The organism is Nocardioides endophyticus, from assembly GCF_039543845.1.
Lineage (GTDB): Bacteria > Actinomycetota > Actinomycetes > Propionibacteriales > Nocardioidaceae > Nocardioides > Nocardioides endophyticus.
Window position 1 is genome coordinate 12,013 of the sequence record NZ_BAABKN010000012.1, and the last position, 56,138, is coordinate 68,150.

The 56,138-nt window shown below is 70.3% G+C and carries 56 protein-coding genes and 1 riboswitch (1 of these 57 running past the window's edge); of the genes, 37 read left to right on the forward strand and 19 right to left on the reverse strand.

The window, feature by feature from the left end; all coding sequences use genetic code 11:
• Positions 1-35: 35 nt before the first annotated feature.
• The 3 genes from ABEA33_RS08860 to ABEA33_RS08870 all read right to left on the reverse strand — a co-directional run bounded on the left by ABEA33_RS08860 (position 36) and on the right by ABEA33_RS08870 (position 3,259).
• Positions 36-779, reverse strand: a complete 744-nt coding sequence (locus tag ABEA33_RS08860; RefSeq protein ID WP_345526396.1) for a hypothetical protein — start codon at positions 777-779, stop codon at positions 36-38.
• The gene (locus tag ABEA33_RS08865; protein WP_345526397.1) at positions 772-1,266 is read right to left on the reverse strand and encodes an RNA polymerase sigma factor; all 495 of its coding nucleotides are present in this window, start codon (positions 1,264-1,266) and stop codon (positions 772-774) included. Before ABEA33_RS08865 ends, ABEA33_RS08860 begins: the two co-directional genes overlap by 8 nt.
• 109 nt (positions 1,267-1,375) lie before the next feature.
• A complete protein-coding gene (locus ABEA33_RS08870) occupies positions 1,376-3,259 on the reverse strand; it encodes a SigE family RNA polymerase sigma factor (protein WP_345526398.1) in 1,884 nt (627 codons plus the stop codon).
• 93 nt (positions 3,260-3,352) lie between these two features.
• On the opposite strand from ABEA33_RS08870, the gene ABEA33_RS08875 reads away from it, so the two are divergent.
• The 5 genes from ABEA33_RS08875 (at position 3,353) to ABEA33_RS08895 (ending at position 8,310) form a co-directional block, all read left to right on the forward strand.
• The gene (locus ABEA33_RS08875) at positions 3,353-4,615 is read left to right on the forward strand and encodes a cell division protein PerM (RefSeq protein WP_345526399.1); all 1,263 of its coding nucleotides are present in this window, start codon (positions 3,353-3,355) and stop codon (positions 4,613-4,615) included.
• Between the two features lie 19 nt (positions 4,616-4,634).
• Entirely contained in the window at positions 4,635-5,258 is a 624-nt protein-coding gene (purN, locus tag ABEA33_RS08880) for a phosphoribosylglycinamide formyltransferase (RefSeq protein WP_345526400.1), read from the forward strand.
• Position 5,259: 1 nt separating this feature from the next.
• Positions 5,260-5,336: riboswitch (ZMP/ZTP riboswitch) on the forward strand.
• A 25-nt stretch (positions 5,337-5,361) separates the two neighbouring features.
• Positions 5,362-6,939 (forward strand): bifunctional phosphoribosylaminoimidazolecarboxamide formyltransferase/IMP cyclohydrolase, encoded by a 1,578-nt coding sequence (purH, locus tag ABEA33_RS08885; protein WP_345526401.1) that lies wholly within the window; start codon positions 5,362-5,364, stop codon positions 6,937-6,939.
• Between the two features lie 178 nt (positions 6,940-7,117).
• Positions 7,118-7,963, forward strand: a complete 846-nt coding sequence (locus ABEA33_RS08890) for a bifunctional methylenetetrahydrofolate dehydrogenase/methenyltetrahydrofolate cyclohydrolase (RefSeq protein WP_345526402.1) — start codon at positions 7,118-7,120, stop codon at positions 7,961-7,963.
• Positions 7,960-8,310 (forward strand): DUF3017 domain-containing protein, encoded by a 351-nt coding sequence (locus ABEA33_RS08895; RefSeq protein ID WP_345526403.1) that lies wholly within the window; start codon positions 7,960-7,962, stop codon positions 8,308-8,310. The genes ABEA33_RS08890 and ABEA33_RS08895 overlap by 4 nt, the downstream gene beginning before the upstream one ends.
• Positions 8,311-8,386: 76 nt before the next feature.
• Here ABEA33_RS08895 and ABEA33_RS08900 read toward each other — a convergent pair whose 3' ends face one another.
• Positions 8,387-9,373, reverse strand: coding sequence for a malate dehydrogenase (locus tag ABEA33_RS08900; RefSeq protein WP_345526404.1), 987 nt, complete (start codon positions 9,371-9,373; stop codon positions 8,387-8,389).
• A 113-nt stretch (positions 9,374-9,486) separates the two neighbouring features.
• On the opposite strand from ABEA33_RS08900, the gene ABEA33_RS08905 reads away from it, so the two are divergent.
• Positions 9,487-10,188 carry a hypothetical protein gene (locus tag ABEA33_RS08905; RefSeq protein WP_345526405.1) on the forward strand — a complete coding sequence of 234 codons (702 nt, stop codon included), beginning with the start codon at positions 9,487-9,489 and terminating at the stop codon, positions 10,186-10,188.
• Between the two features lie 9 nt (positions 10,189-10,197).
• Here the strand turns inward: ABEA33_RS08905 and ABEA33_RS08910 are convergent, their stop codons facing one another.
• A complete protein-coding gene (locus ABEA33_RS08910; RefSeq protein WP_345526406.1) occupies positions 10,198-11,268 on the reverse strand; it encodes an MIP/aquaporin family protein in 1,071 nt (356 codons plus the stop codon).
• Positions 11,269-11,455: 187 nt separating this feature from the next.
• Here ABEA33_RS08910 and ABEA33_RS08915 point away from each other — a divergent pair, with 187 nt between their 5' ends.
• The 9 genes from ABEA33_RS08915 (at position 11,456) to ABEA33_RS08955 (ending at position 19,575) form a co-directional block, all read left to right on the forward strand.
• Positions 11,456-13,648, forward strand: a complete 2,193-nt coding sequence (locus tag ABEA33_RS08915; protein ID WP_345526407.1) for an NADP-dependent isocitrate dehydrogenase — start codon at positions 11,456-11,458, stop codon at positions 13,646-13,648.
• Positions 13,641-14,147, forward strand: a complete 507-nt coding sequence (locus ABEA33_RS08920) for a hypothetical protein (protein WP_345526408.1) — start codon at positions 13,641-13,643, stop codon at positions 14,145-14,147. The genes ABEA33_RS08915 and ABEA33_RS08920 overlap by 8 nt, the downstream gene beginning before the upstream one ends.
• A gap of 191 nt (positions 14,148-14,338) precedes the next feature.
• Positions 14,339-14,584, forward strand: coding sequence for a hypothetical protein (locus tag ABEA33_RS08925; protein ID WP_345526409.1), 246 nt, complete (start codon positions 14,339-14,341; stop codon positions 14,582-14,584).
• Positions 14,581-15,789 (forward strand): MFS transporter, encoded by a 1,209-nt coding sequence (locus tag ABEA33_RS08930; RefSeq protein ID WP_345526410.1) that lies wholly within the window; start codon positions 14,581-14,583, stop codon positions 15,787-15,789. Before ABEA33_RS08925 ends, ABEA33_RS08930 begins: the two co-directional genes overlap by 4 nt.
• A gap of 46 nt (positions 15,790-15,835) precedes the next feature.
• Complete coding sequence (locus tag ABEA33_RS08935) at positions 15,836-16,078, forward strand: hypothetical protein (protein ID WP_345526411.1); 243 nt, start codon at positions 15,836-15,838, stop codon at positions 16,076-16,078.
• A 291-nt stretch (positions 16,079-16,369) separates the two neighbouring features.
• Positions 16,370-17,428: a tryptophan--tRNA ligase gene (trpS, locus tag ABEA33_RS08940; protein WP_345526412.1), complete on the forward strand. Its 1,059-nt coding sequence runs from the start codon at positions 16,370-16,372 to the stop codon at positions 17,426-17,428.
• 9 nt (positions 17,429-17,437) lie between these two features.
• A complete protein-coding gene (locus ABEA33_RS08945) occupies positions 17,438-17,959 on the forward strand; it encodes a 2'-5' RNA ligase family protein (RefSeq protein WP_345526413.1) in 522 nt (173 codons plus the stop codon).
• A gap of 2 nt (positions 17,960-17,961) precedes the next feature.
• A complete protein-coding gene (locus ABEA33_RS08950; RefSeq protein WP_345526414.1) occupies positions 17,962-19,011 on the forward strand; it encodes a YihY/virulence factor BrkB family protein in 1,050 nt (349 codons plus the stop codon).
• A 93-nt stretch (positions 19,012-19,104) separates the two neighbouring features.
• A complete protein-coding gene (locus tag ABEA33_RS08955) occupies positions 19,105-19,575 on the forward strand; it encodes a tRNA (cytidine(34)-2'-O)-methyltransferase (RefSeq protein ID WP_345526415.1) in 471 nt (156 codons plus the stop codon).
• Positions 19,576-19,788: 213 nt separating this feature from the next.
• Here the strand turns inward: ABEA33_RS08955 and ABEA33_RS08960 are convergent, their stop codons facing one another.
• Positions 19,789-20,424, reverse strand: a complete 636-nt coding sequence (locus ABEA33_RS08960; protein WP_345526593.1) for a dihydrofolate reductase family protein — start codon at positions 20,422-20,424, stop codon at positions 19,789-19,791.
• 53 nt (positions 20,425-20,477) lie between these two features.
• Positions 20,478-21,323, reverse strand: a complete 846-nt coding sequence (locus ABEA33_RS08965) for a LysR family transcriptional regulator (protein ID WP_345526416.1) — start codon at positions 21,321-21,323, stop codon at positions 20,478-20,480.
• 102 nt (positions 21,324-21,425) lie between these two features.
• On the opposite strand from ABEA33_RS08965, the gene ABEA33_RS08970 reads away from it, so the two are divergent.
• The gene (locus ABEA33_RS08970; protein WP_345526417.1) at positions 21,426-22,175 is read left to right on the forward strand and encodes an SDR family NAD(P)-dependent oxidoreductase; all 750 of its coding nucleotides are present in this window, start codon (positions 21,426-21,428) and stop codon (positions 22,173-22,175) included.
• Between the two features lie 100 nt (positions 22,176-22,275).
• Here the strand turns inward: ABEA33_RS08970 and ABEA33_RS08975 are convergent, their stop codons facing one another.
• Positions 22,276-23,091: an ABC transporter permease gene (locus ABEA33_RS08975; protein ID WP_345526418.1), complete on the reverse strand. Its 816-nt coding sequence runs from the start codon at positions 23,089-23,091 to the stop codon at positions 22,276-22,278.
• Positions 23,088-23,987, reverse strand: a complete 900-nt coding sequence (locus ABEA33_RS08980; protein WP_345526419.1) for an ABC transporter ATP-binding protein — start codon at positions 23,985-23,987, stop codon at positions 23,088-23,090. Before ABEA33_RS08980 ends, ABEA33_RS08975 begins: the two co-directional genes overlap by 4 nt.
• Before the next feature lie 148 nt (positions 23,988-24,135).
• On the opposite strand from ABEA33_RS08980, the gene ABEA33_RS08985 reads away from it, so the two are divergent.
• Positions 24,136-25,281, forward strand: a complete 1,146-nt coding sequence (locus ABEA33_RS08985; RefSeq protein WP_345526420.1) for a sensor histidine kinase — start codon at positions 24,136-24,138, stop codon at positions 25,279-25,281.
• A complete protein-coding gene (locus ABEA33_RS08990) occupies positions 25,278-25,934 on the forward strand; it encodes a response regulator (protein WP_345526421.1) in 657 nt (218 codons plus the stop codon). Before ABEA33_RS08985 ends, ABEA33_RS08990 begins: the two co-directional genes overlap by 4 nt.
• Before the next feature lie 234 nt (positions 25,935-26,168).
• Here the strand turns inward: ABEA33_RS08990 and ABEA33_RS08995 are convergent, their stop codons facing one another.
• The 4 genes from ABEA33_RS08995 to ABEA33_RS09010 form a co-directional block, all read right to left on the reverse strand.
• The gene (locus tag ABEA33_RS08995) at positions 26,169-26,912 is read right to left on the reverse strand and encodes a succinate dehydrogenase/fumarate reductase iron-sulfur subunit (protein ID WP_345526422.1); all 744 of its coding nucleotides are present in this window, start codon (positions 26,910-26,912) and stop codon (positions 26,169-26,171) included.
• Entirely contained in the window at positions 26,909-28,927 is a 2,019-nt protein-coding gene (locus ABEA33_RS09000; RefSeq protein ID WP_345526594.1) for a fumarate reductase/succinate dehydrogenase flavoprotein subunit, read from the reverse strand. The genes ABEA33_RS08995 and ABEA33_RS09000 overlap by 4 nt, the downstream gene beginning before the upstream one ends.
• Before the next feature lie 26 nt (positions 28,928-28,953).
• Positions 28,954-29,655, reverse strand: coding sequence for a succinate dehydrogenase cytochrome b subunit (locus ABEA33_RS09005; RefSeq protein WP_345526423.1), 702 nt, complete (start codon positions 29,653-29,655; stop codon positions 28,954-28,956).
• A 63-nt stretch (positions 29,656-29,718) separates the two neighbouring features.
• Complete coding sequence (locus ABEA33_RS09010) at positions 29,719-30,729, reverse strand: glycosyltransferase (RefSeq protein ID WP_345526424.1); 1,011 nt, start codon at positions 30,727-30,729, stop codon at positions 29,719-29,721.
• Between the two features lie 217 nt (positions 30,730-30,946).
• Here ABEA33_RS09010 and ABEA33_RS09015 point away from each other — a divergent pair, with 217 nt between their 5' ends.
• Genes ABEA33_RS09015 through ABEA33_RS09025 form a run of 3 tightly spaced genes read left to right on the forward strand, consistent with a single transcriptional unit; the run spans position 30,947 to position 34,394 of the window.
• Positions 30,947-31,729: a hypothetical protein gene (locus ABEA33_RS09015; protein WP_345526425.1), complete on the forward strand. Its 783-nt coding sequence runs from the start codon at positions 30,947-30,949 to the stop codon at positions 31,727-31,729.
• Positions 31,729-33,606, forward strand: coding sequence for a fumarate reductase/succinate dehydrogenase flavoprotein subunit (locus ABEA33_RS09020; RefSeq protein ID WP_345526426.1), 1,878 nt, complete (start codon positions 31,729-31,731; stop codon positions 33,604-33,606). Before ABEA33_RS09015 ends, ABEA33_RS09020 begins: the two co-directional genes overlap by 1 nt.
• Before the next feature lie 11 nt (positions 33,607-33,617).
• Entirely contained in the window at positions 33,618-34,394 is a 777-nt protein-coding gene (locus ABEA33_RS09025) for a succinate dehydrogenase/fumarate reductase iron-sulfur subunit (RefSeq protein ID WP_345526427.1), read from the forward strand.
• Between the two features lies 1 nt (position 34,395).
• Here ABEA33_RS09025 and ABEA33_RS09030 read toward each other — a convergent pair whose 3' ends face one another.
• Positions 34,396-34,806, reverse strand: a complete 411-nt coding sequence (locus tag ABEA33_RS09030; RefSeq protein ID WP_345526428.1) for a hypothetical protein — start codon at positions 34,804-34,806, stop codon at positions 34,396-34,398.
• Positions 34,807-34,827: 21 nt separating this feature from the next.
• On the reverse strand, positions 34,828-34,977 hold the full coding sequence (locus tag ABEA33_RS09035; protein ID WP_345526429.1) for a hypothetical protein: 150 nt from the start codon (positions 34,975-34,977) through the stop codon (positions 34,828-34,830).
• A 340-nt stretch (positions 34,978-35,317) separates the two neighbouring features.
• Between ABEA33_RS09035 and ABEA33_RS09040 the strand changes: the two genes are divergently transcribed.
• The 12 genes from ABEA33_RS09040 to ABEA33_RS09095 all read left to right on the forward strand — a co-directional run bounded on the left by ABEA33_RS09040 (position 35,318) and on the right by ABEA33_RS09095 (position 50,631).
• Positions 35,318-36,982 carry a methylmalonyl-CoA mutase family protein gene (locus ABEA33_RS09040; RefSeq protein ID WP_345526430.1) on the forward strand — a complete coding sequence of 555 codons (1,665 nt, stop codon included), beginning with the start codon at positions 35,318-35,320 and terminating at the stop codon, positions 36,980-36,982.
• The gene (gene scpA / locus ABEA33_RS09045; protein ID WP_345526431.1) at positions 36,979-39,096 is read left to right on the forward strand and encodes a methylmalonyl-CoA mutase; all 2,118 of its coding nucleotides are present in this window, start codon (positions 36,979-36,981) and stop codon (positions 39,094-39,096) included. Before ABEA33_RS09040 ends, scpA begins: the two co-directional genes overlap by 4 nt.
• Before the next feature lie 2 nt (positions 39,097-39,098).
• Positions 39,099-40,073 carry a methylmalonyl Co-A mutase-associated GTPase MeaB gene (gene meaB, locus ABEA33_RS09050; RefSeq protein ID WP_345526432.1) on the forward strand — a complete coding sequence of 325 codons (975 nt, stop codon included), beginning with the start codon at positions 39,099-39,101 and terminating at the stop codon, positions 40,071-40,073.
• Between the two features lie 107 nt (positions 40,074-40,180).
• Positions 40,181-41,290 carry a ScyD/ScyE family protein gene (locus ABEA33_RS09055; RefSeq protein WP_345526433.1) on the forward strand — a complete coding sequence of 370 codons (1,110 nt, stop codon included), beginning with the start codon at positions 40,181-40,183 and terminating at the stop codon, positions 41,288-41,290.
• A gap of 80 nt (positions 41,291-41,370) precedes the next feature.
• Positions 41,371-42,579 carry an amidohydrolase gene (locus tag ABEA33_RS09060; protein ID WP_345526434.1) on the forward strand — a complete coding sequence of 403 codons (1,209 nt, stop codon included), beginning with the start codon at positions 41,371-41,373 and terminating at the stop codon, positions 42,577-42,579.
• Between the two features lie 152 nt (positions 42,580-42,731).
• Positions 42,732-43,790, forward strand: coding sequence for a BMP family lipoprotein (locus ABEA33_RS09065; protein WP_345526435.1), 1,059 nt, complete (start codon positions 42,732-42,734; stop codon positions 43,788-43,790).
• Between the two features lie 122 nt (positions 43,791-43,912).
• Positions 43,913-45,463 carry an ABC transporter ATP-binding protein gene (locus ABEA33_RS09070; protein WP_345526436.1) on the forward strand — a complete coding sequence of 517 codons (1,551 nt, stop codon included), beginning with the start codon at positions 43,913-43,915 and terminating at the stop codon, positions 45,461-45,463.
• On the forward strand, positions 45,460-46,563 hold the full coding sequence (locus tag ABEA33_RS09075; protein ID WP_345526437.1) for an ABC transporter permease: 1,104 nt from the start codon (positions 45,460-45,462) through the stop codon (positions 46,561-46,563). The genes ABEA33_RS09070 and ABEA33_RS09075 overlap by 4 nt, the downstream gene beginning before the upstream one ends.
• Positions 46,560-47,819: an ABC transporter permease gene (locus ABEA33_RS09080; RefSeq protein WP_345526438.1), complete on the forward strand. Its 1,260-nt coding sequence runs from the start codon at positions 46,560-46,562 to the stop codon at positions 47,817-47,819. The genes ABEA33_RS09075 and ABEA33_RS09080 overlap by 4 nt, the downstream gene beginning before the upstream one ends.
• Positions 47,819-48,217 (forward strand): cytidine deaminase, encoded by a 399-nt coding sequence (locus ABEA33_RS09085; protein ID WP_345526439.1) that lies wholly within the window; start codon positions 47,819-47,821, stop codon positions 48,215-48,217. Before ABEA33_RS09080 ends, ABEA33_RS09085 begins: the two co-directional genes overlap by 1 nt.
• The gene (locus ABEA33_RS09090) at positions 48,189-49,352 is read left to right on the forward strand and encodes a cytochrome P450 (RefSeq protein WP_345526440.1); all 1,164 of its coding nucleotides are present in this window, start codon (positions 48,189-48,191) and stop codon (positions 49,350-49,352) included. Before ABEA33_RS09085 ends, ABEA33_RS09090 begins: the two co-directional genes overlap by 29 nt.
• A complete protein-coding gene (locus ABEA33_RS09095) occupies positions 49,345-50,631 on the forward strand; it encodes a thymidine phosphorylase (protein ID WP_345526441.1) in 1,287 nt (428 codons plus the stop codon). The genes ABEA33_RS09090 and ABEA33_RS09095 overlap by 8 nt, the downstream gene beginning before the upstream one ends.
• Before the next feature lie 220 nt (positions 50,632-50,851).
• Here the strand turns inward: ABEA33_RS09095 and ABEA33_RS09100 are convergent, their stop codons facing one another.
• Positions 50,852-51,304, reverse strand: coding sequence for a MaoC family dehydratase (locus tag ABEA33_RS09100; protein WP_345526442.1), 453 nt, complete (start codon positions 51,302-51,304; stop codon positions 50,852-50,854).
• A 49-nt stretch (positions 51,305-51,353) separates the two neighbouring features.
• On the opposite strand from ABEA33_RS09100, the gene ABEA33_RS09105 reads away from it, so the two are divergent.
• The 4 genes from ABEA33_RS09105 to ABEA33_RS09120 are packed head-to-tail and all read left to right on the forward strand — an operon-like array spanning position 51,354 to position 54,573.
• A complete protein-coding gene (locus ABEA33_RS09105; RefSeq protein WP_345526443.1) occupies positions 51,354-52,448 on the forward strand; it encodes an adenosine deaminase in 1,095 nt (364 codons plus the stop codon).
• Positions 52,445-52,921, forward strand: coding sequence for a DUF3592 domain-containing protein (locus ABEA33_RS09110; protein ID WP_345526444.1), 477 nt, complete (start codon positions 52,445-52,447; stop codon positions 52,919-52,921). Before ABEA33_RS09105 ends, ABEA33_RS09110 begins: the two co-directional genes overlap by 4 nt.
• Complete coding sequence (locus ABEA33_RS09115; protein ID WP_345526445.1) at positions 52,921-54,135, forward strand: cation:proton antiporter; 1,215 nt, start codon at positions 52,921-52,923, stop codon at positions 54,133-54,135. The genes ABEA33_RS09110 and ABEA33_RS09115 overlap by 1 nt, the downstream gene beginning before the upstream one ends.
• Positions 54,136-54,189: 54 nt before the next feature.
• Entirely contained in the window at positions 54,190-54,573 is a 384-nt protein-coding gene (locus tag ABEA33_RS09120) for an SHOCT domain-containing protein (RefSeq protein ID WP_345526446.1), read from the forward strand.
• A gap of 4 nt (positions 54,574-54,577) precedes the next feature.
• Here ABEA33_RS09120 and ABEA33_RS09125 read toward each other — a convergent pair whose 3' ends face one another.
• The 3 genes in view from ABEA33_RS09125 to ABEA33_RS09135 are tightly spaced (at most 10 nt apart) and all read right to left on the reverse strand, a layout consistent with a single transcriptional unit that may run on beyond the window.
• Positions 54,578-55,024 (reverse strand): hypothetical protein, encoded by a 447-nt coding sequence (locus ABEA33_RS09125; RefSeq protein WP_345526447.1) that lies wholly within the window; start codon positions 55,022-55,024, stop codon positions 54,578-54,580.
• Positions 55,025-55,034: 10 nt separating this feature from the next.
• Positions 55,035-55,646, reverse strand: coding sequence for an ATP-binding protein (locus ABEA33_RS09130; RefSeq protein WP_345526448.1), 612 nt, complete (start codon positions 55,644-55,646; stop codon positions 55,035-55,037).
• A gap of 4 nt (positions 55,647-55,650) precedes the next feature.
• On the reverse strand, positions 55,651-56,138 hold the 3' end of the coding sequence (locus ABEA33_RS09135; RefSeq protein ID WP_345526449.1) for a hypothetical protein. Its footprint extends 598 nt past the window's final position; only the last 488 of its 1,086 coding nucleotides appear in the window; its start codon lies beyond the right edge, outside the window; the stop codon is at positions 55,651-55,653.

Genomic DNA, 56,138 nt, shown 5'->3' on the forward strand with positions numbered 1-56,138 from the left:
CCCCGTACGGGGGTCACTTTGCGCCGACTCGGCATTTAGCAGGGGTCGGCGGCGAAGGCGCACATGGCGTCGATGACCGGCGCCGACCTCTCCTGGACCAGCGCGGCGGTGTCCTCGGCCGGGGCGCCGAGCGAGGACGTCGTCGCCTGCAGGATCGCGTTGCCCACCCTGACGAGCTGGACCGCGTCGACGTCGCCGCCATCGGAGTAGTGGTTGGCGTAGACCAGCGACTGGTCACCGTCGTCGGACGGCAGGACGCCCACCCAGCGTTGCTTGCCCTCGGTCTGTAGAACGCAGGCCTGCATCTCGGCGCTGAGGGCAGTCAGGGCCAGCTCGGCCTCGCCGGCGGTCGGGTAGAGCGCGAGGGTGTGTGTGGAGCCGCCTTCCGACTCGGTATAGGTCGCCTGCTGGACCTCGTACGACCCGGTGGGGCCCCAGCCCGCCCCGGCGCAGACGTCCGTGACCGGTGAGTCGTACGACGCACTCGTCTGGACCGGCGTCGGCAGCCCTTCCGCCAGCGGGAAGCCTGCCGGGATCTTCGTCACCCACGAGGGGGAGGGGTTGGTCACCGGCGGCGTGGTGTCGGTGCGATTGCCGGTGGCCGCCATCGCCAGCGGCGTGGCGATGATCGCCACGACGGCGACGCCGCCGATCGCCGCGAGGGCGTTGTTGCGGCGGCGCATCCGGGTGCCGCGACGGCGTACCTCGGAGGCGGGAAGCGGGCTCATGGTCAGTCCTGGGTCGGTGAAGTTCTCGAGCTCGTCCAGAGGGTCACGCATGGCTGAGTCCTTCCTCGTCGGCGAGCAGTGCGGCCAGCGCCGCGCGTCCCCGGCTGAGCCGGGCCTTGATCGTTCCTTCAGGGACGCCGACCTCGCGGGCGACGTCGTGCACGGGCAGGTCGGCGATGTGGTGGAGCACCAGCGCCTGCCGTTGGGCCTCGGGCAGCTGCTTGAGCGCCGCCACCAGGGCGACGTGAGCCTCAGTGGGGGCCGCGCTCTCGTACGCCGGGCCTACGGCCCGGTCGACCGGTCGTCGGCCGCGCACGGTGCGCCGCCAGCGGCTCACCGCCAGGCGGTACGCCGTGGTGCGCACCCAGGCTTCCGGATGCTCGGCCTTCTCCAGTTTTCGGCGGTGCGCCCAGGCGCGGACGAACGCCTCCTGCACGCACTCCTGTGCCTCGTCGCGGTTGCCGATCATGGCGTAGACCTGGCCGGTGATCCGCTGGAACGACGCGGCGTAGAAGTCGTCGAACTCGCGTTCGTCCATCGACTCTGGTCCCGTCTCGTCAGGTCAGCAGGGTTGCTGATCGTGGGGGATACGCCCGAGCGGGACCCACGGTTGCACGTGGGAGCGAGAATTCTCTGGAGGCGGAGCGCTACCTCGGCGCGGGCATCTCCGCGAGCCGGTCCAGCGCACGCTGGGTGAGCGCCTGGAACGCGTCCGGGGTGATCGTGACGCCCTTGACCGGCACGAAGCCGACCTGGGCGACGGCGGTGCCATCGCGGACGACGCCCATCAGGAAGCTCAGCGTCTTGTCGTCGGTGACCTCGGTGTTGACCCGCCACACCGTCAGGTCGGCATTGCCCCGGCGTACGTCGCGCAGGCGGGTCACCTGGGTGCCCAACTGCTTCTTCGGGCAGCGCTCCAGGGCCTCGCGCACGCCGGCGACGAACGCCTTCGCCCGCTTCGGCGGCAGCGTGCCGACCGACTCCGTCAGTCCGAACTCGGCGGCCAGCTTGGCCTCCGGCACCAGGAAGGTCCGGGTGAGGTTGTTGCTCATCGGTGCCGCGCTGAAGTCGGTGTTGTCGCAGTGCGTCGCTGCCGCGTTGACGAGAGCCTTGCGAGGCTCGGTACCGACCCACGGCTTGTTCACGCCGGCGGCCGGCGGCAGGTCGATCTCGGCGAGCATGCCCGGGGCCTGGGCGACCGGGACCGGGCTCGCCTTCTGCGGCTTCGCGCTCGTCGAGCAGGTGCCGCCCTCGGGCAGCTCGCAGAGCTGGTCGACGCCGCGCGCGAGCACCTTGGCGATCGCAGCGGGACGGGGGCCGTCCGCTGCGCGCGTGGTGCTGACGGTCGTGGTCGTGAAGCTGCCGGTGCGGGCGACGGCGGCGATGACGGTCTTCTCGGGTGCCGACCAGGTGTGCAGCTCGAACAGCTGCGCCTCGTCACCCACCCCAGGCAAGTCGTACGTCGCGAGCAGCTGGGCCCGGTCCTCGTGACAGCCGGCGAACCAGGCGACAGCGGTGGCGTAGCCACGGCCGGCGGCCCGCTCGGTCCGCGACGACTCGGCGGTCTGCACGACCGTCGTCGCGATCTTCGGCTTCGGCTTCATGGACGAGGTCAGCGCCGAGTTCTGGTCCGACGTCTGGGGGTCGAAGATCCGGACCAGTGCCGCGTCGGGGCGGTTGCGTGGCGAGACGTAGCGGCTCTGCTGGCAGGTCATCACCTTGCCGTTGCCCTCGGAGTTGTCGTCCGTGCTCGCGACCGTCCACCCGGTGGCGTCGGGGACCGACACGAGCCGGTTGAGGCTGTCCGCGGCAAGCAGGGAGTCCTCCGGTACCTCGACCACCTCCGGGGCGGGGGCGCCGGACGGGTCGCCGGCCTCGATGCGCTCGCCTGCGAGCGTCGGGCGTACGCCGTCGGCGTCGGTGAGCAGGGTGCCGGCGATCACGAGCGCGGCCGCCGTGGCGGCGACGCCGATGACCGTGTGGGTGCGACGACGGGTGGCTCCCGCGCGCCGGAGGATGGTGGGGCGCGGCCAGCGGTTGGTCTCGACGTGGGCGCGGACGGCCTCGAGAGCGCCGCGGACCGCGGTCGTGCCGATCTCACGGTGCAGCGCGAACGTGGCCGTCGCGGTCTGCAGCTCGCGCTCGGCCTCGGGGCGGGGCAGGCCGACCTCGCGGGCCATCGCGGCCAGCGAGCTGGTCGTCAGCTCGGTCACGAGCAGCACCCGGCGCTGGGTCATCGACAGGCGGCCCAGGGCGTCGAGGGTGGCCTTGATCTCGGGGTCGAGGCCCTTCTCGCGGTGCCACAGCTTCGCCGTGTGCCGGCGTACGGCGTGGCGGCAGGCGTGCCCGCGGACCCAGGCCTCCGGGTCCTCCACGCGGGAGACCTTGCGCCAGTGGTGCCAGGCGACGACGAACGCGTCGCGCACCGCGGCGCGGGAGGCAGGAAGGTCGCCAGTGAGGCAGTACGTCAGCAGCAGGAGGCGGGTGCGTACGTCCTTGTAGAACTGGTCGAACTCGTCGGGCTCGGTCATGGCGCCGTCCACGGTAGCCCGCCCCCCTGATCCGTGCCGATTCGGCGTGTGCGCCCCGATCCGGCGCCCGCGGCGGGCGATGATGGCCGCACCATGACGTCCCTGCTCCCCGGATCGCTCTCCTCCGGCTCGGCCGCGTCCGGTCGGAGCGGCGCAGACCTGAGGCACCGCTCTCCGCTGGTGCCGGTCGCCCTGCTCGGGGGGATGGCTGCCGCGGCCGCGACGCTGGTCGTCTGTCTGGCGCTCGGCGTCGTCGGCTGGTTCCTCGCCGACGCGGGCGCGCACGGCACTCCCAGCGACGGACTGCGCGTGGGAGCACTGGGTTGGCTGCTCGCGCACGGGTCCGGGGTCACCGTGAACGGCGTCGCCATCACCCTCGTCCCGCTCGGCGTCTCGGCGCTCTGTGCCTGGTCGGCCTGGCGCATCGGGCACCGGGTCGGCGACGCGATCTCCGGACATGGTCCCGACTCCGACCGGATCGCCGACGGCGAGCGCGACTGGACCGTCCCGATCGCCGCCTCGATGTTCACCGCGGGCTACCTCCTCGTGGCGATCATCACAGGCGCGGTGGCCTCCACGCCCGACACCGCACCGTCGCTCGCGCGGGTCGTCGGCTGGTCGCTCGTGCTCTCCGCGACCTTCGGCTGGGCCGCCATCGCGACCGGTGCCGGTCGCCTCGCGATCTGGGCGACGCTCGTGCAGCCGTGGCTGCGGGCCGCGTTCGTCGGCGGGCTGCGCATCCTCGGCGGCTTCCTGCTCGTGTCGACCGCGGTCTCCCTGGTGTCCCTCGTCGTCGACTTCGGTACGGCGGTCAACGTGATGTCCCGCCTGCACACCGGGGCCGGCGACGCCACCGTCTACACGGTCCTCACCGCGACGCTGGTCCCCAATGCCGCGCTCTTCGCCGGCAGCTACCTGCTCGGCCCGGGCTTCCTCGTCGGCACCGGCACGATGGTGTCCCCGACGCTGGTCTCGCTCGGCCCGGTGCCGATGTTCCCGCTGCTCGCCGCACTCCCCGACAACGGCGCCACACCAGCCTGGGCGACGTACCTGATCGCCGTACCGCCCCTGATCGCAGCCATCGCGGCCGCCCGGGCGCAGCGCCGTACGCCCACCCTCCGCTGGGAGGAGGGCGCCCTGCGCGGCTGCGTCGGTGGCGTGACGGCCGGGCTGCTGCTCGGCGTCCTCGCCGCGATCTCCGGCGGTGCCGCCGGGCCGGGCCGGATGCGCGAGATCGGGCCCGACGCGACGGACGTGATGGTGCACGCCGTGACCGCGTTCGGGCTGGGCGGCGTCGTGGGTGGTCTGGCGATGACCTGGTGGCAGCGCCGCGCCGCCCGCCACGCCGAGGCCTGAGCGTCCTAGACTCCGACGCGTGTCCGAGCCTGCTGCCGTCGTCGTCCTCGTGTCGGGCTCCGGCACCAACCTCCAGGCGCTGATCGACGCTTGCGCCGACCCGTCGTACGGCGCTCACGTAGTCGCCGTCGGCGCCGACCGCGGCGGCATCGAGGGCCTGGCCCGCGCCGAGCGCGCCGGCATCCCGACGTTCACCCTGTCGGTCAAGGAGTTCGAGACCCGCGAGGAGTGGGACGCCGCACTCGCGGGTGCCGTCGCGGCGTACGACCCCGACATCGTCGTGCTGGCCGGGTTCATGAAGCTGGTCGGCAGCACCTTCCTCGCGGTCTTCGGCGGCAAGGTGGTCAACACCCATCCCGCGCTGTCGCCGTCGTTCCCGGGGATGCACGGCCCGGCCGAGGCGCTGGCGTACGGCGTGAAGGTCACCGGCGCGACGCTCTTCGTGGTCGATCCCGGCGTCGACACCGGACCGATCGTCGCCCAGCGGGCGGTCGAGGTGGTCGACGGCGACACCGTCGAGACGCTGCACGAGCGGATCAAGGTGGCCGAGCGGGGCATGCTCGTGGACTCGATCGGGGCGATGGCCCGGGAGGGCTTCACGGTCGAGGGCCGCCGGGTCCGGATGGGTCGCCTGGTCGACTAGGCTGAGGCCACACGACTGGCGCAGGTGGGCGACCACCAGGGAGTGACGCCGGGAGCATCGACCGCCTGGGTGCTTCCCAACCGCCGACCCAGCAGGAGTCCCCGTGTCCCAGGTTGCCCAACCGTCTGGCCGCATCCCGATCAAGCGCGCCCTCGTCTCCGTCTACGACAAGACCGGCCTCGAGGACCTGGTCCAGGCCCTGCACGACGCCGGCGTCGAGCTCGTCTCCACCGGCGGCTCCGCGGCCCTGATCGCCGGGCTCGGCCTGCCGGTCACCAAGGTCGAGGAGCTCACGGGCTTCCCCGAGTGCCTCGACGGCCGGGTCAAGACGCTGCACCCGCGGGTGCACGCCGGCATCCTCGCCGACCGCCGGCTGGACTCCCACGTGGAGCAGCTCGCGGAGCTCGGCGTCGAGCCGTTCGACCTGGTGATCTCGAACCTCTACCCGTTCGTGCAGACCGTGCAGTCCGGCGCGACGCCCGACGAGTGCGTCGAGCAGATCGACATCGGGGGCCCGTCGATGGTCCGCGCCGCCGCCAAGAACCACCCCTCGGTCGCGATCGTCACCTCGCCCTCCAGCTACGCCGACGTGGTCGCGGCCCTCGCCGACGGTGGCTTCACGCTCGACCAGCGCAAGCGGCTGGCGGCCGAGGCGTTCGTGCACACCGCGTCGTACGACGTGGCCGTGGCGTCCTGGATGGGCAGCGTGCTCACCGACACCTCCGACGGGACGAACTTCCCGGCCTGGGCCGGCGCGACCTGGGAGAAGTCGGCCGTGCTGCGGTACGGCGAGAACCCGCACCAGCCGGCCGCGCTCTACACGAGCGCCCTCGGCGGTGGCCTGGCCGCGGCCGAGCAGCTGCACGGCAAGGAGATGTCCTACAACAACTACGTCGACACCGACGCCGCCCGCCGGGCCGCGAACGACTTCGACGAGCCGGCCGTTGCGATCATCAAGCACGCCAACCCCTGCGGCATCGCGGTGGGCGCAGACGTCGCCGAGGCGCACCGCAAGGCCCACGAGTGCGACCCGGTCTCCGCGTTCGGTGGCGTGATCGCGGTCAACCGCCCGGTCTCGGTCGAGATGGCGCAGCAGGTGGCGGAGGTGTTCACCGAGGTGATCGTCGCGCCGGCGTACGACGAGGGCGCGGTCGAGATCCTCCAGGGCAAGAAGAACATCCGCATCCTGGTGTGCGCGGTCGACGAGCACCCCGCACCCGTGGAGATCCGGCCGGTCAGCGGTGGCCTGCTGATGCAGCGCGTCGACCACGTCGACGCTGATGGTGACGACCCGGCCACCTGGACCCTCGCCACCGGTGAGGCGGCCTCGCCCGAGGTGCTGGCCGACCTGGCGTTCGCCTGGCAGGCGTGCCGCTCGGTGAAGTCCAACGCGATCCTGCTCGCCAAGGGTGGCGCCTCGGTCGGCGTCGGCATGGGTCAGGTCAACCGGGTCGACTCGTGCAAGCTCGCCGTCGAGCGCGCGGGGGAGCGGTCGGTCGGCTCGGTCGCCGCGTCCGACGCGTTCTTCCCGTTCGAGGACGGCCCGCAGATCCTGATCGACGCCGGTGTCGCCGCGATCGTCCAGCCCGGAGGCTCGGTGCGTGACGAGCTCACCATCGAGGCCGCCAAGGCGGCCGGCGTGACGATGTACTTCACCGGCACCCGGCACTTCTTCCATTGAGCGAAGCGAAGGGAAGAAGTGCCGCTGAGCCGAGTCGGCGGAAACGGACCGGGGAGCGAAGCGGAGGAGGACGGCTTGCGCCGACTCGGCGATCGTCAAGCAACCGTGTGCCGACCGCCGGCCCCGACCACAGCGGGGTGGCATGAACACCAGCCCGCCCGATGACAGGATGCAACACGTGACTGCACAGAAGCTGGACGGCTCCGCCACCCTCAAGTCGATCAAGGTCGAGCTGACCGAGCGCGTGGCCAAGCTGCGCGAGCAGGGCATCGTGCCCGGTCTCGGCACCGTCCTGGTCGGCGACGACCCGGGCTCGCACTGGTACGTCGGCGCCAAGCACAAGGACTGCGCCGAGATCGGCATCGAGTCGATCCGCGTCGACCTGCCGGCGACCGCGAGCCAGGCCGAGGTCGAGGCGGAGATCGACCGCCTCAATGCCGACCCGGGCTGCACCGGGTTCCTGGTGCAGCAGCCGACCGGGCTCGATGAGTTCCGGCTGCTCTCGCGCGTCGACCCGGACAAGGACGTCGACGGGCTGCACCCGACCAACCTCGGCAAGCTCGTGCTCGGCGAGACTGGCCCGCTGCCGTGCACCCCGATCGGCTGCATCGAGCTGCTCCGTCGCCACGGGGTCGAGCTGAACGGCGCCGAGGTCGTCGTCGTCGGCCGTGGCCTCACCGTGGGCCGCCCGCTCGGCCTGCTGCTCACCCGGCGGTCCGAGAACTCCACCGTCACGCTCTGCCACACCGGCACCCGCGACCTGGCCGCCCACACGCGGACGGCCGACGTCATCGTGGCCGCGGCCGGCGTACCCGGGATCATCGGCGCCGACATGGTCAAGCCGGGCGCAGCGGTGCTCGACGTGGGCGTCTCGCGGGTCGACGGCAAGATCGCCGGGGACGTCGCGGACGACGTCTGGGACGTCGCGGGCTGGATCTCGCCCAACCCGGGCGGCGTGGGTCCGATGACCCGCGCGATGCTCCTGTCCAACATCGTCTCGGCCGCCGAGCGTCAGGTGTCGTGAGCGACGTCGAGCCCCCGTCCGACGACGTGGAGCCGCTCTCCGCCGAGGACGTCGGCGAAGGGGAGCCGCGCCGCTACCCGTCGACGATCGGCGGCGGGTTCTACCTCGTCGTGCTCGCCGTGGTCGCGATCGCGATCGGCATCATCACGTCGGGCAACTGGCGACTCGGGATCCGGTGGTACGGCGCGGCGCTGCTCTTCGGGGCGCTCGTGCGGGCCGTGCTGCCCGCCAAGGACGCCGGCATGCTCGCCGTACGCAAGCGCTGGTGGGACTGCTTCCTGCTGATCGCCACCGGTATCGCGCTGATCTTCCTGGCCGGCTCGATCCCCGACCAACCCGGCCTCTAACGCCGAGTCGGCGCAAAGTGACCCCAACCAGGGTCACTCTGCGCCGACTCGAGGGTCAATTTGCGCCGACTCGGCCTCAGATCAGCCCGAGCTCCGTCACGGCGGCGCGCTCGTCGGCGAGCTCCGCGGTGGAGGCGTCGATCTTGCCGCGCGAGAAGTCGTCGATCTCAAGACCTTGGACGATCTCCCAGTTGCCGTCCTTGGTGGTGACCGGGAAGGACGAGATCAGGCCCTCGGGGACGCCGTACGAGCCGTCGGAGACGACCGCCATCGAGACCCAGTCGTCCTTGGCGGAGCCGAGCAGCCAGTCGCGGGCGGCGTCGACGGTGGCCGACGCTGCGGACGCGGCCGAGGACGAGCCCCGGGCGTCGATGATCGCGGCGCCGCGCTTGGCGACGGTCGGGATGAAGGTGTCCGCGATCCAGGCCTGGTCGCCCACGACCTCGGCGGCGTTCTTGCCGCCGACCTCGGCGTGGAAGATGTCAGGGTACTGCGTCGCGGAGTGGTTGCCCCAGATCGTCATCTTCTTGATGTCGGTCACGGCGGCGCCGGTCTTGGCGGCGAGCTGCGAGATCGCGCGGTTGTGGTCGAGGCGGGTCAGCGCCGAGAACCGCTCCTGCGGGATGTCGGGCGCGTTGGTCATCGCGATCAGCGCGTTGGTGTTGGCCGGGTTGCCGGTCACGCCGATGCGGACGTCGTCGGCGGCGACCTTGTTGAGCGCCTTGCCCTGCGCGGTGAAGATCGCGCCGTTGGCCGAGAGCAGGTCACCGCGCTCCATGCCGGGGCCGCGCGGACGGGCGCCGACGAGCAGCGCCAGGTTGACGCCGTCGAAGATCGTCTCGGCGTCGTCGCCGATCTCGACGCCGGCCAGGTTGGGGAACGCACAGTCGTCCAGCTCCATGACGACGCCCTCGAGCGCCTTCAGGGCCGGCGTGATCTCCAGCAGCCGCAGCTCGATCGGGCGGTCGCCCAGCAGCGACCCGCTCGCGAGGCGGAACAGCAGGCTGTATCCGATCTGACCGGCGGCGCCGGTGACGGCAACCTTCAACGGGGTTGAACTCACGACTACTCCTTGAACACGCGATGGTGAGGAATGGTGGGATTTCCGGCTCCCGACGCTAGCAGCGGGGGAGGGTTCCACTCGCAGGAGGTCTGGGGTACGGGATCATGGCCGCCATGAAGTCGAGGGGGAAGTCGAGGGAGAGGTCGAGGCGGGGACGCCGCGCGCTCGTCGCCGTCGTCGTCCTCCCGCTCGTCCTCGGCGGGTGCGGCAGCGCCTCCGTCTCGAGCCCCCCGTCGGGCGTGGACGACCTGGTCGTGCCCACCCCGACGCCCGACCCCGACGACTTCGCCGGCAGCATCGACAACCCCTGGCTGCCACTGTCGGCCGGGCGCACCTGGACCTACGACGTGGTCGACGTCGACGGCGCGCACTCGCTGGAGGTCACGGTCGAGGACGGCCCGGAGATCGCCGGCGTCGCGACGACCGCCCAGGTGAGCACCGAAGACGGCGAGACCACGACCGACTGGTTCGCGCAGGACGCCGACGGCAACGTCTGGTGGTTCGGCCGCGAAGGAGAGTGGCAGGCGGGCTCCGACAGCGCCGAGGCCGGGCTGGCGGTGCCGGCGACGCCCCGCGTCGGTGACGGTTTCCGTACGGCGTACCAGCCCGGCGTCGTCGAGGACGTCGCCACGGTGGTGGCGCTCGACGGGTCGGCCACGGTCCCGGCAGCGTCGTACGACGACCTCCTGGTCACCCGGCAGGTCTCGTCGCTCGAGCCCGGTGCCTCGGTCGAGCGGTCCTGGGCGCGCGACGTGGGCCTGGTCGAGCAGATCGAGCAGGGCCGCGCGGTGCGGCTGAGTGACGTCGCGAGCTAGCGGAGCCGATCAGCTGGGCGGACGGATCTGGGTGCCGTCGTCGCCCTCGTCGCCACGCGACTGCCAGATGGGCGGGTCCTCCGCGGCGACCTCCTCGACCACGATCGTCTCCTCGACGACGTAGTCGGCCGCGGGCTGGGCAGCCTGCTGTGCCTCGGCCGCCTGCTGCGCCTGCCACTGCTCGGGCGTCGAGCCGACGGGGTGCCACTGCTGGCCGGCCGGGTCCCACTGCCAGCCGTCCTGGATGATCGGCGCCGGCGCCGGTGCCGGGACCGGCTCCTGGTTCCACTGCTGCTGGTACTGGTCGGGGGAGGCATAGCCGGGCACCTGGGCCGCCGTACGGGGCCGCGAGAAGGTGATGCCGGAGCCGGGGACCGCGTCGCCGACGCGGCCGAACAGCATCGGGTAGAGCAGTCCGGCGATCGCTGCGCCGAGCAGCGGGGCCAGGATGAACAGCCACAGCTGGGCGATCGCGTCGGTGCCGGCGAAGAGCGCCGGCCCGATGGACCGGACGGGGTTGACCGAGGTGCCGGTGGCGGGGATCGCGACGAAGTGGATCGCGGCGAGGGTGAAGCCGATCGTCAGCGGTGCGAGCGCAGGGTGCTCGTTGCGCTCGTCGGTGACGGCGAGGATGACCGTGACGAAGACGGCGGTCATCACCAGCTCGAGGAGGAAGGCGGCCCACCAGGCGTAGCCGCTGCCGGCGTCGCCGAACGCGTTCTGGCCCATGTTGCCCTCGGCCTCGAAGCTCTCGAAGCCCTGCATCAGCGCGTAGAGCAGGAAGGCGCCGACGATCGCGCCGAAGAGCTGGGCGACGACGTACAGCCCGACGTGGCGCCAGGCCATCCGGCCGCCGATCGCGGCACCGACGGAGACCGCCGGGTTGAAGTGGGCGCCGGAGACGCGGCCGAATGCGTAGGCCATCACCATCACGGCCACGCCGAACGTGAGCCCGATCGTCTGGATGCTGAACTGATCCGCCTGCCCGGCGTAGATGACCGAGCCGCAGCCGAAGAACACCAGGACGAACGTCCCGAAGACCTCGGCCGTGAGCTTCTGCTGGATGGTGGAGTCCGGCATACGTCTGCTCCCCTCGTCGGACGTCCCCCGCGGACGCCCCGGGGCAGCACTCTAGTAGGCAAAGGGTCCCGTTGCCCCGGCTAGGAGCGGGTGCGAAGGTGGATGCGTCGCCTGCGTCAGGTATCTTGACGTCAAGGAATCCAGTCCGCTGCCCATCGCAACAGACCAGCCTCAGGAGTCACCGAGCATGGCCAAGATCATCTACACGCACACGGACGAGGCGCCTCTGCTGGCGACGTACTCCTTCCTTCCGATCGTGCAGGCGTACGCCGGCAAGGCGGGCGTCGACATCGAGACGCGTGACATCTCGCTCGCGGGGCGCATCCTGGCCCAGTTCGGGATCGTCGACGACGCGCTCGCCGAGCTCGGTGACCTCGCGAAGACGCCCGAGGCCAACATCATCAAGCTGCCCAACGTGTCCGCCTCCATCCCGCAGCTGAAGGCCGCGATCAAGGAGCTGCAGGAGCAGGGCTACGACCTCCCGGACTACCCGGAGAACGCCCAGACCGCGGACGAGAAGGCCGTCGTCGCGAAGTACGACAAGGTCAAGGGCTCCGCGGTCAACCCGGTGCTGCGCGAGGGCAACTCCGACCGCCGCGCGCCGCTGTCGGTCAAGAACTACGCCAAGAGCCACCCGCACCGCATGGGCAAGTGGTCCACCGAGTCGAAGACCAACGTCGCGACGATGGGCAAGGACGACTTCTTCTCCAACGAGAAGTCGGTCGTGATCCCGAGCGACGACACCCTGACCATCAAGCACGTCGCCGCCGACGGCACCGAGACCGTGCTCAAGGACGGCATCAAGGTTCTGGCCGGCGAGGTCGTGGACGGCACGTTCATGAACGTCGCCGCGCTGCGCCGCTTCCTCACCGAGCAGATCGCGCGGGCCAAGGCCGACGACGTGCTCTTCTCGGTGCACCTCAAGGCCACGATGATGAAGGTCTCGGACCCGATCATCTTCGGCCACGTCGTGCAGGCGTTCTTCCCGACCCTCTTCGAGCAGTACGGCGAGCAGCTCGCCGCCGCCGGCATCTCCCCGAACGACGGCCTCGGCGCCCTCCTCGGCGCGGTCGGCTCCCTCCCCGAGGGCGACGCGATCAAGGCGGCCGTCACGGCCGGCCTGGCCGACGGCCCGACGATGGCGATGGTCGACTCCGACAAGGGCATCACCAACCTGCACGTCCCGTCCGACGTCATCATCGACGCCTCGATGCCGGCGATGATCCGCGGCGGTGGCCACATGTGGGGCCCCGACGGCAACGAGGCCGACACCCTCGCGGTGATCCCGGACTCCAGCTATGCCGGCGTCTACCAGGCCGCCATCGACGACTGCCGCACCCACGGCGCCCTCGACCCGTCGACCATGGGCTCGGTGCCCAACGTCGGCCTGATGGCCCAGGCGGCGGAGGAGTACGGCTCCCACGACAAGACCTTCGAGGCCCCGGCCGCTGGTCAGATCCAGGTCGTCAACGCTGCCGGCGACGTGCTCATCGAGCACGACGTCGAGCCCGGTGACATCTGGCGTGCCTGCCAGACCAAGGACGCCCCGATCCGCGACTGGGTCAAGCTGGCCGTCACCCGCGCCCGCGCCTCCGGCTCGCCTGCCATCTTCTGGCTCGACGAGACTCGCGCGCACGACGCCAACCTGATCGCCAAGGTCAACGAGTACCTCCCCGAGCACGACACCGAAGGCCTGCAGATCGAGATCATGGCGCCGGCCGCCGCGACGACGTACTCCCTGGAGCGCATCCGCAAGGGCGAGGACACCATCTCGGTGACCGGCAACGTGCTGCGCGACTACAACACCGATCTCTTCCCGATCCTCGAGCTCGGTACGTCGGCCAAGATGCTCTCCGTCGTCCCGCTGATGAACGGCGGTGGCCTCTTCGAGACCGGCGCCGGCGGCTCGGCTCCCAAGCACGTGCAGCAGCTGGTGAAGGAGAACTACCTGCGCTGGGACAGCCTGGGCGAGTTCTTCGCGCTGGTGCCGTCGCTGGAGCTGTACGCCGAGCAGGCCGGGACGCCGGGCGCCAAGGTGCTCGCCGACGCCCTCGACCGCGCGACGGGCACCTTCCTCAACGAGGACAAGTCGCCGACCCGCAAGCTCGGGGGAATCGACAACCGTGGCTCGCACTTCTACCTGGCGCTCTACTGGGCCCAGGAGCTGGCGGGGCAGACCGAGGACGCCGACCTGGCGGCCGCGTTCAAGCCGCTGGCGGAGCGGCTCGCCGCCGACGAGACGGCGATCGTGGACGAGCTGATCGCCGTACAGGGCTCGCCTGCCGACATCGGTGGCTACTACCGGCCCGACGACGCGAAGGCGGACGCGGTGATGCGCCCGTCCGTGACCCTCAACGCGGCACTGGCGTCCCTTGCCTGAGCAGGACACGCCCGAGGCCGAGGCCGGCTACGCCCACTGGGACCAGAAGCCGGCCCTCGGCCGTCGGGGCATGATCCTGGCGGTCGTGATTCCGGTGCTGATCGCGGCAGCCGGGTTCGGCGTGGTCGCGATCGTCTCGCACGGCTCCGAGACGGCCGCGACGGCGATCAAGGTGCCGACCGGGGAGTGGATCCCCGGTCAGGCCGGCGGCTCCACCACGATCCAGGGCAACCTCGCGGTCGACGGGCGGCACTGTGTCTACCTGCAGAACCCCGCCGGTGAGATCTGGCCGGTCTGGCCGGCCGGATTCCGGGCCCGCCTGGACGCCAACGGCAAGGTCAGCCTGTACGACGGCAAGGACCACCTGGTCGCCCGCGACGGTGAGGGCATCCAGGCCACCGGCACGCTGACCTCGCCCGCGGCGTTCGCCGGCGAGACCTGCCTGCCGTCCAACGACGACGTCGCCGTCGTGCAGTCCGAGGTCACTCGGATCGGCTGAGGGAGGGGGGGTTTCCCCGGTCGGCCGGGGAAACCCGCTCATTCGTGGCGGAACGTCGACACCAGATCCTGCAGCCGCACCGACATCTGCGAGAGGACGGCGACGGCGCCGTGGAGCCGCTGGACGCTGTCCGTGGTCACCTGCGACGCGTCCGCCACCCGGCCGACGGTCTGGGCGATCTCCTGGGCGGCGTGGACGCCGGTCCCGGCGACGACGGCGAGGAGGAGGCAGAGGATGCCGAAGGCCAGGAAGAGCCGTCGGCCGATCGACAGGTGGTGCAGCAGCTTGCGCAGGTGGGGGTTGTCTCGCGTGGTGTTGACTTGTTGCTGGTCGACCGCCCTATCGGCGATGTGGGAGGAGACCTGAGGCGCACCTACGCTGGATCACGTATGAACCCGGAATACGACCGCCCCGACTCCGGGTTGCAGCCCGCGTGACGACTGCACCCACCACCGCCCCTGCCGCGACGGCGCCAGCCGCCGCTCGGCACTACCGGTTCGCGGTGGTGGCGCTCGCCCTCGGCGGGTTCGCGATCGGCACGACCGAGTTCGTGACCATGGGCCTGCTGCCGCAGATCGCCGACGGCGTCGGCATCTCGATCCCGCAGGCCGGGCACATGATCTCGGCGTACGCGCTGGGCGTGGTCGTCGGTGCGCCGGTGATCGCGATCTTCGGCGCCAAGCTCCCGCGCCGGGCCCTGCTGGTCTGGCTGATGGCGGCGTACGCCGTGTTCAACGCGCTCAGCGCGCTGGCCGGCAGCTACGGCGTGCTGTTCGTCGCCCGGTTCCTCGACGGGCTCCCGCACGGCGCCTACTTCGGCGTCGCCTCGCTGGTCGCCGCGAGCCTGGCAGCACCCGAGCACCGCGGACGTGCCGTCGCGAGCGTGATGCTCGGGCTCTCCATCGCCAACGTCGTCGGGGTCCCCGCCGCCACCTGGCTCGGCCAGCAGGTCGGCTGGCGCTCGGCGTACCTCTCGACCGCCGGCCTCGCCGTCCTCACCGTCGTGATGATCATCGCCTTCGTGCCTTCGGTGCCGGGCAACCCGGCCGCCACGGGACGCAAGGAGATGCTGTTCTTCCGCAACGGCCAGGCGATGCTGACGCTGCTGGCCGGAGCCGTCGGCTTCGGTGGGCTGTTCGCGGTCTACTCCTACATCGCCCCGACCGTGACCGACGTCGGTGGCCTGCCCGACTCCGCGGTGCCGCTCTTCACGGCGGCGTTCGGCGTCGGCATGGTGGCCGGTACCTGGCTCGCGGGTCGGCTCGCCGACTGGTCTGTCTTCCGCACCCTGATCTGGGCCGGTGTGGGCTCCTTCCTCGTGATGCTGCTCGTCTGGGCGCTGGCGCCGTACGGCTGGTGGCTGCTTCCGGCGATCTTCCTGGTCACGGCGATCGGCTCCGTCCTGGTGGTCAACCTCCAGCTGCGCCTGATGACCGTCTCCGGCGAGGCGCAGACCCTCGGCGCCGCCATGAACCACGCGTCCCTCAACATTGCCAATGCGCTCGGCGCCTGGCTGGGTGGCCTCGTCATCGCGGCGGGCTACGGCTACCGGGCGCCTGCCCTGGTGGGTGCAGCTCTCTCGATCGCCGGCATCGGCGTGCTCTTCTGGTCGGCTGCCGTCGACCGCCGCAGCACCGACTGACTCCCAGCGCTGCCCCGTCGCCGGGCGGGAGAACCTCGTCTATCGGATGGACCAGTGGGGCACGGTGCTGAGCACGATCGACCCACCGGACGTCGCCGACTCCGTGGGACAGGTGCTCGGCGGGCCTCCGGCGAACCTTGCCGTGTCCCCGGACGGGAGCAAGATCGCCTACATCTACGAGAAGTACTCGTGCCCGGTCGGGCTGGCCTGCAAGATGCGCTACGTCACCGCGTTCACGTCGTCCACCGCTGTCACCGACCCGACCGGCAACTACCCGGACGGTGGATGACCGCCGTTCCCGACCCCGCTGTGTGCGACCTGTGTGCGACCACCGAGGAGCCCGGCATCGCCGGCCCGACCTGGCCCGCGGACAGCGGGCGCGTCGCAACCGTCGTACTCGCCGGCGGCGCAGCAGACGCGGCCGACGTACCCGCCGCAGGCGTTCGCGACCAAGGCGAAGCCGAAGATCGGCCACCGGCTCCAGGTGCGTGTCAGGGCGTTCCGACAGGGCTACCGGAACGCCGTGGTGGTGTCCGCCCCGGTGCGCGTCAGGCGCTGACCATGGGTGAGAATGTCGGCCATGTCCACCACGACCGAACCCGAGGTCTCAACGGCTGCGGCGGGGACGGGCACGTCCCGTCCGCGCGTGCTCTCCGGCATCCAGCCGACCGCCGACTCGTTCCACTTCGGCAACTACCTCGGGGCCTTGCGGCAGTGGGTGGACCTCCAACAGGAGTACCAGCCCTTCTTCTTCATCGCCGACCTGCACGCGATCACCGTCGAGCAGGACCCCAAGGTGCTGCGGGAGCGCACCCTGCGAGCCGCCGCGCAGCTGCTCGCGATGGGCATCGACCCGGCCCGGTCCGCGATCTTCGTCCAGTCCCAGGTCCCGGAGCACGCGCAGCTGGGGTGGGTGCTGCAGTGCCTGACCGGCTTCGGCGAGGCCCGCCGGATGACCCAGTTCAAGGACAAGTCCGCCAAGGGTGGTGAAGGAGCGGCCAGCGTCGGGCTGTTCACCTACCCGGTCCTCCAGGCTGCCGACATCCTGCTTTACCGGCCGCACTACGTGCCGGTGGGCGAGGACCAGCGCCAGCACCTCGAGCTCACCCGCGACCTGGCCCAGCGCTTCAACAGCCGCTACAAGAAGACGTTCCGCCTCCCGGAGCCCTACATTCTCAAGGCGACCGCCAAGATCACCGACCTCCAGGACCCGACCTCGAAGATGTCGAAGTCGGCGTCCTCCCCGTCGGGCATCGTGGAGATGCTCGACGACCCCAAGGCCTCCGCGAAGAAGATCCGCTCCGCGGTGACCGACTCGGAGGCGGCGATCCGCTTCGACCCCGAGCACAAGCCGGGCATCAGCAACCTGCTCACGATCTACTCCGCGCTCACCAGCCGCCCGGTCGCCGACCTCGAGGCCGAGTACGCCGGCCGCGGCTACGGCGACCTGAAGACGGACCTGGCCGACGTCGTCGTCGAGTTCGTGACGCCCTTCCGGGAGCGCACGCTCGAACTGCTCGACGACCAGACCTACCTGTCCGACGTACTTCGCCAGGGGACCGAGCAGGCCGGTGAGGTGGCCCGTGCGACCCTCCGCGACGTCTATCAGCGGGTCGGCTTCGTCGCGGCGGGCCAGTAGGGTTCAGGAGTGCCGACGATTGGAGTGGCGGTCGCGATCCCGGAGCCCTGGGCGAGCGAGCTGCAGGACTATCGGACCTCCGTGGGGGACACCACGGCGGCGATGATCCCTACCCACATCACGCTGGTGCCGCCGACGGACATCGACGACCTGGTCGTCGCGGATGTCGAGAAGCACCTCGAGGAGGTCGCGACCGAGGTCGGGACCTACTGCGTACATCTGCGTGGGACGGGTACCTTCCGGCCCGTGTCGCCCGTCGTCTTCGTGACCCTCGTCGAGGGCATCTCCCAGTGTGAGCAGCTCGCCGCCGCCGTACGCCGTGGGCCGCTCGACGTCGAGCTGCAGTACCCGTACCACCCGCACGTCACCGTCGCCCACCACCTCGAGGACCCGCTCCTGGACCGGGCGTTCGAGGAGCTGGCGGCCTTCGAATGCGAGTTCGACGTCGCCGACTTCCACCTCTACGTCCACGACGATGACGCGGGCTGGCGACCGGCCCGCACGTTCGCCCTCCACGGCGCCCCCGACTGACGATGCCGTCGCCCCAGGAGCGGCTCGCGGAGCTCCGTCGTCGCCGTCCGCTGGTCGACCACGCCGTACGCACCCAGGAGCACTACGGCGCCGTGAAGGCCGGCCAGCAGGCTGGTGCGGTCACCTACTTCGCGTTCCTGTCGGTGTTCCCGATCCTGGCCCTGGCCTTCTTTCTGGTCGGCTGGGTCGCGAAGGTCTACCCCGGTGCGCGGGCGGACCTGATCGAAGCGATCAACGGCGTGATGCCGGGGCTCGTGGGCAACGACCCCGACAACCCCGCTCAGCTCCAGATCAGTGACATCGAGAGCGCGGCGGCGACGCTCGGGATCATCGGTGCTCTGGTCCTGCTCTACTCCGGGCTCGGGTGGCTCTCCGCGATGCGCGACGCGCTGGTCGTGGTCTTCGAGATGCCGGCCAAGGACCAGCCGAACTTCGTCTTCGGCAAGCTGCGCGACCTGCTGATGCTGGTCCTGATCGGCGCGATCCTGCTCGTCTCGGTGGCGGTCGCGGGCCTGGTGGGTGGCTTCGCGAGCGACCTCCTGGACTGGGCGGGTCTTGGGACCGAGCTGGCCTGGCTCGTCGTGGTGCTCACGATCGTGCTTGGGTTCGGCGCCAACATGCTGCTGTTCTTCGCGATGTTCGTGCTCCTGGCCGAGCCGCACACGCCGCGCCGCTCACTCTGGTCGGGCGCCTTCCTCGGTGCCATCGCGTTCGAGGTGCTCAAGCAGCTCTCGAAGCTCCTGCTCCAGTCCACCCAGGGCAACCCGGCCTTCCAGGCGTTCGGGATCGCGCTGATCCTGCTGGTCTGGATCAACTACTTCTCACGCGTCGTCATGTACGCCGCGGCTTGGGCGCACACCTCACCCGCGGCCCGGGCCGCCCGCCCGGCACCGATCGCGGCGCCCGTCGAGGGGCCGCCGTCGCCGCCGCTGCGGCAGCAGGAAGCCCTCGAGTACCCCTGGGCAGCGTCGTACGCCGCCGGCGCGGGCACCATGCTCGGACTCGTCGCCCTCGTCCGCAGGCTCAGCAGGGCGTCCCGGAAGAACTCATAGAGCCCGAACGCAAGCACGGCCGGCTCCTGGTCGGCATCGCCCTCTGAGCTTCGTCGTCTGGGGCACCTCGAAGTAGCCGAGATAGTTTGAGCCGTGTTTCATGTGATGTTCCTCGAGCCCCGTATCCCGCCCAACACAGGGAACGCGATTCGGATGGTGGCCGGGACGGGAGCCACGCTGCACCTGGTCGAACCCCTCGGTTTCGATCTCTCGGAACCCAAGCTGAAGCGCGCAGGTCTCGACTACCACGACCTGGCATCGTTGGTGGTGCACCCTGATCTCGGCGCTGCCTTTGACAGCGCGGCGCTGGCTTCCTCGAGGGTGTTTGCCTTCACGGCTCACGCGACCCGCTGGTACACCGACGTCGAGTTCGAGTCCGACGATGTGCTGCTCTTCGGACCCGAACCGACCGGTCTGTCAGACGATGTGCTGAGCCACCCCCGGGTCACCGATCGACTGAGAATCCCGATGGTGGGCGGTCGCCGATCGCTGAACCTGTCGAACTCTGCGGCCGTGGTGACCTACGAGGCCTGGCGCCAGCAAGGATTCCCTGGCGCGGAGTAGGTGTCAGTGTCGGGGGCATGGGCCGACGGATTCGTGCCTCGGAGCTGCCGGGCGCGAGGCCGTCGACTCGCGGCCGCGGCAGTCCAATCGCGGTGGATAGACGCACACTTGCGCCGCGAGCTGATCGTTGGCGTGAGCGGACGGGCACTAGCTCTTTGGCCCTGTCGATCCGTACTTGGTCGACGCGGACAGCGGCGCGATCGTGCGAACCGTTCAGTCGCGCCAAAACAGGTGGTGAACGACGCCGCTAGGGCTGGGGACGATGTCGCGGTGGTAGCGGTCGAGGAGGTCGTCGGGGGAGTTCCACAGACGGGAGCCGGCGCCGAGCTCCACGGGTGAGACCGCGATGTGGAGGGTGTCGATGAGGCCGGCGTCGAGGAACTGGCGGACGGTGTCGGCGCCGCCGCCGAGGCGGACGTCCTTGCCGTCGGCGGCCTCGAGGGCGAGGGAAAGCACACTCGCGGGGTCACTGTTCACGAAGTGGAAGGTCGTGTCGGAGAGGGCGAAGGATGGGCGCTCGTGGTGGGTCATCACGAAGACCGGGGTGTGGAACGGGGGTTCGTCGCCCCACCAGCCCTTCCACTCCTGATCGGCCCACGGGCCGCGCTGCGGGCTGAACTTGTTGCGGCCCATGATCTCGGCGCCGATGTTGCGGTGGTAATCGCGCACGAGGTAGTCGTCCAGGCCACGGCTGCCTGTGCCGTCAGTCCGGTTGGGCCAACTCGCCGTGGCGAACGCCCAGCCGCCCAGAACCATCGGGTCGGCGTGCCCGAACGGGCGCTCGATGCTCTGACCCTCGCCGGCGGCGTACCCGTCGCTGGAGACGAACATGTTGTGGACCCTGACCATCTGCGGCACGGCTGCTCCTCACGTGGTGGCGGTGGTCGCCATCTTTCCGGGCGTCAGAGCCGGCCCGCGGTGCGGACCAGGCCGGCCACGGCGGTCGACGTGCTGTGCGGCGGCCACGCGATGACCGTCGTGACCTGGGCCGCGTCCGACAGGGGTACAACGGCCAGCCCATCGCGCAGGTAGGCGCGGGCCGACTCGGGCAGCACCAGCGCGGTGCGTCCGAGCCGGACCAGCTGGAGCACCTGGGTCAGGTCCCGCAGCTCGGGGCCAGGTCCGTCGGGGTAACTGCCGTCGAGGCGCGGCCACCGCGGCGTCGGCAGGTCGGGGATCGAGGTCGCTTCGGCGACGGTCATCGAGGTCACCGTGCTCGACGGGTGGCCAGCGGGCAGAATCAGCACCTGCTCCTCGACCGTCAGCACATCCACCTCGAACCCGCTCATGTCGTCGAACGGCCGGTGCAGGATCGCGACGTCGGCACGCCCGTCGCGCAGCATCTGCGCCTGGTGACCGGGAGGGCTCAGAACCACCTCGACATCGACCGCGTCGGGTTCGGCGGCGTAGGCGTCGAGCAGCTTGACCATCAGCTCGCTCGACGCGCCGGCCTTAGCGGTCAGCACGAGCGAGGCGCGGTCGGCCGCCTCGGCGGTACGGCGGGTACGCCGCTCGGCCGCCTCGATCGCGGCGAGCGCCGCCCGGCCCTCGCGCAGCAGCGTCTCCCCGGCGTTGGTGAGCGTCACGCCGCGCGGCGTACGGACGAAGAGATCGGCGCCGAGACGCCGCTCGAGCTGGCCGATCGCACGTGACAGCGGCGGCTGGGCCATCCCGAGGCGCTCGGCGGCGCGACCGACGTGCGACTCCTCGGCGACGGTAACGAAGTAGCGCAGCTCGCGGGTCTCCACGTCGTCGAGAGTACGTCGTTCACCTGGGGTCATACCTCCGCGGTATCGGTCTCGACCAGATCGGTCTTGGAACGGTGCGACGGCGCGACACACGATGGACGCATGACTGTGAACAACGCTGGGACCAACACGGAGAACAAGAAGACCGCCCTCGTCACGGGCGCCAACAAGGGCATCGGCTACGAGATCGCCGCAGGCCTCGCCCGGATCGGGTTCCGCGTCGGCGTCGGCGCCCGCGACGCAGGTCGCCGCGACGAGGCCGTCGCGAAGCTCCAGGCCGATGGGCACGACGTGTTCGGCGTGCCACTCGACGTGACCGACGACGCGAGCGTGGCCGCCGCGGCCGCCAAGCTCGAGGGGCAGGGCGGGCTCGACGTGCTCGTGAACAACGCCGCCATCACCGGCGGGATGCCGCAGGAGCCGACCAAGGTCAGCGCCGAGCAGGTCCTGCAGGTCGTCGACACCAACGTCATCGGCGTGATCCGGGTGACCAACGCGATGCTGCCGATGCTGCGTCGGGCCCCGTCGCCGCGCATCGTCAACGTGTCGAGCACCGTCGGCTCGCTCACCCTGCAGACTGCGCAGGCCGATGCGGTAGGCCCGATCTCGGCGGCGTACTCGCCGACCAAGTCCTACCTCAACGCGATCACCATCCAGTACGCCAAGGAGCTCGCCGGTACCGGCGTCCTCATCAACGCCGGCTGCCCGGGCTTCGTCGCGACCGACCTCAACAACTTCCAGGGATTCCGTACGCCGGAACAAGGTGCCGCGATCTTCCTCGAGCTCGCGACGCTGCCCGATGGTGGGCCGTCCGGCACCTTCCGCGACGAGACGGGCATTCAGCCCTGGTGAGCTAGCGGGGTGGCCTGTTCGCACGCTGGGCCGGTCCACCACGAACGGCGGTATCCGGAACGCACAGATGGGTCCCGCATACCGCCGCCCGTGTGGGTGACTACTTGACCTCGGAGCGGCGCAGGGAGAGCAGCCCGCCGACGAGGGGAAGGACGATCCAGATCATCGTGGTCGAGCCCAGCATCGCCCACTCCTCACCGGTGTTCGTGGCGCCCTCGAAGAGTTCCACCTGCGTGTAGTTCCAGTCGATCCACGGCTGCAGGTCCAGGAACCACTCCCGCACCAAGGCGAGCAGCTCGAGGATGCCGGGCAGGACGAGGGAGACCACGAAGTAGCCGGTGATCGCCGCGGCCGAGGCCCTCAGCACCACGCCGAGCGTGAAGCCGATCGCCATGCCGACCAGGTTGCCGAGCACGATCTGGGGCGCGGTGGACAGCGACACGTCCCAGACGGTGTCGACGCCAGCGAGCGCGGAGCCAGCAAGGTTGCCGACGGCGCCCACCGCGACGGCGACGGCCATCGAGCCGAGGCCCACCAGGACTGTCGCGATCGCCTTGGCGCCGATCACGCGTCCGCGGCGCGGCACCAGGGTGAACGTGGTGAGTCCGCTGCGCTGGCTCCACTCACTAGTGACGGCCAGGATCGCGATCATCGGCAAGATCACCGACATGGGGAAGCCGATCGCAGTCGCAAAGCTCTCGTAGGTGACGGCGCTGTCGGGAGCGAAGATGATGACCGCCCCGGTCGCGATGACCGACAGGACGCCGATGCTGATGAGCATCCAGAATCCCGAGCGGGTGTTGAACATCTTGCGCAGCTCGACCTTGACCAGCCGAGTGGTCGGGATGGGACGGGCGGTCCGGCGGACCGGTGCGGCCTCCGTGGTGGTGGCTGGCGGTACGGTCGTGGCGGTCATGCCGCAACTCCTTCGCGTTGGGTGTCGGCAGTGAGCGACAGGAACATGTCTTCGAGCCCGGCGCCCTCGGCGGACCGGAGCTCGGTGAGGGCGATGCCGGCGGTCAGGGCCACGGCCCCGACCCGAGCGGGGTCGGCATCGGTGCGGACCGAGCCGTCCCCGGCGAGCGTGCTGGGGATCCCGGCCTGCTCGAGTGCGTAAGCGAGGTCGCGCGGTGACGTCGAGCGGGCGAGCGTCCCGGCCGCGGCGAGGAGCTCTTCCTTGCTGCCGGCCGCGACGATCTTGCCGTTGCCGATGACGACCAGGTCATCGGCGATGACCTCGATCTCGTGGAGCAGATGTGAGGACAGCAGCACCGTGCCGCCATGGCTGGCGAAGCCTGTCAGCAGGTCGCGCATCCACCGGATCCCGGCGGGGTCGAGTCCGTTGGCGGGCTCGTCGAGGATCAGCACCTGGGGGTCTCCGAGGAGTGCCGTGGCGATACCGAGCCGCTGGCGCATGCCGAGCGAGTAGTTGCGCACCCTGCGTTTGGCCTCGGTGGGGGTCAGGCTCACGATCTCGAGCATCTCGTCGACGCGGGTGCGGGGCAGGCCCATGGTGTCGGCGGCGATGGTGAGGATCTCGCGGCCGGTGCGGCCGGCGTGCTGGGCGGAGGCGTCCAGCAGGACGCCCACCTCGAGGCCGGGGTTGGGGAGGTCGGCGAACCGTTCTGCGTTGATGGTCGCGGAGCCGGATGTCGGGGCGGTGAGACCGACCATCACGCGCATCGTGGTGGACTTGCCGGCGCCGTTCGGACCGAGGAAACCGGTCACGCGGCCGGGCTGGGCGGTGAAGGAGACGTTGTCGACGGCGGTGACGCCGGCGTACCTCCGGGTCAGGGACTCAACAGTGATCATGGGCTCAACCCTCGCGACATCGCGGCGTGCGCGTATCGGTTCCATGGCCGGTCTTGTCCTGACCGAAAGTACGGGGCCGGGGCGGCCGGGAGGGCGGGTCAGACTTTCGGCCGGTCCCCTGGCGGCGCTCCATCCCTACGCTGAGGGAGTGAGCAATCCACTGCGGTCCCTGCTGGAGGAACCCCGGCCCTCGGCCCCACCGGTTCGGGTGTGGCGGGACTGGGCGCTGCTGGCGGTCGTGACGGTCTTCGGGGTGCTGGAAGGTGTCCTGCGTGAGGATCTGCCTCTACCGGGGCTGTCGGTAGTGTTGACGATCGGACTGGCGCCGCTGCTGCTCTGGCGACGTACGCACCCGCTCGCAGTGGTCGCGGCCGCCTTCGGCGTGACCGCGATCGTGGACATCGGCCTGATCGCATCCGATGCACCGGCGCTCGAGATGAACACGATGGTCTACCTCCTGCTGCTGCCCTACTCACTCTTCCGGTGGGGTTCCGGGCGAGAGGCGGTGGCTGGTCTGGCGATCATCCTGGTCCCGGCCACCATGGCGCTCTTCGTCGGCTGGACCGGGGTGGCCGACGCAATCGCCGCAGTCGCTGTCCTGATGTCCGCCTTTGCCCTGGGCTGGGCCGTGCGTTCGCAGCACGGCACCCGGGAGCGAAGGCTGGAGCAGGTGAAGTCGGAGGAACGGGTCCTGTTGGCGCGCGAGCTGCACGACACGGTGGCCCACCACGTCTCTGCCATCGCCGTCCAGGCCCAAGCAGGGCGCGCTCTCGCGGCGACCAGCCCCTCGTCGCCGCTCGAGGCACTGGAGGTGATCGAGGTCGAGGCATCGCGCACGCTCGCGGAGATGCGGGCGATGGTCCGCGTATTGCGCAACGAGGCACCCGCCGACTACGCCCCGCAGCCCGGTGTTGCCGACCTCGAGCGGCTGTCCGGGTCCTCGCCTGGCGGGCCGCGGGTGGACGTCAGGGTCTCGGGTGACCTTGCCGCCCTCCCGGCGGCGATCGACGCCGCCGTCTTCCGGATCGCTCAGGAAGGGGTCACCAATGCCCTGCGGCATGCCCGGAACGCCACCCTGATCGACGTACGCGTCGCCGGCGACCACTCGACGGTCAGCCTCGTCGTCCGCGACGACGGTGATCCGGGCGCGGCTGACCCCGCACCCGAAGCGGGGTTCGGGCTCACCGGGATGATGGAGCGCGCGCTGCTCCTGGGTGGCGCGTGCCGCGCAGGTCCCTGCTCCGGTCGCGGCTGGGCCGTCAGCGCGACACTGCCGCGGCAGGTGTCGGCGTGAGCATCCGGGTGCTGGTCGCCGACGACCAGGATCTCGTGCGGACCGGGCTGCGGCTGATTCTCGGCACCCTGGACGGCATCGAGGTCGTGGGGGAGGCGCGCGACGGGCAGGAGGCGGTGCGGCTGGCCCGCGAGCTCCGTCCCGACGTGTGCCTGATGGACATCCGGATGCCCGTCCTCGACGGGGTCGAAGCGACCCGTCTGCTGGCCGGGCCGGGCGTCGAGGACCCGGTTGCGGTCGTCGTGATCACCACCTTCGATCTCGACGAGTACGTGCACGGTGCGCTGTTGGCCGGCGCTACCGGCTTCCTGCTGAAGGACGCCGGACCCGAGCTGCTCGGCGAGGCGATCCGGGCGGCCACCCGAGGTGACTCGCTCATCTCGCCCAGCATCACCCGCCGGCTGCTGTCGACGTTCGCGGGCACGGGCCGGGCAGCTCCTCCCGCGCAGCCCCACGACCCGCTCACCGAACGCGAGGAGCAGGTGCTGCTCACCATCGCGCGGGGTCGCACCAACGCAGAGATCGCCGCCGAGCTGCACATCAGCCTCAGCACGGTGAAGACCCACATCGGCAGCCTCATGGCCAAGCTCGGCGCCCGTAACCGGGTGGAGGTCGCGATGTGGGGTTACGAGACCGGCCGGGTCCGGGAGTAGAAGCCGGCCGGCTCCGCCGACAGGAAAGCCGGAGTCGGCGAACGCCCCCGAGTCCGGCGAGGGCGCCCTCACAGGTCGGGACCTGCGGCTTGTGGGCAGGGGTGGCGTGCACCGGGTTCGAGGTGCCTCGCGTACCAGCCCGTCTCGTCACGCTCGATCGCGGTCTCGTTTCCCGCAGCACCCAGAAATGAAGGCTGGCCCGCCCGAGATCTCGGGCGGGCCAGTCTCGGTGGCTCAGTGGCCGTGGCGCATGGCCTGGTGCAGGTCCCAGTTGAGGCGGGAGATCACGTCGAGCGGGATCTCCTTGGGGCAGGCGGCGGTGCACTCACCGATGTTGGTGCAGCCGCCGAAGCCTTCGTGGTCGTGCTGTGCGACCATGTCGACGACGCGGGAGTCGCGCTCCGGCTGGCCCTGCGGGAGCTCGCCGAGGTGGGTGATCTTCGCGCCCATGAAGAGCGAGGCCGAGCCGTTGGGGCAGGCGGCGACGCAGGCGCCGCAGCCGATGCAGGTGGCCACGTTGAACGCGCGGAGCGCGTCGTCGCGGGGGACCGGCACGGAGTGGGCCTCGGGGGCGGATCCGGTGTTGACCGAGATGTAGCCGCCGGCCTGGATGATCCGGTCGAAGGCGCCGCGGTCGACGACGAGGTCCTTGACGACCGGGAACGCGTCGGCGCGCCAGGGCTCGATGACGATCTCGTCGCCGTCCTTGAAGGACCGCATGTGCAGCTGGCAGGTGGTGGTGACCTCGGGGCCGTGGGCTTCGCCGTTGATCATCAGGCCACACATGCCGCAGATGCCCTCGCGGCAGTCGGAGTCGAACGCGACCGGGTCCTCGCCCTTGCCGTTGAGCTCCTCGTTGAGCACGTCGAGCATCTCGAGGAACGACATGTCCTCGGAGACACCATCGAGCTCGTAGGTGTGCATCGCGCCCTTCGACGCGGCGTCCGGCTGGCGCCAGATCTTGAGAGTGACCTTCACTTGTAGCTCCGCTGCTTCATCTCGATGGCCGTGTAGACGAGGTCTTCCTTGTGCAGGACCGGCGGCTCGCCGTCGCCCGCGAACTCCCACGCGGCGACGTACGCGAACTGGTCGTCGTGGCGCAGCGCTTCGCCGTCCTCGGTCTGCGACTCGCCCCGGAAGTGGCCGCCGCAGGACTCGCGACGGTTGAGCGCGTCGATGCACATCAGCTCGCCGAGCTCGATGAAGTCGGCGACGCGGCCGGCCCGCTCGAGCGACTGGTTCAGGCTCTCGGCCGTGCCGAGCACCTTCACGTTGCGCCAGAAGTCTTCCTTGAGGGTGCGGATGAGGTCGATCGCCTTCTTCAGGCCGTCCTCGGTCCGCTCCATCCCGCAGTACTCCCACATGATGTTGCCGAGCTCGCGGTGGTAGGAGTCGACACTGCGGGTGCCCTTGGTGTTCAGGAAGTGGTCGACCCGGTCCTGGACCTGCTTCTTCGCCTCGACGACGGCAGGGTGGCTCTCGTCGACCTTGGCGAACGGCCCGTCCGCGAGGTAGTCGCGGATGGTGTGCGGCAGCACGAAGTAGCCGTCGGCCAGGCCCTGCATCAGCGCCGAGGCGCCCAGGCGGTTGGCGCCGTGGTCGGAGAAGTTGGCCTCGCCGGTCACGAAGAGTCCCTCGATCGACGACTGCAGGTCGTAGTCGACCCACAGGCCGCCCATCACGTAGTGGACGGCGGGGTAGATCCGCATCGGGGTCTCGTACGGGTTCTCGCCGGTGATCCGGGCGTACATGTCGAAGAGGTTGTCGTACTTCTCCTCGATGCCGTCCACGCCGAGGCGCTCGATCGCGGCGCTGAAGTCGAGGTAGACACCACGGCGTACGCCGTCGACCGCGGGGCCGACGCCGCGGCCCTCGTCGCAGACGTTCTTGGCGGCACGCGAGGCGATGTCGCGGGGGACCAGGTTGCCGAACGACGGGTAGATCCGCTCCAGGTAGTAGTCGCGGTCCTCCTCGGGGATGTCGCGCGGGTCCTTCTCGCAGTCCGCCTTGCTCTTCGGCACCCAGATCCGGCCGTCGTTGCGCAGCGACTCCGACATCAGGGTCAGCTTCGACTGGTGCGTGCCGGTGACCGGGATGCAGGTCGGGTGGATCTGTGTGTAGCAGGGGTTGGCCATGTAGGCGCCCTTGCGGTGCGCGCGCCACGCCGCGGTGACGTTGGAGCCCATCGCGTTGGTGGAGAGGAAGAAGACGTTGCCGTAGCCGCCGGTCGCGAGGACCACGACGTCGGCCAGGTGGGTCTCGATCTCGCCAGTGACCAGGTCGCGCGCGATGATGCCGCGTGCCTTGCCGTCGACGACGATGACCTCGAGCATCTCGTGGCGGGTGAACTGCTCCACGGTGCCGGCCGCGACCTGACGCTCCATCGCCTGGTAGGCGCCGATCAGCAGCTGCTGGCCGGTCTGCCCGCGGGCATAGAAGGTGCGCGACACCTGCACGCCACCGAACGAGCGGTTGTCGAGGAGGCCGCCGTACTCACGAGCGAACGGGACGCCCTGCGCGACGCACTGGTCGATGATGTTGGTGCTGACCTCGGCCAGGCGGTAGACGTTCGACTCCCGCGAGCGATAGTCGCCACCCTTGACCGTGTCGTAGAAGAGCCGGTGGACGGAGTCGCCGTCCTCCTTGTAGTTCTTGGCCGCGTTGATGCCGCCCTGGGCAGCGATCGAGTGGGCCCGGCGAGGGGAGTCCTGGTAGCAGAAGGACTTCACGTTGTAGCCCGCCTCGCCCAGCGTGGCAGCGGCGGCGCCGCCGGCCAGGCCGGTGCCGACGATGATCACGTCGAGCTTGCGGCGGTTGGACGGGTTGACGAGCCGCGCCTCGAACTTGCGCGTCTGCCAGCGTTCGTCGATGGGGCCCTTCGGCGCCTTGGTGTCCACGATCGGCTCGCCCGGCGTGTAGTAACCGGCGGCGTCGTCGCCGTGGTCGCCCGGCTCGTCGTGGGACGGATCGGACGTGAGGGTGGTGTCCGGCATGTCGGTCATGTGCGGGAGACCCCTGTCTACTTGGTGATGACGCCGGCGAGGACGAAGATCGGCACGAGGGAGAAGCCACCGGCGATGACGATGGCGACGATCCAGCCGAGGCTCTTCGCGTTGCGGCGGGCGCGGGCGTTGTTGGTGAGGCCGAGGGTCTGCGCCGAGCTCCACACCCCGTGGTGCAGGTGCATCGCGAGCGTGAGCATCGCGGCGAGGTAGATCAGCGTCATCCACCAGGTGTCGAACGTGTCGACCAGCAGGTCGTACGGGTCGTTCGTCTCCCCGCCGGACACGTTGACCTTCCCGATCGTGAAGTTGATCAGGTGCCAGATGATGAAGAGCAGCAGCGTCAGCCCGCCCCAGCGCATCGTCCGCGAGGACAGGCTGGAGGCGTTGTTCTTCTTCATCACGTACGCGGTGCTCCGGGCCCGCTTGGCGCGCTTCCAGAGCACCGCGGCCGAGCCGACGTGCAGGACCAGCGACACGACCAGCACCGCGCGGATGATCCAGAGCGCGCCCTCCCGGGGAAGCATCGGCTCCCCGAGGATGCGGAGGTGCTCGGCGTACTCGTTGTAGGCGTCATGGCCGGAGAAGGCCTTGAGGTTGCCGTACATGTGCAAGAGCACGAAACCGATGAAGATGATGCCGCTGGCGGCCATCAAGAGCTTGAGGGTGATGGTCGAGCGGGATGCTCGCGCACCCCTGACCAGGGTCGTCGTTGCCACGAACGACCACGCTACCCCGCGCGTTCCGCGCTCGGGACCGCTGGGGATGTGACTTACATCCGGTTACCCGACAGTCGTAGTCCGAGTCATGAGCGGTCGGTAGTGGTAAGTGACCAGCTCGTCGACCGCCTCGATCCACGACCGGGAGGCCAGGGCGCGCCCGCGTTCGCCGAGCAGGGCGCGGCTGTTGTCCGCAGCCAGCGCGTGTACGGCGTCGCGCAGCCCGTGCCGGTGCGTCTCGTCGTAGAGGAGGCCCGTCTCGAGGTGTCGTACGACGTCCGGGGCGCCTCCCGAGCGCGGAGCGACGACGGGCACGCCCGAGGCTCCCGCCTCGCGCAGGGCGTGGCAGCAGGTCTCGCGCTCGCCGGGGTGCACCAGCAGGTCGAAGGCCGGCAGCACTGCGGTCAGGTCTCCGGTGCTCAGCGTCCCGGTGAACTTCGCCCCGGGCAACCGCGCCTCCAGCCAGCTCCGCTGCGGGCCGTCGCCCACGATCACCGGTCGGATCCCCGGCACCCGCGACAGCTCGACCAGTCGGCGTACGTCGTGCCGGTTGCGCAGGCTGCCGACGTACCCGACGACGACCAGGGGCTTCGGGAGCGAGCGGGCCCGCGACCAGCGGTCGTGCAGCCAGGTGTCGCGGAGGGCGGGGGTGAACGCGGCGGTGTCGACGCCCGGCGCCCACAGATGTGCGTCCCGGCCGAGCATCCACCTGGAGGTGACCAGCGTCCGGTCCGCGGTGACGCCCGAGAGTGTCGCTGACTGCTCGACGACCAGGGTCGCAATGCCGAGCCGGTGCGCGTGCTTGAGCGCCTTCCGGCCCACGGTCGCGGGCGAGGTGACGTGCACGAGATCGGGACGGAAGGCCGCGAGGGCGTCCCGCACCTGTCCGCCGGGCTTGTCGAGCGGGCGGATCCGGACCACCGGGCAGCCGCGGTACGTCGTCAGGCCGGGTCCGGGTGCGATCAGCTGGACATCGTGGCCGGTGTCGACGAGCCGGTCCACGACCGCCTTGACCGTCGTGGTCGTGCCATCCACAGCCGGGAAGAACGTCTCGGTCACGAGGGTGATCCTCATGCCGTCAGGGTGACCGCGCGAGGTGGCCGGATCGCTGCGGTGAGGTGGATGTCGGATGAACCAGACCACTACCACTGAAATGGAACACGTTCTCGCAATCTCGGTGTGGGCCCTTTCACATCTGCCCGCAAGTGTGCAGACTCACCTAGCACCCGACCCACCGGAGGTGGCGATGGCGTCGACCGACGCTCGAGAGACGGCAGCAGGTTCGACCGGCGTGAATGGCCCGACTCGGGCCAGGATCGGCGTCAAGACGCTGCGAGCCGATCGCTGGTGGCTCACCCCGTTGGCGACCTTCGTGGTCTTCACCCTGTTCATCGTGTACTCCACCTGGCGGGCGTTCTCCGGCGCGAACTACTTCTCGGAGCCGTACCTCTCGCCGTTCTACTCGCCGTGCCTGAGCAACGAGTGCGTGCCGGGCTCGTCGGACTTCGGCCAGCCGTTCGGCGGGTTCCCGCTCTCGCCGGCGCTGCTCATCCTGATCTTCCCGCTCGGCTTCCGGCTGACCTGCTACTACTACCGCAAGGCGTACTACCGGGCGTTCTGGCTCTCGCCGCCCGCCTGCGCTGTCGCCGAGCCGCACGGCAAGTACACCGGCGAGACCCGCTTCCCGCTGCTCGCCCAGAACGTCCACCGCTGGTTCTGGTACGCCGCGGTCCTCGTCGCCCTGGTCCTGACCTACGACGTCTTCCTGGCGTTCGGCCCGGCCGAGGGGGAGTCCGACGGCATCCACATGGGCCTCGGCACCCTGATCATGCTAGTGAACGTCGTCTTCATCTGGCTGTACACGCTGGGCTGCCACTCGTGCCGCCACATCATGGGCGGCCGGCTCCGGCACTTCTCCAAGCACCCGGTCCGCTACCAGCTCTGGGGCTGGGTCTCGAAGCTCAACGGCCAGCACGCCCGGTGGGCCTGGTACTCCCTGTTCTCGGTCGCACTGACCGACTTCTACATCTACCTGCTGGCGACCGGCACTGTCGATGACGTGAGGTTCTTCTGATGTCCGCGGACAGCACTCGCCACCCGATGACCGGCAACGAGATGTCCGGCTTCAGCGAGGGCGGCATGGAGCGACACGCGTACGACGTCGTCGTGGTCGGCGCGGGCGGTGCCGGGCTGCGGGCGGCGATCGCCGCCCACGAGGCGGGCGCGCGCACGGCGGTGGTGTGCAAGTCGCTGCTCGGCAAGGCGCACACCGTGATGGCCGAGGGCGGCATCGCAGCAGCCATGGGCAACCGCTGGCCGGAGGACAACTGGGAGGTGCACTTCCGCGACACCATGCGTGGCGGGAAGATGCTCAACAACTGGCGGATGGCCCAGTTGCACGCCCAGGAGGCTCCCGAGCGGGTGCAGGAGCTCGAGGACTGGGGTGCGCTCTTCGACCGCACCGACGACGGGTTGATCTCGCAGCGAGACTTCGGCGGGCACAAGTACGCCCGGCTCGCCCACGTCGGCGACCGCACCGGGCTGGAGATGATCCGCACCCTCCAGCAGCGCACGGTGCAGCTCGGCATCGACGTCTTCATGGAGTGCACGGTCACCGACCTCCTGAAGGACCCTTCGGCAGGCTCAGGACAAGCGGGAGCGATAGCCGGCGCGATCGGCTACTGGCGCGAGTCCGGCCGTTTCATCACCTTCGACGCCCCGACCGTGATCCTGGCGACCGGTGGCATCGGCAAGTCGTTCAAGGTCACCTCGAACTCGTGGGAGTACACCGGCGACGGCCACGCGCTCGCCATGCGCGCCGGGGCCTCGCTGATCAACATGGAGTTCGTGCAGTTCCACCCGACCGGCATGGTCTGGCCGCCGTCGGTGAAGGGGCTGCTGGTCACGGAGTCGGTGCGCGGTGACGGCGGCATCCTGCGCAACTCCGAGGGCGAGCGGTTCATGTTCAACTACATCCCGGAGTTCTTCAAAGCGGAGACGGCCGACACGATCGAGGAGGCCGACCGCTGGTACGACGACAAGAAGAACAACCGCCGTCCTCCCGAGCTGCTGCCGCGTGACGAGGTCGCCCGGGCGATCAACTCCGAGATCAAGGCGGGCCGTGGGTCACCGCACGGCGGCATCTTCCTCGACATCGCGTCGCGCCGTACGCCGGAGTTCATCCGCAAGCGGCTGCCCTCGATGTACCACCAGTTCAAGGAGCTCGCCGACGTCGACATCACGGCGGAGCCGATGGAGATCGGTCCGACCTGCCACTACGTGATGGGCGGCGTCGAGGTCGACGCCGACACCCAGGAGAGCGCGGTCACCGGCCTGTACGCCGTGGGGGAGTGCTCCGGCGGCATGCACGGCTCCAACCGCCTCGGCGGCAACTCGCTCGGCGACCTGCTGGTCTTCGGCAAGCGTGCGGGTGAGGCGGCTTCGGCGTACGCCGCGGGTCTGGGCGACGCCCGCCCGACGATCGCGGAGGACGACCTCAAGGCTGCGCAGGCGAGCGCCCTGGCGCCGTTCGAGGTCGAGGGTGGCGAGAACCCGTACACGATCCAGCACGACCTCCAGCAGTCCATGAACGACCTGGTCGGCATCATCCGCACCGGGTCCGAGCTGGAGGAGTCGCTGCGGGAGATCGAGGTCTTCAAGGAGCGGGCGAAGACGATGGTCGTGGAGGGGCACCGGCAGTACAACCCCGGCTGGCACCTCGCGATCGACCTGCGCAACATGCTGATCGTCTCCGAGGCGATCGCGAAGGCGGCGCTGGCGCGCGAGGAGTCGCGCGGCGGCCACACCCGCGACGACTTCCCGAAGACCGACCACGAGGTGTGGGGCACCAAGAACCTCGTCGTCACCCTCAACGCCGACGGCACCGGCGTCGACCTGCACGACAAGCCGCTCCCGGTCATGCCGGACGAGCTCAAGAAGTACTTCGACTGAGAGGGACGGACATGGGCTACGACCTGAAGATGCGCGTCTGGCGCGGCGACCAGGAGGGCGGCGACCTCGCCGACTACACCGTCGAGGTGTCCGAGGGCGAGGTCGTCCTCGACGCCTTGCACCGGCTCCAGGCCACGCAGACCGGCGACCTCGCGATCCGGTGGAACTGCAAAGCCGGCAAGTGCGGCTCCTGCTCGGCCGAGATCAACGGCCGGCCGAAGCTGATGTGCATGACCCGGCTCTCCGACTTCGAGCCGACCGAGACGATCACGGTCACCCCGATGCGGGCCTTCCCGGTGATCCGCGACCTCGTCACGGACGTCTCGTACAACTACGAGAAGGCCAAGGAGCTGCCGTACGCCGAGCTCCCGCCGCGCGACGCCGACGGCAAGCGGCGGATGGCGCAGATCGACGTCGAGCGGAGCCAGGAGTTCCGCAAGTGCATCGAGTGCTTCCTGTGCCAGGACACCTGCCACGTCGTCCGTGACCACGAGGAGAACAAGCCCGCCTTCGCGGGTCCGCGGTTCTTCCTGCGGTACGCCGAGCTCGACATGCACCCCCTCGACACCCACGACCGCCGGGCACTCGCCCAGGGCGCCGCCGGCCTCGGGATGTGCAACATCACGAAGTGCTGCACGGAGGTCTGCCCGGAGGGCATCAAGATCACCGACAACGCGATCATCCCGATGAAGGAGCGCGTGGTCGACCGCAAGTACGACCCGCTCGTGTGGCTCGGCAACAAGATCGGGCTGCGCAACAAGGACAACGACGGGCGGGCCGAGGTCTAGGTCAGTCGACCAGTGTCGGCGGCGGGAGGTCGCCACGGCGGATCGCGTCGGCCGTCGCGTGGATCTCCAGGCCGCTCTCCTGCCAGTCGCCGGACAGCACCTCCCAGTACGGCCGCCACCCCCGGCGTACCTCCACGGTCCAGTGCCGGCCGAGGAACACTCGGCCGAGGACGGCGAACGGCAGGACGACCAGGACCAGCAGGAACTCCACCCCGGCCACCAGCCCCAGCACGAGGAACGGCAGCGCGATGATCAGCAGCACGACCGCGATGATCGCGCTGACCGGGTCGTCGCCGAGGTGGGCGAGGCCGAGATCCGGCATCGACTCCATTGCGCCCGTCAGCCGACGGCGCCACGGCACCCACCGTCGGCTGACCCGCCACACCTGACCGTCCGGCGACCGCACCTTCACGGACGCCAGGGTAGGAGCAGGTCAGCTGATGATGCCGATGAACGCGCGGGACGCGACGTACGTTGCTCCGCCCAGCGCCGCTGCCACCAGTGCCGTGACCAGCACGATGGTGAGGAACGCCCGCACCGCTGCGGTCCGCCTGGTCGGCTCGCCGATCTCCCTGACTGACATGTGACCTTCTCCTCGCGAGTGCCCTGACACCCCTTACGACGCGGTGCGAGGCGATCACGTTGCCGTCGGTCGGTCACGAGCTGGTCACAGTTCTCCGCTGTGCGGGACTGGCCGCAGCGTCGGGCCATCCCGGAGGCCGCGAACATTGCCCTGCGTACGCTGCGGGGGTTTCGAGACGGCGCTAGCGCGCCTCCTCAACCACCGGCGACGGCGTACCGCGCCTCCTCAACCACCGGCGACGGCGTACCGCGCCTCCTCGACCACCGGGGCGGGGGACGAGGAACGCCGAAAAGGTCACACTCTGTAGCCGACGTCACTCCGCGCTCCTATCGTTCGCAGCATGACTGTCGAGGGTGGGCTGGACGAGCCCGAGGAGCTGGAGCCTGCGCAGGGCTCGCTCGACCTGGCGTCCCCGGAGGATGTGTGGACCGCGGCCGACTGGGAGCGCGAGGCAGCCGCAGTGCTCCGCAAGGCGCGGCGGCTGGGCGAGGAGGACGCGGACCAGCTGGTCTGGTCCAAGCTGACGAAGACCACGCTCGACGGCATCGGGATCAAGCCGCTCGGGACCCCGGAGGACCTGGCCGGGCTCGAGACCAGTGGCCGGCCGACGCGGCAGGGCGACTGGGACATCCGGGCGTACGCCGACGGTCGCCAGGCGAAGCTGGCCAACGAGGAGGCCCTCGTCGACCTCGACGGCGGGGTGACCAGCCTCTGGCTGCGCGTGGACGCCGACACCGACCTCGACACCCTGCTGGACCGGGTGCTGCTCGACCTCGCGCCGGTGGTCTTCGACGGGGCCGACCCGGCGACGACGGCGGGCTACCTCAAGGACCGTGAGCTGCACCCCGAGACCAACCTCGGCGTCCCGGCCGCGGACGCCACCGGTGACGTGGCGCGAGCAGCGCAGAAGCTCGAGGTCCGCGGGTTCGTCGTCGACGCCACGACGGTCCACGACCGCGGCGCCTCGGACGCCCAGGAGCTCGGCTGGTCGATGGCCGCGGGCGCGGCGTACCTCCGCACCCTGGCCGACGCCGGCCTGAGCGTCGATGAGGCCGCGAGCCTCGTCGAGTTCAGGTACGCCGCCACCGACGAGCAGTTCCCGACGATCGCCAAGCTCCGCGCCGCCCGCCGGCTCTGGGCGCGGGTGCTCGAGCTCAGCAAGGCGAGCGAGAGCACGATGCGCCTGCACGCCGTCACCAGCCGCCCGATGATGAGCAAGTACGACCCGTGGGTCAACATGCTCCGCACCACGGTCGCGGCCTTCGCGGCCGGCGCCGGGGGAGCGGACAGCGTGACGGTGCTGCCCTTCGACAGCCCCCTCGGCCGCCCGGACGCCTTCGGTCGCCGGATCGCACGCAACACCTCCCACCTGCTCATCGACGAGTCGCACGTCGCGCAGGTGGCCGACCCGGCCGGTGGTGCGTACGCCGTCGAGAAGCTCACCGACGACCTCGCCCGCGCGGCCTGGGACGTCTTCGGCCGCCTCGACGACGGCGAAGACCTGGATGCGGAGATCGCCGCGACGGTCGCCAAGCGCGAGGCAGAGATCGCCAAGCGCAAGCGGCCGATCACCGGACTGACGGAGTTCCCCAATCTCGACGAGGTGCTGCCTGAGCGCGCGCCCACCGACGAGTGGGACGACGTACGCCGCTACGGCGCCAGCTTCGAGGCGCTCCGCGACGAGCCCGCCGAGACCCCTGTCTTCCTGGCCACCCTCGGCACCGTGGCGCAGCACACCGCCCGCGCAACCTTCGCCACCAACCTGCTGGCGGCCGGTGGCATCCGGGCCGCGGCGGGGGAGCACGACGGCGAGCGGGTCGTGTGCCTGGTCGGCACCGATGCGGCGTACGACGAGTCGGGCGCCGAGACCGCCGCCGAGCTGCGAAGCAACGGTGCCGAGTGGGTGATCGTCGCGGGGAAGCCCCGGGACTGGGCCGACGACTCCTGCGCCATGGGCGTCGATGCCCTCGACTTCCTCAACCGGACCAGGGAGAAGCTGGCATGAGTGTCCCGGAGAGCTTCAGTGGCGAGCCCTGGATGTCCCCGGAGGGCATCGAGATCAAGCCGGCGTACGGACCCGAGGACATCGAGGGTCTCGACGCGCTGGGCACCTTCCCCGGCCTGAGCCCGTTCCTGCGCGGGCCCTACCCGACGATGTACACGACCCAGCCGTGGACCATCCGGCAGTACGCCGGGTTCTCCACCGCCGAGGAGTCGAACGCCTTCTACCGCCGCAACCTCGCGGCGGGCCAGAAGGGCCTGAGCGTCGCGTTCGACCTCGCGACCCACCGTGGCTACGACTCCGACCACCCCCGGGTGCGCGGCGACGTCGGCATGGCCGGGGTGGCGATCGACTCCATCTACGACACCCGCACGCTCTTCGAGGGCATCCCGCTCGACGAGATGTCGGTGTCGATGACGATGAACGGCGCTGTCCTCCCGGTGCTCGCCCTCTACATCGCGGCGGCCGAGGAGCAGGGGGTGAAGCCGGAGCAGCTCGCGGGGACGATCCAGAACGACATCCTCAAGGAGTTCATGGTCCGCAACACCTACATCTACCCGCCCGCGCCGAGCATGCGGATCATCTCCGACATCTTCAGCTACACCTCCGCGAAGATGCCGCGCTTCAACTCGATCTCGATCTCCGGCTACCACATCCAGGAGGCCGGAGCGACGGCCGACCTGGAGCTCGCGTACACGCTGGCCGACGGCGTGGAGTACATCCGCGCCGGCCTCGCGACGGGCATGACGATCGACCAGTTCGCGCCGCGGCTGTCCTTCTTCTGGGCGATCGGCATGAACTTCTTCATGGAGATCGCCAAGATGCGCGCGGCCCGGGCGCTCTGGGCCCGGCTGGTGCGTGAGTTCGAGCCGCAGAACCCCAAGTCGCTCAGCCTGCGCACCCACAGCCAGACCTCCGGCTGGTCGCTCACCGCCCAGGACGTCTTCAACAACGTCGGGCGCACCGCGATCGAGGCGATGGCCGCGACCCAGGGCCACACCCAGTCGCTGCACACCAACGCCCTCGACGAGGCCATCGCGCTGCCGACGGACTTCTCGGCCCGGATCGCGCGCAACACCCAGCTCCTGCTTCAGCAGGAGAGCGGTACGACGGGCACGATCGACCCGTGGGCCGGCTCCTACTACGTGGAGCGCCTGACCCACGACCTCGCCGAGCGCGCGTGGGCGCACATCCAGGAGGCCGAGCGGGTTGGCGGCATGGCTGCCGCGATCGAGCAGGGCATCCCGAAGATGCGCATCGAGGAGGCCGCTGCGCGCACCCAGGCGCGGATCGACTCCGGCGCCCAGAAAGTCATCGGGGTCAACACGTTCCGCCTGGCCGCCGAGGACAAGCTGGACGTGCTCAAGGTCGACAACGACGACGTCTACCGCCAGCAGATCGCCAAGCTCGAGCGGCTGCGTGCGGAGCGCGACGACGACGACGTACGGCGTGCACTCGAGGCGCTGACGAACTCGGCGGAGCGCGGCGCCGAGAAGGGCTCGCTCGACGGCAACCTGCTCGCGCTCGCGGTCGACGCCGCCCGAGCCAAGGCCACGGTCGGCGAGATCTCCGACGCGTTGGAGAAGGTCTACGGCCGCCACCAGGCCGTGATCCGTACGATCAGCGGCGTGTACCGCGACGAGTCGAGCCAGGGCGACGGCTCCCTGCTCCAGCAGGTGCTCGACGCGACCGAGGAGTTCGAGGAGGCCGAGGGTCGGCGTCCCCGGATCCTGGTCGCCAAGATGGGCCAGGACGGCCACGACCGTGGCCAGAAGGTCGTGGTCAGCGCCTTCGCCGACATGGGCTTCGACGTCGACGTGGGCCCGCTCTTCTCGACGCCCGAGGAAGTCGCCCAGCAGGCGGTCGACGCCGACGTGCACATCGTCGGGGTCTCCTCGCTGGCGGCCGGCCACCTCACGCTGCTGCCCGCGCTCAAGAAGGCGCTGGCCGAGCAGGGGCGCCCCGACATCATGATCGTGATCGGCGGCGTGATCCCGCCCGACGACGTGCCCACGCTCCGGGAGATGGGCGCCGCCGCGGTGTTCCTGCCGGGCACGGTCATCGCGGAGTCCGCCCTCGACCTCCTGGCCCGTCTGCGGGAACAGCTGGACCACTGAGCATGCCCGACGTCGAGACGCTCGTCGCGGGGATCCGAGAGGGGCGGCGCGCCGCTGTCTCGCAGGCGATCACGCTCGTCGAGTCGACCAGCCGCAAGCACCGGGAGCAGGCTCGCGAGCTGCTGACCGGGCTCGCCGGTGACGCGCCGACGGACGTCGTGCGGGTCGGCATCTCGGGCGTGCCCGGGGTCGGGAAGTCCACGTTCATCGAGGCGCTCGGCTCTCGGCTCACCGCCGACGGCCACCGGGTCGGCGTGCTCGCCGTGGACCCGTCGAGCATCCGCACCGGTGGCTCGGTGCTCGGCGACAAGACCCGGATGGCGCGCCTCGCCAACGACCCCCAGGCCTTCATCCGCCCCTCGCCCAGTGCAGGGACGCTCGGTGGCGTCGCCCGGGCGACCGTGCAGGCGATGGCGGTGCTCGAGGCCGCGGCGTACGACGTGGTGCTGGTCGAGACGGTCGGCGTCGGCCAGTCGGAGGTGACCGTCGCCGGGATGGTCGACACGTTCCTCTTCCTCACCCTCGCCCGGACCGGCGACCAGCTGCAGGGCATCAAGAAGGGCATCCTCGAGATCGCCGACGTGATCGCGGTCAACAAGGCCGACGGCGACCGCCAGCAGGAGGCTCGGGTCGCCGCCCGCGACCTCGCCGGCGCGCTGCGCCTGGTGCGCGGACCGGGGGAGTGGGCGACGCCGGTGGTGACCTGCTCGGCGCTGGAGGACTCGGGTGTCGACGAGGTCTGGGAGCGGGTCGGCGTGCACCGCGAGCACCTGGGCGCGGCCGGTCTCGCCGACAAACGCGCCCACCAGCAGCTGGACTTCACCTGGGCGCTGGTCCGCGACGAGCTCGACCAGCGGCTGCGCCACTCGGCCGGCGTCCGCGCCATGCGCGAGGAGGTGCGCGCGGCCGTGCTCGCCGGTGAGCTGCCGGCGACCGTCGCCGCCGACCGGATCCTCGCGGCGTACGACGCGGACTGACGTCCCCAATATGGGGTGATCCTGCCGATCCGGGACGGCTGACCCGTGCGCTCGGGACATCGGGACGTCCATGGTGGAGGCCTCACTACCGCTCAGGGAGGCAGCACATGCGTAGTACCCGGACCGTCGCCGCCATGGCGACGCTCGCGCTCGCAGTCACGACGGTGGCGCTCATGCCCGCCGGCGAGGCCGCCGCGCCGAAGCCCAAGCCGCTCGCCAAGAACCTCGTCGCCCCGCTCAGTGCCGCGGTCGACGACGACGGCACGGCGTACGTCACCCAGAACTTCGCCGGCCTGCTCAGCAAGGCCCGTCCCGGCAAGAAGCCCAAGACCGTCTACGCCAGCAAGAACGGCAACGAGGTCGGCGGCGTGTCGGTCTTCCACGGCAAGCTCGTGTTCGCCGAGACCGCCAGCGACGCCGAGGACAACCCCGCCAAGTCGTGGGTGAAGTGGATCACCCCGTCCGGCAAGGTCCGCACCATCGCCAACATCCGCGCCTTCGAGAACAAGAAGAACCCCGACAAGTCGGTCACGTACGGCATTCGCGACCTCAGCGCCGAGTGCGCCGCGTCCTGGCCGTCCGACCAGTTCGGGCCGCCCAGATACCGCGGGGTCAAGGACTCGCACCCCTACGCCACCCTCCAGACCGACGAGGGCACCGTCTTCGTCGCCGACGCCGGCATGAACGCGGTCCTGGAGATCTCGCCCAAGGGCCGGGTCCGCACGCTGGCGGTGACCCCGCCGGTCCCGGTCGAGATCACGGCCGAGCTCGCCGGCGGCATGGGTCTGCCGGCCTGCGCGGTCGGCAAGACGTACTACGGCGAGTCCGTCCCGACCGACATCGCCCTCGGCGGCGACGGCAAGCTCTACGTCACGACGGAGGGCGGTGGCCTCGGTGAGCAGGCTCCGTTGGGCTCGGTGTACGCCGTGAAGCTGAAGAACGGGAAGATCAAGAAGGCGGTCGGCAGCCTGTTCGCCCCGGTCGGCATCGCGATCGCCGCGAACGGCGACATGTTCGTCTCGCAGCTCTTCGGCGGTCAGATCTCCCGGATCAAGCACGGCACCAAGAAGGTCCGCACGTACGCCAAGGCGAACCAGCCGGCGGCGGTCGAGTGGACGCCGCGCGGCCTCTACGCGACCGTCGACGTCCTGGTCGGACCGTCCGAGGAGAACCCGGACACGCCTCCGGGCGGCAAGCTGGTCAGGTACCGCAAGTGAGCTGACCGCACAGCAGGCATCGAGCGGGCTCCGGATGATCGGCCGGGGCCCGCTCGGTGCGCTCCGGTAACCTCGACCCGATGTCCACCGCCAGCTCCGACCCCGCACACACGCTCGCCGATGCCGTGATCGACGATGTCGTCGCGGGCGTCGAGGAGGAGCTCGTCGCGCTCCGCCGCGACCTGCACACGCACCCGGAGCTGTCCTGGCGCGAGGTCCGGACCACCGCTCTCGTCGCCGCCCGGGTCGCCCAGGCGGGCTGGCGGGTCACCGAGCTGCCGCGCACCGGTCTGGTCGCCGACATCGGCACCGAGGGGCCGATCGTCGCGCTGCGCGCGGACCTCGACGCGCTGCCGGTGCCCGACCTGACCGGGGACCCCTGGACCAGCACCGTCGAGGCCGTCACCCACGCGTGCGGCCACGACGTGCACACCGCGGCCCTGGTCGGCGCGGCCGTCGCGCTCGGACGGGTACACGAGCTGGGGCTGCTCCCCGGCCGGGTCCGGCTGCTCTTCCAGCCCGCCGAGGAGGTCATGCCCGGCGGGGCGCTCTCGCTGATCGAGCTCGGCGCCCTGGACGACGTCGACCGGGTCTTCGGCCTGCACTGCGACCCCACCCTCGACGTGGGCAGCGTCGGGCTCCGCGAGGGGCCCATCACCGGCGCCGCGGACCACCTCGACGTGACGTTGACGGGTTCGGGCGGCCACACCTCCCGGCCGCACCTGACCGAGGACCTCACCTACGCGCTCGGCAAGGTCATCACCGAGCTGCCCTCCATCCTCTCGCGGCGTCTCGACCCCCGGGCCGGGGTGAGTGTGGTCTGGGGCATCGTCCGCGCGGGCTCGGCACACAACGTCATCCCTGCGACCGGACGCGCCGGCGGCACGGTCCGGATGCTCGACGCCGTCGCGTGGTCCGAGGCCGAGAAGCTGGTCCCGCTGCTGGTCGAGCAGATCGTGGCGCCGTACGGCGTGCACGCGCAGGTCGACTACCAGCGCGGCGTACCGCCCGTCGTCAACGACCCGGCCTCGATCTCGCTGCTCGCCGGGGCGGTCGAGGGGGTGCTCGGCCTGGATGGGCACGTTCCCACCCAGCAGAGCCTCGGCGGCGAGGACTTCGGCTGGTACCTCGACCGGGTGCCCGGTGCCATGGGCCGGCTCGGCACGCGGACGCCCGGCGGGCCGACGTACGACCTGCACCAGGGCAACCTGCGCGTCGACGACCGGGCGGTGGGCATCGGCGCCCGCGTGCTGGCACAGGTGGCGGTCGCGTTCCACGGCGCTTTCTGACAAATTTCGGGGCTCATCGATGAGTATGTCCGCCCAGTCCGCATCGACTCGATAACAACTTCGTCAACGTGCAGTCCCGCCCGCACGCAGGCCCTAGGGTTTCGTCTGTTTCACGCCCGTCCGGGGCGTTCACGGACCATGAAGGAGGCGTCTTGCGACGCACCACGAAGTTTGCAGCAATCCTCGCGGCCGGCATCCTGGCCCTGACGGCGTGCGGTAGCGACAGTGAAGGCGGCGACAGCGGCACTGACTCGCCGTCGTCCGACGCCCCGAAGTCCGACATCAAGGTCGGCATGGCGTACGACGTCGGCGGCCGCGGCGACCAGTCGTTCAACGACTCGGCAGCCGCTGGTCTCGACCAGGCCAAGGAAGAGGGCCTCATTGCTGACGCCCAGGAGTCCGAGGCCGAGGATGGCGAGGCCGAGACCGCTCGCGAGGAGCGCCTGCGCACGTTCGCCGAGGCCGGGTTCGACCCGATCATCGCGGTCGGCTTCGCCTACGCCCCGTCGCTGACGAAGGTCTCCGAGGAGTACCCGGACGTCCACTTCGCGATCATCGACGACGCCAGCCTCGAGAAGGTCCCGAACGTCGCGAGCCTGGTCTTCGCCGAGGAGCAGGGCTCGTTCCTGGTCGGCGCGGCGGCGGCGCTCAAGACCGAGTCGGACCACATCGGCTTCATCGGCGGCGTCGAGACCCCGCTGATCCAGAAGTTCGAGGCGGGCTACGTGGCCGGCGCCAAGGCGGTCAACCCCGACATCGAGATCGACGTGAAGTACCTGACCCAGGTGCCGGACTTCTCCGGCTTCGGTGACCCGGCCAAGGGCAAGACGGCCGCTCAGGGCATGTATGACGGCGGCGCGGACATCGTCTACCACGCTGCTGGTGGCTCCGGTGGCGGCGTCTTCGAGGCGGCCGCCGAGGCCAAGGCGAAGGCGATCGGCGTCGACTCCGACCAGTACAACACCGCTGACCCGTCCGTCCAGGACGTCATCATGACCTCGATGCTCAAGAACGTGAACGTCGCGGTCCACGAGTACCTCAAGGCGATCGACGGCGACTCGTTCCCGTCCGGCGTCACCACCTACGACCTCAAGGTCGACGGCGTGGGCTACTCGACGAGCGGTGGTCAGATCGACGACATCACCGACCAGCTCGACGACTACAAGCAGCAGATCATCGACGGGGACATCACCGTTCCCGACAAGCCGTGATCGTCTGCTAGATCGCAGCACCTGGCAACGGGTCCGCGGGGCGCACGCCCCGCGGACCCGTTCCTTCTCTCCACCCCGCTCGGGTAGCGTCACGCCCGAACCTGACGAGGAGGTCATGGATCGTGTCCACCCCCGCCACGCCCGTCGCGGAGACCGCTCCGGCAACGGCTGAGATCGCCGTCCGCTTGCGCGGCATCGGCAAGCGCTTCCCTGGTGTGATCGCCAACGACGACATCAACATCGACGTGCGCCGGGGCACGATCCACGCGATCGTCGGTGAGAACGGCGCTGGCAAGTCGACGCTGATGAAGATCCTGTACGGCGTACAGCCTCCGGACTCGGGCACGATCGAGATCAACGGCGCCGAGGTCTCCCTGCACTCGCCGGCCGACGCGATCAAGAGCGGCGTGGGCATGGTGTTCCAGCACTTCATGCTGGCCGACAACCTGACCGTCCTCGAGAACGTCGTCCTCGGTGCCGAGCGCCTGCACGGCATCGGCGCCAAGGCCCGCGCCGAGGTGCTGCGCATCTCCGACGCCTACAACCTCGGGATCGAGCCCGACCGCCTGGTCGAGGCCCTCGGGGTCGGCGCACGCCAGCGCGTGGAGATCCTCAAGGTCCTCTACCGCGGCGCGCGCATCGTGATCCTCGACGAGCCCACCGCGGTGCTGGTGCCGCAGGAGGTCGACGAGCTCTTCGGCAACCTGCGCGAGCTCAAGGCCGAGGGCCTCAGCGTCATCTTCATCTCCCACAAGCTCGACGAGGTGCTCTCCGTCGCCGACGAGATCACCGTGATCCGCCGCGGCACGACGGTGAAGACCGTGGAGCCGCAGGGCGTCTCCGCGCGCCAGCTCGCCGAGCTGATGGTCGGCTCCGAGCTGCCCTCACCCAGCACCGAGGCCTCGACGGTCACCGACGAGGTGCTGCTCAGCGTCTCGGGCCTGTCGCTGCCGAGCGACGAGGGTCGGCCGCTGCTCGATGACGTCTCCTTCCAGATCCACCGGGGCGAGATCCTCGGGATCGCCGGCGTCGAGGGCAACGGCCAGGCCGAGCTCGTCGAGTCGATCATGGGGATGCGCGCCGCCTCGAGCGGCCGGATCGAGCTCGCTGGGGCCGACCTGTCCCACCTCAGCACCCGCGAGCGCCGCGAAGGTGGCATCGGCTACATCCCCGAGGACCGGCACCGGCACGGGCTGCTGCTCGAGTCCCCGCTGTGGGAGAACCGCATCCTCGGTCACCAGTCCCGCCCCCCGAGCGTCAACCACGGCCTCATCGACAAGCGCGCCGCCCGCAAGGACACCGCGCGCATCATCGAGGCGTACGACGTACGCACCCCCGGACCCGATGTGCTCGCGCGGGCGCTGTCGGGTGGCAACCAGCAGAAGCTGATCGTCGGCCGCGAGATGAGCGGGGAGCCGGTCCTGCTGATTGCCGCCCACCCGACCCGCGGTGTCGACGTCGGCGCCCAGGCCGCGATCTGGCGCCACATCAAGGACGCGCGGCGCAACGGCCTCGCCGTGCTGCTGATCTCGGCGGACCTGGACGAGCTGATCGGCCTGTCCGACCGGATCGAGGTGATCCTGCGGGGCCGCTTCGTCGGCACCTTCGATCCCGAGGACGTCACACCTGAGCGGCTCGGCTCCGCGATGACCGGAGCGGGGGAGGACAAGTGACGAAGGCACGTCTGACGCGCCTGGGGCTGGGGGTCGCCTCGGCGGTGCTCGCCCTGCTGGCAGCGTTCGCCATCACCAGCCTGGTGCTGATCGCCGCCGGGGACCCGGTGGGCGAGGTCTGGGGCCAGCTGCTGTCCTGGCCCGAGCAGCGCAACTGGGCCAACATCATCAACAACGCGACCGTGCTCTTCCTGTCTGGTCTCGCGGTCGCCGTGAGCTTCCGGATGAACCTCTTCAACATCGGCGTCGACGGGCAGTACCGCGTCGCCGCGTTCACCGCCGCTGTCGTCGCCGGTGAGGCCTGGCTGCCCGGCTACCTCAACACCGCCCTGGCGATCCTCTGCGCAATGGCCGTCGGTGCGATCTGGGCCGGCATCGCGGGTGTCCTGCGCGCCACGCGCGGCGTCAGCGAGGTCATCTCGACGATCATGCTCAACGCGATCGCCACCTCCCTCGTCGCCTACCTGCTCCGCAAGGCGGCGGTGCGCGAGGAGGGCAGCAACGCGCTCGGCACCAAGGAGATCCCGGAGGGCAGCCGGATCGGCGGCCTCCCGTTCGGCGACTTTGAGATCTACGGCTTCATCATCATGGCCGCCGCGTTCGGGTTCGCGTTCTGGTTCGTGCTCAACCGCACCCGGTTCGGCTTCGACCTGCGCGCGACCGGCCAGTCGACGACCGCCGCCGTGGCCAGCGGGGTCAGCGTCAAGAAGATGACCGTCGCTGCCATGATGATCTCCGGCGCCATCGCCGGACTGGTCGGCCTGCCGATCCTCTTCGGTGACGCCTACACCTACGGCTCGACCTTCCAGTCCGGGTTGGGCTTCGCCGGCATCGCGATCGCGTTGCTCGGCCGCAACAACCCGATCGGAATTGCGCTCGGCGCGCTGCTCTTCGCCTACCTCGACGAGCAGTCCAACCCGCTGCAGATCCTGGTCGGTGTCTCGCCCGACATCGTGGCCATCACGCAGGGCGTGATCGTGCTGACCGTGGTCATCTCCTATGAGCTCGTACGCCGCTACGGCGTACGCCTCGAGCAACGGGAGGTGGCCCGAGCCTTGGCCACCCCCAGCACCGACCAGCCCGAGGAGGTCTCGGCATGACCACCTCCGGCTACACCGAGTCGATCGCCGCCGCTCCGCGCGCACGCCGCAAGCTGCCGCGATGGTGGTTCGCCGCCGCGCTCTTCGGGCTGCTGCTTGGGCTCTCCCTGCTGGAGCAGGTCACCGGTGCCGACGACCTGGTCTCGCGGGGCACGGTCGCCGCGACCTTGATCGCCGTCGTCCCGATCATGCTCGCCGGCCTCGGAGGCCTCTGGTCGGAGCGCGCCGGCGTGGTCAACATCGGGCTCGAGGGCATGATGATCCTCGGGACCTGGGGTGCCGGCTACTTCGGCTACCACTACGGTGCCTGGGCCGGTGTCGCGGGCGCGATCGTGATGGGCATGCTCGGCGGCCTGGTGCACGCCATCGCGACCGTGGTCTTCGGCGTCGACCACATCATCTCCGGCGTCGCGATCAACATCATCGCGCTCGGCGCGGTTCAGTACCTCGCCTCGCTGACCTTCGTCGGCCTGCCCGGCGGTGGCCAGACGCAATCGCCCAAGATCGAGGACGTCCCATCGATCAACATCACGTTCCTGGGTGACTTCTTCGGCGACATCGTGGACAAGAACATCTTCTTCGTCTCGCAGACCGCAGCCGTGGCTCAGGCGCTCGTGACCAACCTGTCGTGGCTCGTAGTGATCTCGATGCTGCTCCTCGTCGTGACCTGGTTCGTGCTGTGGCGCACGTCCTTCGGCCTGCGCCTGCGCTCCTGCGGTGAGAGCCCGTCCGCGGCCGAGTCGCTCGGCGTCCACGTGCTGCGCTACAAGTTCGCGGCTGTGCTGATCTCCGGCGGCCTCGCCGGTCTGGCGGGCGGCTTCCTCGCGATGGTCGCGTCCAGCAACTACCGCGACGGCCAGACCGGCGGCCGTGGCTACATCGGCCTCGCCGCGATGATCTTCGGCAACTGGCGCCCGGGAGGGCTGCTCGCGGGGTCCGGGCTCTTCGGCTACAGCGAGACGCTCGGTCTCCGCGCAGGCGGCGACTCGGTGCACGCTCTGCTGCTCGCGATCGCGGTGCTGGCCATCGCCGCCGCGGTGTGGCAGGCCCGCCAGCAGCAGCAGCGCGCCGCGATCATCACCGGTGTGGTGGCCGTCGCCCTCGGAGTGCTCTACTTCGCGATCGACGAGGTGCCCAGCGACTTCAGCACCATGACGCCGTACGTCGTCACGCTGCTGGTGCTCGCGTTCGCCTCGCAACGACTACGAATGCCAGCTGCCGACGGGCAGATCTATCGGAAGGGCAGCGCGGGCTAGTGGCGTCGGACGCGGAGTTCGACTGGGACTCGCTCAAGGCGGCTGCCGAGGAGGCGGTCACGCACGCGTACGCGCCGTACTCGCACTTCTCGGTGGGTGCCGCCGCGATGGTCGACGACGGTCGCGTGGTGACGGGTTGCAACGTGGAGAACGCGGCGTACGGCGTCGCCCTGTGCGCGGAGTGCGGACTGGTCAGCCAGCTGCACATCACCGGCGGTGGCCGGCTGACGCACTTCGTGTGCGTCAACGGCGACGGCGCGGTGATCATGCCGTGCGGGCGGTGCCGGCAGCTCCTGTACGAGAACGGCGGGCCAGAGCTGCTGCTGTGGACAGTGTCAGGAATCAGGACGATGGACGAGGTGCTGCCCGATGCGTTCGGTCCCGACGACCTCGATTGACCTGACCGCCCCCGCGGTCGTCGCCGATCCTTACCCGCACTTCGCGCGCGAGCGCGAGCAGCACGCGGTGGCCTGGCACGAAGCGTCCGGGATGTACCTGACCTTCGCGCACGCGACCGTCGGGCAGGTGCAGCGCGACCGCCGGCTGGGCCGGATCTGGGCCGACAAAGAGCCGCTCGACTACCTCGAGCCGTTCAACCTCCTGCATCGCAACCAGATGATGGAGAACGAGCCGCCGGTGCACACCCGGCTGCGTCGCCCGGTGGCCAAGGCGTTCGCGCGCGGTCACATCGAGCGGCTCCGGCCGCGGGTACGCGAGATCGCGGCCGGGCTGCTCGACGACCTCGATCCTCAGGGCTTCGACATCATCGCGGGGTACGCCGAGCCGCTGCCCGTGCTGGTGATCGCCGACCTGCTCGGCGTACCTCGCTCGTATGCGCACGACCTGCGGGATTGGTCGCAGGCGATCGTGCGGATGTACGAGGTGGCGCCGCCGCAGGAGACGGTCGACGCCGCTGTCCGTGCGTCCGAGGACTTCGCGGGGCTGGTGCGCGAGCTGGTCGGCGAGCGGCGTGCGCAGCCCGCCGACGACCTGATCACCGACCTGGTCGCGACCGAGCTGACAGAGGACGAGGTCGTCGCGGCAGTCGTCCTGCTGCTCAACGCGGGCCACGAGGCGTCGGTCAACGTCTTCGGCAACGGGCTGACCGCGATGCTGCGACGCGGGCTGCGCCCCGGCGCCGACGTGCCGGCCACCGTCGAGGAGATGCTCCGCTTCGACTCCGCGCTGCAGCTCTTCGAGCGCACCGCGATGGAGGACGTGGAGGTAGGCGACATCACGGTCCACGAGGGCCAGAAGATCGCCGCCCTACTCGGTGCCGCCAACCGCGACCCCGAGGTCTTCGACCAGCCGGACGAGTTCCGGGTGGACCGAGACCCCAACAACCACTTGGCTTTCGGCGTCGGAGTGCACTTCTGCCTCGGCGCGCCGCTCGCGCGGATGGAGCTCGCCGAGTCGCTGCCTGCGTTGTTCGAGACGTTCCCCGACCTGACCCTGGCCGACGAGCCGGTCAGTCGCGGGACCTTCGTGCTGCGGGGCTACCGCACCGTCCCTGTGAGAGGAACTCATGTCTGAGCACGACGCGGTCGAGGTGATCTCGGCCAAGCGGGACAAGCGAGAGCTGAGCGACAGCCAGATCGACTGGGTGATCGCGGCGTACACGCGTGGTGATGTCGCCGACGAGCAGATGTCGGCGCTGGCGATGGCGATCCTGCTCAACGGCATGGACCGTCGCGAGATCTCCCGGTGGACGGGGGCGATGATCGCGTCGGGGGAGCGGATGGACTTCTCGGGGTTGTCGCGGCCGACCGCTGACAAGCACTCGACCGGTGGCGTGGGGGACAAGATCACGCTGCCGTTGGCTCCACTGGTGGCGGCGTGCGGCGTCGCCGTACCCCAGCTCTCCGGGCGCGGTCTGGGCCACACCGGCGGCACCCTCGACAAGCTGGAGTCGATCCCCGGCTGGCGGGCCGCGCTGTCGAACGAGGAGATCCTCACCCAGCTGGAGTCGCTGGGTGCGGTGATCTGCGCGGCCGGTGACGGGCTGGCGCCCGCCGACAAGAAGCTCTATGCGCTGCGCGACGTGACCGGCACGGTCGAGGCGATCCCGCTGATCGCGTCGTCGATCATGTCGAAGAAGATCGCCGAGGGCACCGGGGCTCTGGTGCTCGACGTCAAGGTCGGCACGGGTGCGTTCATGAAGGACGTCGTCTCCGCTCGTGAGCTCGCCGAGACGATGGTGGCGCTCGGCCAGGACGCCGGGGTGCACACGGTCGCGCTGCTGACCGACATGTCCACGCCGCTGGGCCTGACCGCCGGCAACGCGATCGAGGTCCAGGAGTCCGTCGACGTGCTGGCAGGTGGGGGGCCGGCCGATGTGGTCGAGCTGACCCTTGCCCTCGCCCGCGAGATGCTCGCCGGCGCCGGCCGCTCGGACGTGGACCCTGCCGACAAGCTGGCCGACGGCTCCGCGATGGACGCCTGGCACCGGATGATCCAGGCCCAGGGCGGCGACTCGCACGCCCCGCTGCCGGTGGCTCGTGAGCAGCACGTCGTGAACGCACCGTCCACGGGCGTGGTGACCCGCCTCGACGCGATGGCCGTCGGGCTCGCCGCCTGGCGCCTCGGCGCCGGCCGGGCCCGCAAGGAGGACCCGGTGCAGGCAGGCGCCGGCGTCGTCTGGCACGCCAGGCCCGGGGACATCGTCACGGCGGGCGACCCGCTCTTCACGCTGCTCACCGACGACGAGCACCGCTTCGACCGCGCTCTCGCGTCGCTCGAGGGCGGCTACGACATCGAGTCGGGCGGGTCTTCGTACCGGCCCGCCCCTTTGGTCATCGACCGGATCGGCTGACCGCGGACGCGCCAGCGGCCGCGGTCGTCGGTGGTCGAGCAGCGCCCGCGACCGAGCTTGCGAGGTCGTGACGGCGCGTGTCGAGAGCCCGCGCCACCAGGCGACGGCAGCTGTGCCGTGAGGGGGATCTCGACACGCAGTCGCGTCTTCGCAGGCTCAGGCGCGCGCTTGCTCGATCTTCGTGACTGACGCCGCGACCTCGTTCCTCGGTCCCGGCTGGTCACTCCAGCAGCAGCACGACCGTCTCGGCGACGCAGGCCGGCTTGGCCTCGCCCTCGATCTCGATCGTGTAGCGGAGCGTCGCCTGCTTGCCCGTCGGCAGGTCGGCGACGTCGGCGAGGGCGACGTGAGCGCGGATCCGCTTGCCGACGAGGACCGGGTTGGGGAAGCGCACCTTGTTGGTGCCGTAGTTGAGCTTGGCGCCGGGGGTCTCGAAGCTCACCACCTGGCTGCCGAGGAACGGCACCAGCGAGAGCGTGAGGTAGCCGTGGGCGATGGTGCCGCCGAACGGACCGTCCTTCGCCCGGTCGACGTCGACGTGGATCCACTGGTGGTCCCCGGTCGCCTCCGCGAACACGTTGACGCGCTCCTGGTCGATCGTGAGCCAGTCGGACGTGCCGAGCTCCTCACCGATGGCGGCGGACACTTCGTCGAGAGCGGAGAAGACGCGCATGGCTCCAACATATCGAGCGCTGCCGGCCGGGTCTGATTGGATCGACTCCATGACGCCCACTCGCGACCAGGTCCGACGGGCACCGAAGGTGCTCCTGCACGACCACCTCGACGGCGGGCTGCGGCCGCAGACGATCATCGAGCTGGCCGCCGACTGCGGGCACCAGCTGCCCGACCTCGGCGGCGAGCTGTCGGCCGAGTCGCTCGGCCGCTGGTTCGCCGAGGCTGCCGACTCCGGCTCCCTGGAGCGCTACCTCGAGACCTTCGACCACACGGTCGGCGTGATGCAGACCGGCCCGGCGCTCACCCGCGTGGCCCGCGAGTGCGTCGAGGACCTCGCCGCGGACGGGGTCGCGTACGCCGAGATCCGCTACGCCCCCGAGCAGCACGTCGAGACGGGCCTGACGCTCGACGAGGTGGTCGCGGCGGTGCAGGAGGGGTTCGACCAGGCGGTCGTGGCGAGCGGCAACCGGATCGTCGTACGCCAGCTGCTGACCGCGATGCGGCACCAGGCCCGGTCGATGGAGATCGCCGAGCTGGCGGTGGCGTGGCGCGACCGCGGGGTCGCGGGCTTCGACATCGCCGGCGCCGAGGCGGGCTACCCGCCCACCCGGCACCTGGACGCGTTCGAGTACCTCCAGCGCGAGAACTTCCACTTCACGATCCATGCCGGTGAGGCGTTCGGGCTGCCGTCGATCTGGCAGGCGATCCAGTGGTGTGGCGCCGACCGGCTCGGCCACGGCGTCCGGATCATCGACGACATCACCGTCCACGACGACGGCTCGGTCGAGCTCGGCCTGCTCGCGGCGTACGTGCGCGACAAGCGGATCCCGCTCGAGATGTGCCCGTGGTCCAACATCCAGACCGGCGCTGCGGCCTCGATCGGCGAGCACCCGATCGGGCTGCTGAAGAAGCTGCGCTTCCGGGTCACGGTCAACACCGACAACCGACTGATGAGCCAGACCTCGATGACCCACGAGATGACCTCGCTGGTCGAGGCCTTCGGCTACGGGCTGAGCGACCTCGAGTGGTTCACGATCAACGCGATGAAGTCGGCGTTCCTGCCCTTCGACGAGCGGTTCGCCCTGATCTCCGACGTGATCAAGCCGGCGTACGCCGCGCTGCGCGAAGAGAGCGACCAGTGAAGATCCACTACGTGCCGACCGTGCTGCTGCTCGGCTCGGCCGCGCTCATCCTGCTGGTCGGCGTCGGGCTGCTGCTCAAGGGTCGTGCCGTACGGCGTACGGCCGAGAGCTTCCGCAGCCGTGCGGTCGCCGTGACCGCCACCGTCGTCGCCCTCGAGGCCAAGGACCTCAGCCTCGGCGCCGAGCCGGACACTCGCTACTTCCCGCGAGTGAGCTTCGTGCCCGCAGGGGCGACCGATGCCGTCGAGGCGCAGACGCTCACCGACGTACCCGCCCCGCCGCCACGAGTCGGGGAGCAGATCGACGTCGCCTACGACCCCGAGCGCCCCGACCGCGTCGACGTCGCCGCCACGAAAGGTGACGTCGAGGGCGCGGGCCGGACCTGGGTCGTCCTCGGGTCCCTCGTCCTCCTGGTCGCCCTGGGCGTCGCTGCTGCCTGGCTGGTGCTGGTCCTGGTCGTCTGGACGTCGTAGTGCCCGGGCCGGAGGAGTCGATCTTCTGGATCGCGCTGTGCGCGGTACTGGCGCCGCTGCTTGCCGCGCTGTTGCTGCGCGGCAAGGTGCCGGAGGTGGTGCTGCTGCTCGTGCTCGGCGTCGTGATCGGCCCCAACGTCCTCGACCTCGCGGTGACAGGGGAGGGCGTCGAGATGCTGCGCGAGCTCGGCCTCGGCATGCTCTTCCTGCTTGCGGGCTACGAGATCGAGGTGGACGAGCTGGTGGGCAAGGGCGGCAGGCGTGCGCTCGCCACCTGGATCGCATGCTTCGCCGTCGCGCTCGGCCTGATCGGGCTGATCGGCCTCACCGACGCCATCCACGCGGAGATCGCGGTCGCGATCGCGCTCACCTCCACCGCGCTCGGCACCCTGCTGCCCATCCTGAAGGACAACGGCCTGCTCGCCAGCCCGTTCGGCCGCACGCTGATGAACCACGGTGCGTACGGCGAGCTCGCGCCGATCGTCGCGATGGCCGTGTTGCTCGGCAGCCGCGGGGTCTTCGCCTCTGTGCTCGTGCTCGTGGCGTTCTTCGTGCTGGCACTGGTCGTGCACCGCTTCTCCGCGCGGATCAGCCGGGAGGGCTCGGTGGTGCTCGCGGTCGTCCAGCGGGGTGCGGAGAGCTCGGGACAGCCCCAGGTGCGGCTGGTGGTGCTCCTGCTCGTCAGCCTGGGCGTGGCCGCCGCCGTCTTCGACCTCGACGTGGTGCTCGGTGCCTTCGCCGCCGGCTTCGTCCTGCGCGGGCTTCTGCCCCAGGGCCACGAAAGCCTGGAGCACAAGCTCGAGGGCCTGGCCTTCGGGCTGCTGATCCCGGTCTTCTTCATCACCTCGGGCATGGCCATCGACCCGCAGGCGGTGCTCGACGAGCCGGTCGCGCTGGTCGCGTTCGTCGCGCTGATCCTGCTCGTGCGCGGCGGCCTGGTCCTGCTCGCGACGTGGACCACGCGGGTGGACGGGGAGCGCGCCTTCGACGGCCGGGAGAGCGTCTCGATGGGGTTGTTCGCCGCCACCGGGCTGCCGATCATCGTCGCCGTCACCTCGGTCGCCGTCAGCGCCGGCGAGATGACGGCGACGAACGCGTCCGTCCTGGTCGCGGGAGGCGCCCTGACGGTGCTGATCTGCCCGTTCTTTGCCCAGGGACTCCTGACGCGCTCTCACCCGGAACAGGTGATTCCGGGTGACGGGCCGGGACACTAGCCTCGACGCGATAGTGGGACCGACTCGGGCCCCGACGCATTCGAGAGGAACGCTGTGGACAGCTTCTGGGACTTCTTCTGGTTCATCATCTCCTTCTTCCTGCTCATGGCCTACCTGGTCGTGCTGTTCCAGATCCTCACGGACCTGTTCCGCGACCACCAGACGAGCGGCTGGCTGAAGGCGGTCTGGGTGTTCTTCCTGATCATCCTTCCGCTGATCACCTCGCTGGTGTACCTGATCGCGCGCGGTCAGGGCATGGCGGAGCGCAACATCGCTGCCGTCAAGCAGGCGCAGGCCAGCCAGGAGGAGTACATCCGATCTGTGTCGGGTGGCGGCGCATCGCCGGCCGACGAGATCCACCGGGCGAAGGCGCTGCTCGACTCGGGCGCCATCTCGCAGGCGGAGTTCGACGCGCTGAAGGCCAAGGCGCTGGCCTGACCCGTCAGCGCGGTAGGACCGCCCACCAGCGGCGCTTCCACCGCGAGGACGACAGAGGTACGACGGCGCCCAGCGCCGGGTTGTAGACCAGGGGCTCCCCGTCACGCTCGTCGAGCACGAGGACGACGTGACGGGGAAGCCACCGGGTCCCCAGGAAGACCGGCACGGGTGTCGGCAGTGCCGCGAGCACCTCCGCCTGCCGGTAGCGGTGCACACTCCCGCCCAGCTCCCGTGCCACCGCCCACGGCGGGGTCCCGAACATCCGTGGCCACGGCACCTGCCAACGGCCGTGCCGGTCGCGCACACCGGTGAGGCGACGGTGCATCGCGAGCACGTCCTCCTCGAAGCGCGGCCAAGGGCCGGCACCGCTGCCCGCGAGCACAGCCTGGGCGACCACGACAGACGACGGTCCGCACGTGCGGGAGTCCGGCTGTCGCGGCCACGTCTTCATCAGCGCAGGCTCACGTCGAGGCGTCCCGGGCGGCCATCAGCCCGATCGCGGCGTACGCCTCGTCGGGCGTCACCGGGGCGCATCCTCGCTCCACGGCGTGGGAGACGACCCGGCGCTGGTCGTGCATCAGCGCGAGACCTCGCCGCACGAGCACGAGCGGGGGCTTGCGCCGCTCGCGCAGGTCGCGGGTGAGCCGTCGCCAGAAGGTCACCATCGGATGCTGTCGCACGCAGTACGCCGCCGCAAGCAGTCCGGCGTCGTCGCAGGGGCCGACGATCTCCTGCGCGAAGATGCCCTCGGCCACGAACACGTGGTGGTCGCCGAGGTCCAGGGTCCGCTGGCCGCAGCGGCCGTTCTGCGCGATGTCGTAGATCGGCACCTCCGCGCGACCCATGCGGCAGAGGTCGTCGAGCGCGGCCAGGGCGTCGCCGAGCAGCCACGACTCCGGGACGTCCCAGTCGACGATGCCGGCGTTGGCGCCCTCGGTGATCAGCGGCAGGGTGGGGTCGCCGCCGTTCTTGTAGAAGTCGTCGAGCCGGAGCACCGGCAGCCCGACGCGTTCGGCGAGTCGGGACTTCCCGGACCCGGAGGGGCCAGCAAGGACGATCACCCGCGCGCGCACCGGCCTATTCTTGCAGTGGCTGCAGCTCACCGATCAGCCCGACCGGTGTCCCCTCCGTGACCGGCTGCCGAGGGGAGCCGCCGGCCAGGCAGGTCGGGGCCCCGAGCGTGGGCACCTGGTCGACCCAAGACTGGTCGGGACCGCTCACGATCGGCAGCGTGACCGTCCAGGACACGGCACCGGCATCGCCCGGGACGGCCTGCAGTCGGGCGACCACCGGCCCGGCGTCGCTGTCGAGGCGGAGGGTCACCACTCCACCGGTCGACCGCGAGCACGCGGCGTACGTCGGCTGCCAGCCTCCCATCGACTCGACGACTGCGGCGAGCGCCGCCAGAGGCCGGCGAGGGCCGGGCGTGAGCGTCCCCTCGGCGGACGGCGCGCGCCGCTGCCGGTCGCCACCGGCGGTGTCCGGATCGGAGACGTCGGCGTCGAGCGACTCGAACCAGGCGTCGTCGCCGAGCGCGGTCGTCCGCGCCTCGTCGGCCGCCGTGG

Excerpts from the sequence above, each read along its gene's own strand:
- trpS (WP_345526412.1), top strand. The coding sequence starts at position 16,370 with ATGTCCACCACGACCGAACCCGAGGTCTCAACGGCTGCGGCGGGGACG.
- ABEA33_RS08960 (WP_345526593.1), bottom strand. The coding sequence starts at position 20,424 with ATGGTCAGGGTCCACAACATGTTCGTCTCCAGCGACGGGTACGCCGCC.
- ABEA33_RS08970 (WP_345526417.1), top strand. The coding sequence starts at position 21,426 with ATGACTGTGAACAACGCTGGGACCAACACGGAGAACAAGAAGACCGCC.
- ABEA33_RS09095 (WP_345526441.1), top strand. The coding sequence starts at position 49,345 with ATGTCTGAGCACGACGCGGTCGAGGTGATCTCGGCCAAGCGGGACAAG.
- ABEA33_RS09020 (WP_345526426.1), top strand. The coding sequence starts at position 31,729 with ATGTCCGCGGACAGCACTCGCCACCCGATGACCGGCAACGAGATGTCC.
- meaB (WP_345526432.1), top strand. The coding sequence starts at position 39,099 with ATGCCCGACGTCGAGACGCTCGTCGCGGGGATCCGAGAGGGGCGGCGC.
- ABEA33_RS09055 (WP_345526433.1), top strand. The coding sequence starts at position 40,181 with ATGCGTAGTACCCGGACCGTCGCCGCCATGGCGACGCTCGCGCTCGCA.
- ABEA33_RS08935 (WP_345526411.1), top strand. The coding sequence starts at position 15,836 with ATGGACCAGTGGGGCACGGTGCTGAGCACGATCGACCCACCGGACGTC.
- ABEA33_RS09040 (WP_345526430.1), top strand. The coding sequence starts at position 35,318 with ATGACTGTCGAGGGTGGGCTGGACGAGCCCGAGGAGCTGGAGCCTGCG.
- ABEA33_RS09100 (WP_345526442.1), bottom strand. The coding sequence starts at position 51,304 with ATGCGCGTCTTCTCCGCTCTCGACGAAGTGTCCGCCGCCATCGGTGAG.
- ABEA33_RS09125 (WP_345526447.1), bottom strand. The coding sequence starts at position 55,024 with ATGAAGACGTGGCCGCGACAGCCGGACTCCCGCACGTGCGGACCGTCG.
- ABEA33_RS08950 (WP_345526414.1), top strand. The coding sequence starts at position 17,962 with ATGCCGTCGCCCCAGGAGCGGCTCGCGGAGCTCCGTCGTCGCCGTCCG.
- ABEA33_RS08980 (WP_345526419.1), bottom strand. The coding sequence starts at position 23,987 with ATGATCACTGTTGAGTCCCTGACCCGGAGGTACGCCGGCGTCACCGCC.
- ABEA33_RS09035 (WP_345526429.1), bottom strand. The coding sequence starts at position 34,977 with ATGTCAGTCAGGGAGATCGGCGAGCCGACCAGGCGGACCGCAGCGGTG.
- ABEA33_RS09090 (WP_345526440.1), top strand. The coding sequence starts at position 48,189 with ATGCGTTCGGTCCCGACGACCTCGATTGACCTGACCGCCCCCGCGGTC.
- ABEA33_RS08875 (WP_345526399.1), top strand. The coding sequence starts at position 3,353 with ATGACGTCCCTGCTCCCCGGATCGCTCTCCTCCGGCTCGGCCGCGTCC.
- ABEA33_RS09025 (WP_345526427.1), top strand. The coding sequence starts at position 33,618 with ATGGGCTACGACCTGAAGATGCGCGTCTGGCGCGGCGACCAGGAGGGC.
- ABEA33_RS09060 (WP_345526434.1), top strand. The coding sequence starts at position 41,371 with ATGTCCACCGCCAGCTCCGACCCCGCACACACGCTCGCCGATGCCGTG.
- scpA (WP_345526431.1), top strand. The coding sequence starts at position 36,979 with ATGAGTGTCCCGGAGAGCTTCAGTGGCGAGCCCTGGATGTCCCCGGAG.
- ABEA33_RS08975 (WP_345526418.1), bottom strand. The coding sequence starts at position 23,091 with ATGACCGCCACGACCGTACCGCCAGCCACCACCACGGAGGCCGCACCG.
- ABEA33_RS08865 (WP_345526397.1), bottom strand. The coding sequence starts at position 1,266 with ATGGACGAACGCGAGTTCGACGACTTCTACGCCGCGTCGTTCCAGCGG.
- ABEA33_RS09080 (WP_345526438.1), top strand. The coding sequence starts at position 46,560 with ATGACCACCTCCGGCTACACCGAGTCGATCGCCGCCGCTCCGCGCGCA.
- ABEA33_RS08860 (WP_345526396.1), bottom strand. The coding sequence starts at position 779 with ATGCGTGACCCTCTGGACGAGCTCGAGAACTTCACCGACCCAGGACTG.
- ABEA33_RS08915 (WP_345526407.1), top strand. The coding sequence starts at position 11,456 with ATGGCCAAGATCATCTACACGCACACGGACGAGGCGCCTCTGCTGGCG.
- ABEA33_RS09105 (WP_345526443.1), top strand. The coding sequence starts at position 51,354 with ATGACGCCCACTCGCGACCAGGTCCGACGGGCACCGAAGGTGCTCCTG.
- ABEA33_RS08905 (WP_345526405.1), top strand. The coding sequence starts at position 9,487 with ATGAAGTCGAGGGGGAAGTCGAGGGAGAGGTCGAGGCGGGGACGCCGC.
- ABEA33_RS08910 (WP_345526406.1), bottom strand. The coding sequence starts at position 11,268 with ATGCCGGACTCCACCATCCAGCAGAAGCTCACGGCCGAGGTCTTCGGG.
- ABEA33_RS09010 (WP_345526424.1), bottom strand. The coding sequence starts at position 30,729 with ATGAGGATCACCCTCGTGACCGAGACGTTCTTCCCGGCTGTGGATGGC.
- ABEA33_RS09000 (WP_345526594.1), bottom strand. The coding sequence starts at position 28,927 with ATGCCGGACACCACCCTCACGTCCGATCCGTCCCACGACGAGCCGGGC.
- ABEA33_RS08870 (WP_345526398.1), bottom strand. The coding sequence starts at position 3,259 with ATGACCGAGCCCGACGAGTTCGACCAGTTCTACAAGGACGTACGCACC.